The 55531-nt window shown below is 61.5% G+C and carries 58 protein-coding genes (1 of these 58 running past the window's edge); 36 read left to right on the plus strand and 22 right to left on the minus strand.

The window, feature by feature from the left end; translation table 11 throughout:
* Positions 1 to 178: 178 nt before the first annotated feature.
* The gene (locus FP2506_RS12290; RefSeq protein WP_007067824.1) at positions 179 to 952 is read left to right on the plus strand and encodes a TorF family putative porin; all 774 of its coding nucleotides are present in this window, start codon (positions 179 to 181) and stop codon (positions 950 to 952) included.
* A 96-nt stretch (positions 953 to 1048) separates the two neighbouring features.
* Here the strand turns inward: FP2506_RS12290 and FP2506_RS12295 are convergent, their stop codons facing one another.
* Positions 1049 to 1258, minus strand: coding sequence for a YMGG-like glycine zipper-containing protein (locus FP2506_RS12295; RefSeq protein ID WP_007067825.1), 210 nt, complete (start codon positions 1256 to 1258; stop codon positions 1049 to 1051).
* A 233-nt stretch (positions 1259 to 1491) separates the two neighbouring features.
* On the minus strand, positions 1492 to 1914 hold the full coding sequence (locus FP2506_RS12300; RefSeq protein ID WP_007067826.1) for a response regulator: 423 nt from the start codon (positions 1912 to 1914) through the stop codon (positions 1492 to 1494).
* A 549-nt stretch (positions 1915 to 2463) separates the two neighbouring features.
* Between FP2506_RS12300 and rho the strand changes: the two genes are divergently transcribed.
* Together rho and FP2506_RS12315 are read left to right on the plus strand one after the other, a co-directional pair.
* The gene (gene rho, locus FP2506_RS12310; RefSeq protein WP_007067828.1) at positions 2464 to 3723 is read left to right on the plus strand and encodes a transcription termination factor Rho; all 1260 of its coding nucleotides are present in this window, start codon (positions 2464 to 2466) and stop codon (positions 3721 to 3723) included.
* A gap of 235 nt (positions 3724 to 3958) precedes the next feature.
* Positions 3959 to 4447, plus strand: a complete 489-nt coding sequence (locus FP2506_RS12315) for a YbaK/EbsC family protein (RefSeq protein ID WP_050765078.1) — start codon at positions 3959 to 3961, stop codon at positions 4445 to 4447.
* A gap of 99 nt (positions 4448 to 4546) precedes the next feature.
* On the opposite strand, the gene FP2506_RS18975 is transcribed toward FP2506_RS12315, so the two are convergent.
* Both FP2506_RS18975 and FP2506_RS12325 read right to left on the minus strand, forming a co-directional pair.
* Positions 4547 to 4693, minus strand: coding sequence for a hypothetical protein (locus FP2506_RS18975; protein WP_007067830.1), 147 nt, complete (start codon positions 4691 to 4693; stop codon positions 4547 to 4549).
* 966 nt (positions 4694 to 5659) lie between these two features.
* The gene (locus tag FP2506_RS12325; protein WP_040489128.1) at positions 5660 to 6550 is read right to left on the minus strand and encodes a DUF1206 domain-containing protein; all 891 of its coding nucleotides are present in this window, start codon (positions 6548 to 6550) and stop codon (positions 5660 to 5662) included.
* Between the two features lie 241 nt (positions 6551 to 6791).
* Here FP2506_RS12325 and mnmE point away from each other — a divergent pair, with 241 nt between their 5' ends.
* Both mnmE and FP2506_RS12335 read left to right on the plus strand, forming a co-directional pair.
* Complete coding sequence (mnmE, locus tag FP2506_RS12330) at positions 6792 to 8216, plus strand: tRNA uridine-5-carboxymethylaminomethyl(34) synthesis GTPase MnmE (protein WP_007067833.1); 1425 nt, start codon at positions 6792 to 6794, stop codon at positions 8214 to 8216.
* A gap of 99 nt (positions 8217 to 8315) precedes the next feature.
* On the plus strand, positions 8316 to 9749 hold the full coding sequence (locus tag FP2506_RS12335) for an MFS transporter (protein ID WP_007067834.1): 1434 nt from the start codon (positions 8316 to 8318) through the stop codon (positions 9747 to 9749).
* Here the strand turns inward: FP2506_RS12335 and smpB are convergent.
* Positions 9746 to 10219, minus strand: coding sequence for an SsrA-binding protein SmpB (smpB, locus tag FP2506_RS12340; protein ID WP_007067835.1), 474 nt, complete (start codon positions 10217 to 10219; stop codon positions 9746 to 9748). The genes FP2506_RS12335 and smpB overlap by 4 nt on opposite strands.
* Before the next feature lie 75 nt (positions 10220 to 10294).
* On the minus strand, positions 10295 to 11176 hold the full coding sequence (gene dapA / locus FP2506_RS12345) for a 4-hydroxy-tetrahydrodipicolinate synthase (protein ID WP_007067836.1): 882 nt from the start codon (positions 11174 to 11176) through the stop codon (positions 10295 to 10297).
* A gap of 500 nt (positions 11177 to 11676) precedes the next feature.
* Between dapA and FP2506_RS12350 the strand changes: the two genes are divergently transcribed.
* From FP2506_RS12350 to FP2506_RS12400, 11 genes are all read left to right on the plus strand, one after another.
* On the plus strand, positions 11677 to 12372 hold the full coding sequence (locus FP2506_RS12350; RefSeq protein WP_007067838.1) for a GntR family transcriptional regulator: 696 nt from the start codon (positions 11677 to 11679) through the stop codon (positions 12370 to 12372).
* Positions 12373 to 12601: 229 nt separating this feature from the next.
* The gene (locus FP2506_RS12355) at positions 12602 to 13396 is read left to right on the plus strand and encodes a transporter substrate-binding domain-containing protein (RefSeq protein WP_050765152.1); all 795 of its coding nucleotides are present in this window, start codon (positions 12602 to 12604) and stop codon (positions 13394 to 13396) included.
* A gap of 130 nt (positions 13397 to 13526) precedes the next feature.
* Positions 13527 to 14201, plus strand: coding sequence for an amino acid ABC transporter permease (locus FP2506_RS12360; RefSeq protein WP_007067840.1), 675 nt, complete (start codon positions 13527 to 13529; stop codon positions 14199 to 14201).
* Complete coding sequence (locus tag FP2506_RS12365) at positions 14201 to 14944, plus strand: amino acid ABC transporter ATP-binding protein (RefSeq protein ID WP_007067841.1); 744 nt, start codon at positions 14201 to 14203, stop codon at positions 14942 to 14944. Before FP2506_RS12360 ends, FP2506_RS12365 begins: the two co-directional genes overlap by 1 nt.
* A 39-nt stretch (positions 14945 to 14983) precedes the next feature.
* Positions 14984 to 16204 carry a cysteine desulfurase-like protein gene (locus FP2506_RS12370; RefSeq protein WP_007067843.1) on the plus strand — a complete coding sequence of 407 codons (1221 nt, stop codon included), beginning with the start codon at positions 14984 to 14986 and terminating at the stop codon, positions 16202 to 16204.
* A 40-nt stretch (positions 16205 to 16244) separates the two neighbouring features.
* Positions 16245 to 17651 (plus strand): dihydropyrimidinase, encoded by a 1407-nt coding sequence (gene hydA, locus FP2506_RS12375; protein ID WP_007067844.1) that lies wholly within the window; start codon positions 16245 to 16247, stop codon positions 17649 to 17651.
* Positions 17652 to 18093: 442 nt separating this feature from the next.
* A complete protein-coding gene (locus tag FP2506_RS12380; protein ID WP_007067845.1) occupies positions 18094 to 19089 on the plus strand; it encodes an ABC transporter ATP-binding protein in 996 nt (331 codons plus the stop codon).
* Positions 19090 to 19120: 31 nt separating this feature from the next.
* Positions 19121 to 20404, plus strand: a complete 1284-nt coding sequence (locus tag FP2506_RS12385) for an ABC transporter substrate-binding protein (RefSeq protein WP_007067846.1) — start codon at positions 19121 to 19123, stop codon at positions 20402 to 20404.
* A gap of 4 nt (positions 20405 to 20408) precedes the next feature.
* Positions 20409 to 21383: an ABC transporter permease gene (locus tag FP2506_RS12390; RefSeq protein WP_007067847.1), complete on the plus strand. Its 975-nt coding sequence runs from the start codon at positions 20409 to 20411 to the stop codon at positions 21381 to 21383.
* A 4-nt stretch (positions 21384 to 21387) separates the two neighbouring features.
* Positions 21388 to 22290 (plus strand): ABC transporter permease, encoded by a 903-nt coding sequence (locus tag FP2506_RS12395; protein WP_007067848.1) that lies wholly within the window; start codon positions 21388 to 21390, stop codon positions 22288 to 22290.
* 10 nt (positions 22291 to 22300) lie between these two features.
* Positions 22301 to 23011, plus strand: a complete 711-nt coding sequence (locus FP2506_RS12400) for an aspartate/glutamate racemase family protein (RefSeq protein ID WP_007067849.1) — start codon at positions 22301 to 22303, stop codon at positions 23009 to 23011.
* 223 nt (positions 23012 to 23234) lie between these two features.
* Here FP2506_RS12400 and FP2506_RS12405 read toward each other — a convergent pair whose 3' ends face one another.
* The 5 genes from FP2506_RS12405 to FP2506_RS12425 all read right to left on the minus strand — a co-directional run bounded on the left by FP2506_RS12405 (position 23235) and on the right by FP2506_RS12425 (position 28237).
* Positions 23235 to 24041, minus strand: coding sequence for a formylmethanofuran dehydrogenase subunit C (locus tag FP2506_RS12405; RefSeq protein WP_007067850.1), 807 nt, complete (start codon positions 24039 to 24041; stop codon positions 23235 to 23237).
* A complete protein-coding gene (gene fhcD / locus FP2506_RS12410) occupies positions 24038 to 24958 on the minus strand; it encodes a formylmethanofuran--tetrahydromethanopterin N-formyltransferase (protein ID WP_007067851.1) in 921 nt (306 codons plus the stop codon). Before fhcD ends, FP2506_RS12405 begins: the two co-directional genes overlap by 4 nt.
* The gene (locus tag FP2506_RS12415; RefSeq protein ID WP_007067852.1) at positions 24946 to 26586 is read right to left on the minus strand and encodes a formylmethanofuran dehydrogenase subunit A; all 1641 of its coding nucleotides are present in this window, start codon (positions 26584 to 26586) and stop codon (positions 24946 to 24948) included. Before FP2506_RS12415 ends, fhcD begins: the two co-directional genes overlap by 13 nt.
* A gap of 31 nt (positions 26587 to 26617) precedes the next feature.
* The gene (locus FP2506_RS12420) at positions 26618 to 27736 is read right to left on the minus strand and encodes a molybdopterin-binding domain-containing protein (protein WP_007067853.1); all 1119 of its coding nucleotides are present in this window, start codon (positions 27734 to 27736) and stop codon (positions 26618 to 26620) included.
* A 126-nt stretch (positions 27737 to 27862) separates the two neighbouring features.
* Positions 27863 to 28237: a 4a-hydroxytetrahydrobiopterin dehydratase gene (locus tag FP2506_RS12425; protein WP_007067854.1), complete on the minus strand. Its 375-nt coding sequence runs from the start codon at positions 28235 to 28237 to the stop codon at positions 27863 to 27865.
* A gap of 71 nt (positions 28238 to 28308) precedes the next feature.
* Between FP2506_RS12425 and FP2506_RS12430 the strand changes: the two genes are divergently transcribed.
* The 7 genes from FP2506_RS12430 (at position 28309) to fae (ending at position 35191) form a co-directional block, all read left to right on the plus strand.
* Complete coding sequence (locus FP2506_RS12430; RefSeq protein ID WP_007067855.1) at positions 28309 to 29310, plus strand: beta-ribofuranosylaminobenzene 5'-phosphate synthase family protein; 1002 nt, start codon at positions 28309 to 28311, stop codon at positions 29308 to 29310.
* A 121-nt stretch (positions 29311 to 29431) separates the two neighbouring features.
* Positions 29432 to 30331 (plus strand): NAD(P)-dependent methylenetetrahydromethanopterin dehydrogenase, encoded by a 900-nt coding sequence (locus FP2506_RS12435; RefSeq protein ID WP_007067857.1) that lies wholly within the window; start codon positions 29432 to 29434, stop codon positions 30329 to 30331.
* Positions 30332 to 30345: 14 nt separating this feature from the next.
* Positions 30346 to 31554, plus strand: a complete 1209-nt coding sequence (locus tag FP2506_RS12440) for an ATP-grasp domain-containing protein (protein WP_007067858.1) — start codon at positions 30346 to 30348, stop codon at positions 31552 to 31554.
* 64 nt (positions 31555 to 31618) lie between these two features.
* Complete coding sequence (gene mch / locus FP2506_RS12445) at positions 31619 to 32593, plus strand: methenyltetrahydromethanopterin cyclohydrolase (RefSeq protein WP_040489129.1); 975 nt, start codon at positions 31619 to 31621, stop codon at positions 32591 to 32593.
* 8 nt (positions 32594 to 32601) lie between these two features.
* The gene (locus FP2506_RS12450; RefSeq protein WP_007067860.1) at positions 32602 to 33537 is read left to right on the plus strand and encodes a RimK family alpha-L-glutamate ligase; all 936 of its coding nucleotides are present in this window, start codon (positions 32602 to 32604) and stop codon (positions 33535 to 33537) included.
* Positions 33534 to 34439, plus strand: coding sequence for a triphosphoribosyl-dephospho-CoA synthase (locus tag FP2506_RS12455; protein WP_007067861.1), 906 nt, complete (start codon positions 33534 to 33536; stop codon positions 34437 to 34439). Before FP2506_RS12450 ends, FP2506_RS12455 begins: the two co-directional genes overlap by 4 nt.
* A 242-nt stretch (positions 34440 to 34681) precedes the next feature.
* Entirely contained in the window at positions 34682 to 35191 is a 510-nt protein-coding gene (gene fae / locus FP2506_RS12460) for a formaldehyde-activating enzyme (protein WP_040489130.1), read from the plus strand.
* A gap of 167 nt (positions 35192 to 35358) precedes the next feature.
* Here the strand turns inward: fae and FP2506_RS12465 are convergent, their stop codons facing one another.
* Positions 35359 to 36051: a HisA/HisF-related TIM barrel protein gene (locus FP2506_RS12465; RefSeq protein ID WP_187289048.1), complete on the minus strand. Its 693-nt coding sequence runs from the start codon at positions 36049 to 36051 to the stop codon at positions 35359 to 35361.
* 76 nt (positions 36052 to 36127) lie between these two features.
* On the opposite strand from FP2506_RS12465, the gene FP2506_RS12470 reads away from it, so the two are divergent.
* Positions 36128 to 37162, plus strand: coding sequence for a hydantoinase/oxoprolinase family protein (locus FP2506_RS12470; protein WP_040489865.1), 1035 nt, complete (start codon positions 36128 to 36130; stop codon positions 37160 to 37162).
* Between the two features lie 93 nt (positions 37163 to 37255).
* Here the strand turns inward: FP2506_RS12470 and FP2506_RS18065 are convergent, their stop codons facing one another.
* Genes FP2506_RS18065 through FP2506_RS12485 form a run of 3 tightly spaced genes read right to left on the minus strand, consistent with a single transcriptional unit; the run spans position 37256 to position 39760 of the window.
* A complete protein-coding gene (locus FP2506_RS18065) occupies positions 37256 to 37825 on the minus strand; it encodes a TadE/TadG family type IV pilus assembly protein (protein ID WP_050765080.1) in 570 nt (189 codons plus the stop codon).
* Positions 37809 to 38333 carry a TadE/TadG family type IV pilus assembly protein gene (locus FP2506_RS18765; RefSeq protein ID WP_007067866.1) on the minus strand — a complete coding sequence of 175 codons (525 nt, stop codon included), beginning with the start codon at positions 38331 to 38333 and terminating at the stop codon, positions 37809 to 37811. The genes FP2506_RS18065 and FP2506_RS18765 overlap by 17 nt, the downstream gene beginning before the upstream one ends.
* Positions 38330 to 39760 carry a pilus assembly protein TadG-related protein gene (locus FP2506_RS12485; RefSeq protein ID WP_040489131.1) on the minus strand — a complete coding sequence of 477 codons (1431 nt, stop codon included), beginning with the start codon at positions 39758 to 39760 and terminating at the stop codon, positions 38330 to 38332. Before FP2506_RS12485 ends, FP2506_RS18765 begins: the two co-directional genes overlap by 4 nt.
* 493 nt (positions 39761 to 40253) lie before the next feature.
* On the opposite strand from FP2506_RS12485, the gene FP2506_RS12490 reads away from it, so the two are divergent.
* On the plus strand, positions 40254 to 41132 hold the full coding sequence (locus FP2506_RS12490) for an NAD(P)-dependent oxidoreductase (protein ID WP_007067868.1): 879 nt from the start codon (positions 40254 to 40256) through the stop codon (positions 41130 to 41132).
* Here the strand turns inward: FP2506_RS12490 and FP2506_RS12495 are convergent, their stop codons facing one another.
* Together FP2506_RS12495 and FP2506_RS12500 are read right to left on the minus strand one after the other, a co-directional pair.
* Positions 41133 to 41516 carry a response regulator gene (locus FP2506_RS12495; RefSeq protein WP_187289049.1) on the minus strand — a complete coding sequence of 128 codons (384 nt, stop codon included), beginning with the start codon at positions 41514 to 41516 and terminating at the stop codon, positions 41133 to 41135.
* A 111-nt stretch (positions 41517 to 41627) separates the two neighbouring features.
* On the minus strand, positions 41628 to 42254 hold the full coding sequence (locus FP2506_RS12500; protein ID WP_040489132.1) for a histidine phosphotransferase family protein: 627 nt from the start codon (positions 42252 to 42254) through the stop codon (positions 41628 to 41630).
* A gap of 282 nt (positions 42255 to 42536) precedes the next feature.
* Here FP2506_RS12500 and FP2506_RS12505 point away from each other — a divergent pair, with 282 nt between their 5' ends.
* Complete coding sequence (locus FP2506_RS12505) at positions 42537 to 43274, plus strand: DUF1134 domain-containing protein (protein ID WP_007067871.1); 738 nt, start codon at positions 42537 to 42539, stop codon at positions 43272 to 43274.
* 185 nt (positions 43275 to 43459) lie between these two features.
* Positions 43460 to 44593, plus strand: a complete 1134-nt coding sequence (locus tag FP2506_RS18075) for a coiled-coil domain-containing protein (RefSeq protein ID WP_007067872.1) — start codon at positions 43460 to 43462, stop codon at positions 44591 to 44593.
* Positions 44594 to 44666: 73 nt separating this feature from the next.
* Here FP2506_RS18075 and FP2506_RS12515 read toward each other — a convergent pair whose 3' ends face one another.
* Positions 44667 to 46334: an AMP-binding protein gene (locus tag FP2506_RS12515; RefSeq protein WP_007067873.1), complete on the minus strand. Its 1668-nt coding sequence runs from the start codon at positions 46332 to 46334 to the stop codon at positions 44667 to 44669.
* Positions 46335 to 46444: 110 nt separating this feature from the next.
* On the opposite strand from FP2506_RS12515, the gene FP2506_RS12520 reads away from it, so the two are divergent.
* Both FP2506_RS12520 and FP2506_RS12525 read left to right on the plus strand, forming a co-directional pair.
* Positions 46445 to 47323, plus strand: a complete 879-nt coding sequence (locus FP2506_RS12520; protein ID WP_007067874.1) for an alpha/beta fold hydrolase — start codon at positions 46445 to 46447, stop codon at positions 47321 to 47323.
* A 137-nt stretch (positions 47324 to 47460) separates the two neighbouring features.
* The gene (locus tag FP2506_RS12525) at positions 47461 to 48219 is read left to right on the plus strand and encodes a sulfite exporter TauE/SafE family protein (RefSeq protein WP_040489134.1); all 759 of its coding nucleotides are present in this window, start codon (positions 47461 to 47463) and stop codon (positions 48217 to 48219) included.
* A gap of 115 nt (positions 48220 to 48334) precedes the next feature.
* Here FP2506_RS12525 and FP2506_RS18420 read toward each other — a convergent pair whose 3' ends face one another.
* A complete protein-coding gene (locus FP2506_RS18420; RefSeq protein WP_007067876.1) occupies positions 48335 to 48511 on the minus strand; it encodes a YdcH family protein in 177 nt (58 codons plus the stop codon).
* Positions 48512 to 48738: 227 nt separating this feature from the next.
* Here FP2506_RS18420 and FP2506_RS12535 point away from each other — a divergent pair, with 227 nt between their 5' ends.
* The 5 genes from FP2506_RS12535 (at position 48739) to FP2506_RS12555 (ending at position 51728) form a co-directional block, all read left to right on the plus strand.
* Positions 48739 to 48942, plus strand: coding sequence for a YdcH family protein (locus FP2506_RS12535; protein WP_040489871.1), 204 nt, complete (start codon positions 48739 to 48741; stop codon positions 48940 to 48942).
* Positions 48939 to 49451, plus strand: a complete 513-nt coding sequence (purE, locus tag FP2506_RS12540; RefSeq protein WP_007067878.1) for a 5-(carboxyamino)imidazole ribonucleotide mutase — start codon at positions 48939 to 48941, stop codon at positions 49449 to 49451. Before FP2506_RS12535 ends, purE begins: the two co-directional genes overlap by 4 nt.
* Complete coding sequence (locus tag FP2506_RS12545; protein ID WP_007067879.1) at positions 49448 to 50521, plus strand: 5-(carboxyamino)imidazole ribonucleotide synthase; 1074 nt, start codon at positions 49448 to 49450, stop codon at positions 50519 to 50521. Before purE ends, FP2506_RS12545 begins: the two co-directional genes overlap by 4 nt.
* 173 nt (positions 50522 to 50694) lie before the next feature.
* Positions 50695 to 50820 (plus strand): type B 50S ribosomal protein L36, encoded by a 126-nt coding sequence (gene ykgO, locus FP2506_RS12550; protein ID WP_007067880.1) that lies wholly within the window; start codon positions 50695 to 50697, stop codon positions 50818 to 50820.
* Between the two features lie 98 nt (positions 50821 to 50918).
* Positions 50919 to 51728: a tetratricopeptide repeat protein gene (locus FP2506_RS12555; protein WP_007067881.1), complete on the plus strand. Its 810-nt coding sequence runs from the start codon at positions 50919 to 50921 to the stop codon at positions 51726 to 51728.
* Between the two features lie 21 nt (positions 51729 to 51749).
* Here the strand turns inward: FP2506_RS12555 and FP2506_RS12560 are convergent, their stop codons facing one another.
* From FP2506_RS12560 to FP2506_RS12565, 3 genes are all read right to left on the minus strand, one after another.
* Positions 51750 to 53039, minus strand: a complete 1290-nt coding sequence (locus FP2506_RS12560; RefSeq protein ID WP_007067882.1) for an NAD(P)/FAD-dependent oxidoreductase — start codon at positions 53037 to 53039, stop codon at positions 51750 to 51752.
* A 3-nt stretch (positions 53040 to 53042) separates the two neighbouring features.
* Complete coding sequence (locus FP2506_RS18425) at positions 53043 to 53204, minus strand: DUF3096 domain-containing protein (protein ID WP_007067883.1); 162 nt, start codon at positions 53202 to 53204, stop codon at positions 53043 to 53045.
* Between the two features lie 116 nt (positions 53205 to 53320).
* On the minus strand, positions 53321 to 53749 hold the full coding sequence (locus tag FP2506_RS12565) for a secondary thiamine-phosphate synthase enzyme YjbQ (RefSeq protein ID WP_040489873.1): 429 nt from the start codon (positions 53747 to 53749) through the stop codon (positions 53321 to 53323).
* A gap of 114 nt (positions 53750 to 53863) precedes the next feature.
* Between FP2506_RS12565 and FP2506_RS12570 the strand changes: the two genes are divergently transcribed.
* Positions 53864 to 54841 (plus strand): alpha/beta hydrolase, encoded by a 978-nt coding sequence (locus FP2506_RS12570; protein ID WP_007067885.1) that lies wholly within the window; start codon positions 53864 to 53866, stop codon positions 54839 to 54841.
* Positions 54842 to 55010: 169 nt separating this feature from the next.
* On the plus strand, positions 55011 to 55531 hold the 5' portion of the coding sequence (locus FP2506_RS12575) for a L,D-transpeptidase (RefSeq protein WP_040489135.1). 316 nt of this gene lie beyond the right edge of the window; 521 of the gene's 837 nt are visible here — the first part of the coding sequence; the start codon lies at positions 55011 to 55013; its stop codon lies beyond the right edge, outside the window.

Below are 55531 nucleotides of genomic sequence, written 5' to 3' on the forward strand. Positions count from 1 at the left end.
CTCCCGGATCGCTTTCGAAAAAGGATGACCCTGCTCATGTTGCGAAATGCACACTATAAACGTGCCATTCATGCAACATGACCCGTTTGCTTGAGTTTTAGGGGTTAGCAGACATCTCGCTTGGTTTCATGGTGGGCGAACCCTCTCCACACGCCACCATTGCCAGCCGGACGACCGAATGATCTCAAATGCCTCTGCCCTCGCGGGCACCACGATGGCCTTCGTTGCTCTAATCTCCTTCCTTGCTCAACCTGGCGCAGCCCAATCGATCGAGGACAGCCCGTTTGACGCGAACATCACGATCGATGCCACGACTGACTATGTTTCGCTCCGCGGTTTCACGCAGACCCAGCGAAACCCAGCGCTGCAAGCAACGCTTGATCTTTCTCTCTATGATTTCCATGCCGGATTCTTCACGTCGAACGTCGACTTCGGCACGCCGGAGCCGACAACCGAATTCGACCCGTTCATTGCCTACCGGCCGTCGGTAGGGAATTGGTCGTTCGACGTAACGGCCTACTATTACCTCTACCTCGACAATGACGAACTGAACTATCCGGAAATTTTTTCGTCCGCGTCTTACAATTTCGACGACCTGGCAACGGTCGGGGCGACGTTTGCCTACGCACCGAACTATTTCGGCAACGATCGGGAAACCGGGTATTTCTATAAGGCCAACCTCTCGGTTCCGCTGCCGAAGGATTTCAGTTTCTCGGGATCCATCGGATATCAGGATTTCGATCGCGGTTTCTTCGACCGCCATCTCGTTTGGGATGCGGGCCTGACCTATACCTTCGAAGACACCTTCTCCTTCGATGTCCGCTACCACGATACCGATCTCGATCCTGATACGCAGTGCACCGGTGCCTTTAAGTGCGACGCGACCATCGTCGGGACTATTTCGTTTACAACGGGCCTAAAAGCGCTGAGCAAGATGGCGAACGGCGGCTGACTTAAAAGGTCGCCTTTTTCCGAAAACATTTCCAATAAAAATGCCGGGGCGGTCATCCCGTCCCGGCAATAAATGGCTTCGCTTTCGAGGAAAGCTTCAGTAGTTGCGGCCGATGTAAGCGCCTGTCGCGCCGCCGGCGACAGCGCCGACGACCGCGCCACCATCGCCACCGATCGCGTTGCCGATCACAGCGCCTGATGCGCCGCCGATACCGGCGCCAGCCAAGGTGCGCTGCGTCCGACTGCATCCGACGGAAGCCGCTAGCGCAATCGCTATGACGGCGGTGAAGATCATACGGGTCGTCATCGTGGGTTCTTTCCTAAAACACTCCAGTCAATAGCTGGATGATACAACGAATTGCGGACAATGTCGGAAATTTCGTGTCATGCACGCGGCACGATCATCATGCTGAAAAGACAGGGAAAACGATCCGGCGTAGATGGCGGCATTAATCGCTGGATGAGCAGAGCATCGAAGGCCTTGCCGACGGCATGGCTCGCCGAACTTCTCAAATGTTCTCGGACGTTCTACCCAGCGCTTTACGAAAACGCATGGTTCCCGATATCGCGCTTGACGGTTAGGCGAGCCACCCTGTCGAGTGTTTCGGTGAAACGATCCACGGGATAGGGTTTTGCGAAGAAATCGACGTTGATCGGGAGAGAAGCCTTGGAGATCTTCGGATGTCCGGAGACGATGATGATACCCATCTCCGGGAAACGGCTGTGAACTCGTTCGGCAAGCTCCAGACCGTTCATGGAGCCGGGCATTTCGACATCGGTGAAAAGCACGCGCACGCTAGGGTTTTCGGCCAGAAGCTGCATGGCCTCATCGGCGTTCGCTGCTTCATGTGTGCGGTAGCCCGCATCTTCGACAAGATCGACTGCATCCATACGTAGCAGCGGATCATCCTCAACGACGAGGACTTCGATCTTGGATTTAGGAAGCGGCGCGTTTTCGATCATGCCGACATATCGCGCGCAACGCGCAAAGGTTGCCTATCGGTAACGAACTTGTGTTCGATCCGCTCAGGTCACGCAAAGATCTACTGTCGTTGACCTTGTTTCCTAAACAGGATGGTCAAGACCTGATAAGGCAGTCCTTCACGTCCATTTTCATTGGCAGTCTATCGATGCAGCAGGGATGCACGACAAGTTGCGGAACGCCTCGAATGGCTTTGGGTCGGTCGTCTTCACACGGATCGTTCTGATCCTACCAATCGAGATGTCGTTCCCTTTGATTCTTGTTGGCGAGACCGACGCCGCCTCTTGCTTCGATATCCTCATGCAGCTATACGCGATCAGCCTTCCTCTCGACGCTCCATCAATCTTCGATAATCGAGCGCCAACCTCTCCTTTCAGGCCATCGAACGACGATCCAGGTCAGAGCGACGCCATTGCGATCAAACGCCTCGCATTCTGAGCGAGGTACGATCTGAGACGCTGCCACCATCTCGATGGCGCGTGGCGAGCCACCGGCCTCAAACCCACCCCGACTTAAGTCTGACACCACCCATGAAACTCCAAGATCTCAAGAACAAGAGCGCGCCCGAACTGATCGCATTCGCCGAGGAGAACGAGGTCGAGAACGCCTCGGTCCTGCGCAAGCAGGAACTGATGTTCGCGATCCTGAAGCAACTCGCCTCGCAAGACGAAGAGATCATCGGCGAAGGTGTCGTCGAGATCCTGCAGGACGGCTTCGCTTTCCTCCGCTCGCCCGATGCGAACTACCTTCCAGGCCCGGACGACATCTACGTCTCGCCCTCCCAGATCCGGAAATTCCAATTGAAGACGGGCGACACCGTCGAGGGCCCGATCCGCTCTCCTAAGGAGGGCGAACGCTATTTCGCACTCCTTAAGGTCAACACGATCAATTTCGACGATCCGGAGAAGATCCGGCATAAGAGCCATTTCGACAACCTGACGCCGCTTTATCCCGACGAGCGCTTCAAAATGGAGATCGGGGATCCGACCTCCAAGAAGGACATGTCGGGCCGCGTGATCGATCTGGTCGCCCCGCTAGGCAAAGGCCAGCGTGGTCTCATCGTTGCTCCGCCGCGGACGGGTAAGACGGTTCTTCTTCAGAACATCGCCCATTCGATCACGGCCAACCACCCCGAATGCTATCTCATCGTCCTTCTCATCGACGAACGCCCGGAAGAGGTCACCGACATGCAGCGCTCTGTGCGCGGCGAGGTCGTCTCCTCCACCTTCGATGAACCGGCCCAGCGCCACGTCGCCGTCGCCGAGATGGTGATCGAGAAGGCCAAGCGCCTGGTCGAACACGGTCGCGACGTCGTCATCCTGCTCGACTCCATCACCCGCCTCGGCCGCGCCTACAACACGACAGTTCCCTCGTCTGGCAAGGTGTTGACCGGCGGTGTCGACGCCAACGCCCTCCAGCGCCCGAAGCGCTTCTTCGGCGCGGCCCGCAATATCGAGGAAGGCGGCTCGCTGACGATCATCGCGACGGCGCTAATCGACACCGGCAGCCGCATGGACGAGGTGATTTTCGAAGAGTTCAAGGGCACCGGCAACTCGGAAATCGTGCTCGACCGCAAGGTCGCCGACAAGCGCACCTATCCGGCAATGGACATTCTCAAGTCCGGCACCCGCAAGGAGGACCTCCTCATCCAGCGCTCGGATCTCCAGAAGATTTTCGTCCTACGCCGCATCCTCTCGCAAATGGGCACGACGGATGCGATCGAGTTCCTGACCGACAAGCTGAAGGCGACGAAGACCAATGCTGACTTCTTCGATCAGATGAATACCTGATCGACGCCGACTGAAATCCCGAATTTGTGCGAAGGCTTGGCCTCCTCAACGAAGGTCGGGCCTTTCGCTTGTGACGTTCGCTTTCGAGCGGCCTACCCGGCCGGCGAAGTCTATGACGCCAGCCAACCCTCCCGAAACCTCGTTCATACTCGGTACGAGTCGCTTCTTCCCGAGTTGACCGCTCTTCACTGCCTGTGCATCACGATGGCGTGCTATGTAAAATCCGGCGAGATCGATGAGTGAAGCCCCGCAAGAATTACACCCTGCCGTGAAGCGTGTTGTTGCAGACGCCGCTGAGAAAGGGGTGAAGGCCAAGATCGTTCATACCGAAGAGACCACGCGATCGGCGGAAGAAGCCGCGAAGGCGCTTTCGGTCTCCGTCGGCGAGATCGTCAAATCGCTCCTCTTCAAGGGGGCCGACAGCGGCCAACCCTACCTTCTTCTCGTCTCCGGCGACAATCGCGTCGATGAGGCAAAGGTGGCGGAAGCGCTTGGCGAGGGCCTCGTTCGGCCAAACGCTGCCTTCGTCCGCGACGCGACCGGCTTCGCCATTGGTGGCGTGTCGCCCTTCGGATCGACCGGTGAGGTGAGCATCTATATGGACGAGGACCTCTTCCGCTTCGCGTCAGTCTGGGCGGCCGCCGGTACGCCCAACGACGTCTTCGAAATCGTGCCACTCCAGCTTCGCAGCGCGACGAGAGCTCGGCTCGGTCCGGTCAAATGAATTAGACCTGAGCGCTAAGCGGCAGGACAAGCATGAGGGGCGATCGGCTCCAGGCCGCTCGCCCCCTAATTACAGACTGTCGAATGACACCCTACGGCTTTACCGGCCCCTTGCGATTTCGGAGCGGGTCATCTCTTCCATCGCGCGTTGACCGGACTCCGAGCCCGGAACGAGCCCGCCCGCGAGTGCGGTGCTGGCGAAGGCCGAAAGCGATGCGAAGGTGATGGCGGCAATAAGGGTTTTCATGACATCGATCCTTTCGTGGACACAGTTTTCATAAGCACGGAAAGCAAACTTTCATGTGTCTAACTTTTGGCACGACGACACATGCTTCGGGCGAATGCTCTTGTATCGGCCCGATGATCGAGTTTCGCAGTCGTTTCGATCAAAGTTTCAAATTTTGCGATCACGAGATCGCGATTACTGTACCGAAATAGATCACCGAGACATAAGCCTTTGAAAAAGAATGAAATTCATGTTTCGTATTCTACATTGCTATCGTAGCGGAAACTCTGCTAATTTCACCTTGCTCAGTAGTTGAGCCCTTTCTTGGGCATCAAAGACGCTACCGCAAACTCGATTTCGACAGCGAATGCGTCGCGGTATGTCAGCGTGGAGCAGAGCCTCCCTCTCGAAGACCGAGCGAAGCGGGATTGAGTGGTCCGGCCTGGACGCCAGCCGTCAGGCCAATCTCCGCTACGAGCCTGATCTGGATTCAGAAGTCCGCGAAGGTGGACCTCCCAGCGGGGAAAGAGTCCTGTGACGAACAAGCTCCATCAGAGAATCTCCAAAAAAGCATTCAGCCCAACGAAATCTTTGCTCGCTGACGCGGCAACCGGCCGCTGGCGCCATGCCAGCAAGGGCATATCTCTGGAGGCATGGGACGGAAACGCCGGAATGAAGGACCTCCGCCGCCGCACAACGACGGGGTAAAGCACTGTTGGCTTTGCCACCGTCCGCTGGGTAGGCGTATCGAGTGGCACCACCCCAAGCCGAAGAGCCGTGGCGGACGCGAAACTGTACCGGTTCATCCAATCTGTCACCGCACGATCCATGCGACCTTCGCGAATCATGAACTCGCCCGTATGGCGGAAAACAGCGTTCCGCTGGCTGAACAGCCGCCGATTGCGACATTCCTGAAATTTATCGAAGGAAAGCCGCCGGACTTCCACGCCCCGACGCGGCGGCGCAAATGATCAGGCGCTTAGCCTCTTATGCACGACCCTCGGCCATCGCTCTCAATTTGGCTGCCATCGTTTCCACGTCATCGCCTGCGACCCGCGGGACGATGCGGTAGCGTGCGTTGACGAAACAGAACAGCGCGAAGGCAAGCAAACCGAGACAAATTGCGCCGACGAGGACGCGCCCATAGGCTTGGCCGGTAAGCCAGGAAAACGCCTTGTCGGTCCCACCCGCCTCTTCCGGATTGAATGTCCACCCGGCATTGAAGAAAAGGATGCCGACGATGCAGATCACGGCCCCTTGTGCGATCAGGCCCGCCTTGAGCACAACATTGAAGTTAAGAGTCACCGGATTGGCCCGCAGATGCCTGCGATATTTCCCGGCCCAGCCCTTGTACATGTAGTAAACGCCGGCGCCGAAGATGCCTGCGCCGATCGCCATCACGATCCAGCGCCCGCCCGGCAAACCCAACACCCAACGGACGACCTCTCCAGTCGTCGAGCCGCCGCCCGAACCAGACGCGCCGAGAAACAGGAGCGAAAATGCGAGGAAGCCGAGGCCGAGATGGAGGATGCCGGTGATAATCATGGCGGCGCGTGCGCCGAGACCCTTTGCGTCGTCGCCCCGGCATTCGAGATCATAGAAGGCTGCGATCACGCGCCAGACCGCATAGGCGAGCATGCCGATAAAGATCAGGAAGAGGACAAGCGAGCCCCAGCTCGAATCCTCGAGCTGTGCGAGCGCCGAACTTGTCCCCTGCGCCTGCCCGCCATGCCAGATGGCGAACAACGAGAAGCCGGCGACGGCAAGATAGGTGATTCCACGCCCCGCGTAGCCCGCCCTCATGACCGGTACGGTCCAGGAAAGATCTGTCTGCGCCATAAATGCTCCTGTCGCGGCGCTGGTCGTTACAGCCGTCATCGATGGTCCTTCCCCTCAGAAACTGCCATGGCTCGACACTTTGTCGAGGGGATTCCCCGGATAAGTTTTCATCTGCTGGCAAACGGTTACGCGATGCGTTGCACCTGGGGGTCAGAGGGGTTTTTGGAAACCCAACATAAGACGAGGCCGCAACGGACCTTGCACCCGTTCCCTCAAGCTGGTTCTGTCGCAATCTTAGACCAGTGCATCCGCCTACCTGCTTAGCCGCGAGCCTTGCATCATGCATTCCGATACAATCGCCGCCCTCTCCTCCGGCGCGCTGCCTTCCGGCGTCGCGGTGGTTCGCGTGAGCGGCGCAAAGGCGAATGTCGCTATGACCTCGCTCGCAGGAGCGATGCCGCCGGCACGGCAGGCCAGCCTGCGGACCTTCCGCTCGGCGGATGGCGTGCCGATCGATACCGGAATCGCCCTCTTCTTTGATGGCCCGAACACTGTGACCGGCGAAGACATCGCCGAATTTCATCTGCATGGCGGACGTGCCGTCGTCTCTGCCTTCCTCCAGGCGGTAACGCATATTGCGGATATTCGCCTAGCCGAAGCCGGCGAGTTCACCCGCCGGGCCTTCGAGAACGGCAGGATCGATCTGACCGAAGCCGAAGGGCTGGCTGATCTTCTTGCCGCCGAAACGGAAGGGCAGCGCCGCGCCGCATTCGATCAGGCTCGCGGAGCCCTAAGCACGGTCTACGAGGGGTGGATGAAGCGTCTCACCCAGGCCCGTGCCATGATTGAAGCCGGCTTCGACTTCGCTGACGAAGACGATGTCGGTGAGAATGCCGGCGCCGGAGTGCGACAGGCCGTCAGCGAAATCTGCGACGATATTCGCGCTCATCTGCAGAAAGCCAGCCGCGGTGAGATATTAAGGTCCGGATACAAGGTCGCGATCGTCGGTGCCCCGAATGCCGGCAAGTCCAGCCTCCTCAATGCGCTCGCCGAGCGGGAGGCGGCGATCGTTACTGATGTTCCAGGCACGACGCGGGACGTGATCTCCGTTACCCTCGATCTTTCCGGAGTTCCGGTCGTCCTCTTGGATACCGCCGGCATACGCGAGACCAAGGACAAAGTGGAAGCGATCGGGGTCGGAAGGACACGGGCCGCGATGAACGAGGCCAATCTCGTTCTGGCGCTCGAAGACCCCCGCGATGCGCCGGGGCCGCTCTCGCGCCTCAAAGGGCTTCTTTCCTATGTCAAACCCTCGCTCGGTCCGGTGGGTCAGGCGCTCGACGACGAGGAGAGCGAGGAAGAAACGCTAGAGCGGGATGTCCTCACAGTCCGCACAAAAGTCGATCTCGCGTCCGGGCAAAAGGATCCAGGGCATGGCAAGCATCTGGAGGAAGGGGGCTACGATTTCGCGATCTCTGCAAAGACCGGCGCCGGCATCTCCGAACTCATGGAAGCCATCTCGGAAAGGGCGCGAACGGCCGCTGGCGATCCGGCTTCATCGGTTCCGCTTCGGGTCCGACAGCGCCAATTGCTGGAAGACACGGTTCGCATCCTCGAGGAATTCCTGAACGATCGTGATGCGCCCGACGAGATCGCCGCCGAAACGCTCAGGCGCGCCTCCACAAGGCTCGGCGCGCTGACAGGAGCTGTCGGCGTGGAGGACCTGCTCGACGTGATCTTTTCCGAATTCTGCATCGGCAAGTGATCCTCACTCGGAGGCGGAAGCGTTCGGTTGGCACGACGCGGCTGCTTTCGCCGCGTGGATCGGTTAGATAAGCCCGAACGCTGCCTTGGAGCCTCGGTCTTGGCCATTACGGACACCTTACCGCCCTATGGCGCACCGCTGACGAAGCCTGCGGTTTGGGGCTGGATGTCGTTCGATTTCGCGGCCCAACCTTTCTTCACGGTCGTCATCACCTTCGTATTCGGACCCTATTTCGTCTCGCAGCTCGCGCCTGACCCGGCGACGGGCCAGACCGCCTGGGGCCTCGCTGCGACGATCGCCGGCATCACTGTCGCGCTGCTCTCGCCGCTCCTCGGCTCGATCGCCGATCGGGCGGGCCCGCGCAAACCCTGGATTGCAGCCTTCTCGTGCTTCAAGATCGCCGCCCTGGTTGGCATCTGGTACGTCGCCTCGCCCGGCTCGCCGCTGTTCCTTGCAGCAGCGCTCATTGTCATCGCGCAAATCTCGGCGGAATTCTCCATCGTCTTCAACGACGCAATGCTGCCGCGGCTCGTGAAGACGGAGAAGATCGGCCGTGTCTCCAACACGGCCTGGGGTCTCGGTTATGCAGGCGGCATCGTCTTTCTCGTCTTCGCGCTAGGCTTCCTCGCCGGTTCGCCCGAGACCGGCTTGACACTCTTCGGTCTCGAGCCGCTCTTCGGCCTCGACCCGGCACAGGGCGAAGGCGCGCGGGCGACGGGGCCGCTCGCGGCGCTCTGGTATCTTGTCTTCCTGACGCCGCTCTTCATCCTGACGCCCGATCGCCCACGCATGGAACCAATCTCCAAGGCGATGGAAGAAGGTTTGGGCGACCTGTTATCGACCATGCGGGAGATCCGTGGTCGGATAGAACTCTTGAAGTTCCTCATCGCCCGCATGCTCTACCAGGACGGCGTCAATGCGCTGTTGGTGCTAGGTGGCGCTTTCGCCGCCGGAATGTTTGGCTGGTCTATCATCGAGATCGGCGTTTTCGGCGTAATTCTGAACCTTACGGCGATTCCCGGGTGCATTTTTGCAGGAACGCTTGCGACGCGGCTTGGCTCGAAACGGCTCGTCGTCCTTTCGGTCGCAACCCTCGCCATCGCCACCATCGGCCTCGTCTCGACCAGCCCGACAACGACTGCCTTCGGCCTGGTCACCTTCGCACAGATTGATGCGTCCGGACTTTTCGCAAGCGGTGCCGAGAAGGCCTATATAGTTTGGGGATTGCTCGTCGGTCTCGCCTTCGGGCCTGTCCAAGCTTCCTCGCGGGCCTGGCTAGCCGAGAGCGTGACCGCGGACGAAGCCGGTCGCTATTTCGGCTTCTACGCACTGACCGGGCGCGTCACCAGCTTCCTCGCCCCAGCTTCAGTTGCAGCACTCACGGCGCTCGCAGCGGGCCTGACCGATCCGGTGACTGCATCACGGATCGGTATGAGCGCGATCGTGGTATTCTTCCTTGCAGGCCTCGCCATTCTCGCATTCACGCGCGGACCCGAGCGGCATATGTCTCAAGCGGCGGCGCGTTCGACCTAGGCGTCTTTCATCAGCCGTTGCTTCTGGCGATTCCACTCGCGTTCCTTAATGGTCTGGCGTTTGTCGGGCGCGTTCTTGCCCTTGGCGAGCGCCAGTTCGAGCTTGGCCGTGCCGCGTTCGTTGAAGTAGATCTTCAGCGGAACGAGAGTCATGCCGTCACGCTGCACGGCGCCGGCCAGCCGGTTAAGCTGGGCGCGATGCACCAACAGCTTCCGCCGGCGCTTCGGGTTGTGATTGAAGCGGTTGGCCTGAAGATATTCCGGCAGGTTCGAATTGATCAGCCAGAGCTCGCCCTCTTCCTCGGTCGCATAGGCCTCCGCGATCGAGGCTTTGCCGCCGCGCAGGGACTTCACTTCCGTGCCCGTTAGTTGAAGCCCCGCCTCCAGCGTGTCGATGATCGCATAGTTGAAGCGGGCCTTCCGGTTCTCAGCCGCGACATTGCTTCCTGACGATTTCTTCTTCTTGGCCATCTCATCCTAGGGTGCGGCTGCCGACTGTTCAGTGTTCCTGTCGCTTCTCGAAGATTGGTCAAAACGCCCCCAATTTCAATTCAGGAGGCCGGCATGGCGCAACGCGGCGTCGACGATCTCCGCCGTCTCGTCCGAAACCGGCACCATTGGCGAACGCATCACGTTCCGGCACTTGCCGATCTTCGAGAGCGCGTACTTCACGCCTGCGGGACTCGGCTCGATGAAGAGCGCCTTGTGCAGCGGGGCGAGCCTGTCCTGATATTCGAGCGCCTTGACGTAATCCTTCGCCGCGCAGGCCGCCTGAAACTCGGCGCAAAGCCTGGGAGCAACGTTAGCCGTCACCGAGATGCACCCAACGCCGCCATGGGCGTTGAAGCCGAGCGCGGTTACATCCTCTCCGGAGAGCTGCACGAAGTCCGGTCCGCAGAGGTGGCGCTGCTCGGAGACCCGGTCCATCTTCGCCGTCGCATCCTTCACGCCGACGATGTTGGAGAAGTCGTTCGCGAGTTGCGCCATCGTCTCCGGCGTCATGTCGATGATCGACCGCCCCGGAATGTTGTAGATGACGATCGGGATCGAGATCGCCTTCGCGACAGCCGAGAAATGGGCATAAAGCCCGCGCTGGTTCGGCTTGTTGTAATAGGGCGTGACGACGAGCACCCCGTCCGCTCCCGCCTGTTCGGCGAAGGTCGCAAGCTCGATCGCCTCGGCCGTGTTGTTCGAGCCTGCCCCCGCGATCACCGGCACGCGGCCCTTAGCGGTGCGGATGCAGAGCTCGACGACCTCCTTGTGCTCGTCATGGCTGAGCGTCGGCGTCTCGCCGGTCGTCCCCACCGGCACGAGACCGGAGGAACCTTCCGCGATCTGCCATTCGACGAAGTCGGCAAATCCCGCCTCGTCGAACGCGCCATCGTCGGTGAACGGCGTTATCGTCGCCGGCATCGAACCTGTAAACATGGTGGCCTCTCAACTCTCCCCCTCGGGGCCACGTCCGTGTGGTTGCAAACGCGCCCCGGCGCGGCATGTCCTCAGCCGCTTTCCGGTTTCGAGCGGATACACCGACATGGGTTCATTTGCCAACGGGGGGCATCACAGCGTGAAAGGCAGGAGAGTTTCAGTCTCACTCCAAGCTGAAGACTATGCGAACGCTGGTGCACCTGCGAAAGCGTTGGGCAGAAGCGATTGAAACGAATTTCGCTCGTTTCGAGCATATTATCGGTCAGATCAAGCCATGGTATTCAGCTGGTTTGACGATCGAACGATTTTAGCGGCGCCTCGGTTTTGCAATATCATAGCCGTTCCCGATGCCATCAGTTACTGCTGCAAGGTCTTATCAGTTTTTCCGCCCTCCGCTTGGGGGAAAGATAGCGCAATCTCCGATGGCTGTGACGCACGATCTGTTTCCACGATCGACGATTGGCTTTAGGAACGGGCGACTCGCCGGAACAGTAAAATTCATGACGTCCAAGAAGGCCTTGATCGATCGCGTCGTCGTCATTTGCGCAACCTTGCGCAGTGCGATCATCGAACGTGCTTTATCGCCAGGAGACAAATTGCCAGAGGATTCTCTCGGCGAGAGCTTCGGCGTCAGCCGCACGATCGCCCGCCAGGCGCTCGGGCAACTTGCTGCCGAGGGCCTCGTCAATTTGAGGCGCAATCGCATCGCAGTCGTCGCGACGCCAACGATCGAGGAGGCACGTGACACTTTCGAAATTCGGATTGCGCTCGAAGCGCTGGTGGCCGACTGTCTCGCCGCCTCGATCACGCCGCAGCAGATCAAACGGCTAAGAAGTCATATTTCCGATCAGGCGAAGGCCAATCTGACGAGCGAGCCTGAATCGATTCGCCTTGCAACCGACTTCCACGTCATCCTCGCCGAAATGACGGGCCGCCCGATCCTTGAACGGTATGTGACCGAAGTCGCCTATCGCAGCGGTCTCGCGCTTTCCGCATATGGACGGCCCCATTCGAACGACTGCGCGATCGAGGAGCATCGGCGGATCGTCGATGCGCTCGAGGCCGGCGATGCCGAGGCCGCCGCCCGCGTGATGACCAGCCATCTGTCCGCCGTCGCCGAGCGAGCCCACGTCCAGGCCTCGCGTCAGCCGCCGCGCGATCTCTCAGCGATCCTCGCTCCTTATATCGCGAACTGAAGGCTCCGAGTTGGGTCGCGCTCCACGTGCTTGCGCAATGCCGACCCTGGATAGGCGACACTCTCAGGCGACTGGAAAACTAAGAGAACCTCCCGGCCCGCCCTTCCCTTTCGATCTCAAAAATGCATACACTTAAGCAGTCAACGTGCATGCAAAATTTCGTGGCATGCTGGCGCTTTTGCATGCAGTCCATCGCCCTGAACGCTTCCTGACAAAAGAGGTTCTGCCCATGATCAGACAATCCCTGTTCGCACTGACGTTTGCCACTGCCGGGTTCGCAGTAACGCCTTCGCTCGCCGAGATGCTGACGGCGGGAGCCAATGTCGGAAATGTGCCCTGGGAGTTCCAGGATGAGAACGGCGAGATCACAGGTTTTGAGGTCGAACTCTTGCAAGAAGTCGCAAGCCGGCTCGACTACGAGGGTGTCGACATCCAGAACATCCCGTTCAACGGCTTGTTCTCGGCCGTGCAGTCGGGTCGGATCGACGTCGCGATCTCGTCGATCACCATTACCGACGAGCGCCTGCAGTCGGTCTCCTTCGCCCAGCCCTATTACGATAGCGACCAGTCGCTTTCGACGCGAACCGACTCCGGTATCTCCAGCACGCAAGACCTGGAGGGAAAAACGGTCGGCGTCGATACAGGATCGACCGGCGACATGTATGCGAGCGAGCGAGAGGCCGATTGGGGACTTGCCGGCATCTCTCGCTATGAGGGGCTGAACCCGGCAATGCTCGATCTCGCTGCTGGTCGCATCGACGCGTATGTTTCGGATATACCGGCGGTTGCCTACTACCTGCGTGACAAGCCCGATATGGAGGTGGTCGAGCGCCTGAAGACCGGCGAACAGTATTCGATGATGTTCGCTAAGGATTCGGAACTTGCAGCAAAGGCGAACGAGGTTCTGACCACGCTTAAGAACGAAGGCTATATCGCCTCGCTTCACGAAAAATGGTTCGGCACGGCGCCCGAGGACACGACCAGCACCGTTACCGTGATGGACATGCCGGCTCCGAAGTCCTGATCGGGCAGATTTCGAGAAAAGATCGACGCGGATCGTGCAGACTCATGCTCGGTCCGCGTCGCGGACCCGTCGACGCCGTTTGGCGGGTCGTGCTCCATAGCGAACAGGCAGCTAAGCCTACGAAGGTTCGATGGACATCGTCTCCACCTTCTTCAATGTCGACGTTCTTCTGCGCTACTACCCGCTGCTTCTTGAGGGGTTGTGGCGCACGATCGCGCTCGGCGTGCTCTCGATCGTCCTCGGCCTGATCGGCGGGCTGCTGCTCGCCATCGCGAGGCTTTACGGCGCGAAGCCAGTCCGGTTTCTCGCGATCGTCTACATCGACGTTTTCCGTGCGATCCCTGTCCTCGTCTGGCTGGTCATTGTCTACTACGCGTTGCCGTTTCTTGGTGTCCGGCTCTCCGCCTTCGCGTCCGCGACGACCGCGCTGACGATGATCTCAAGCGCCTACACCGCCGAAATCTACCGGGCCGGCATCGAGGCAGTGCCGCGCGGCCAGTTCGAGGCCGCCCAGTCGATCGGCCTCGGATCTTTCGATCTCATGCGCGACGTCGTCCTGCCGCAAGCGATCCGCATCGTCATTCCGCCGCTCACCAACAATTCGATCAATGTCCTGAAGGACACGGCACTCGCGTCTGTCGTTGCGCTGCCGGACCTGTTGAAACAGGCAACCCAGGCACAGGCGCTCGCCGCGAACCCGACCCCGCTCATTGGAGCGGCGATCCTCTACCTGATCCTGCTGCTTCCGCTCGTTCGCCTGGTCGCGGTGTTCGAGGCACGCTATTCCAGGCGGGGCGCGCGCTGATGAGCCAGCCGGAAGCGATCATCTCGATGAAGGGCGTCGGCAAGCGCTTCGGCAAGTTCGAGGCCCTGAAGGACATCGATCTGGAGATCGCGCGCGGCGAGGTCGTCGTTCTCCTTGGGCCGTCCGGCTCGGGCAAATCGACCCTCATCCGCTGCATCAACCTTCTCGAGGAATACGATGCGGGCGACGTCCACGTCGACGGCATTCGCGTGGAGAAGGGCAAGAAGCTTCAGAGCGTCCGGCAGGAAGTCGCGATGGTCTTCCAGGCGTTCAATCTTTTTCCCAATCACACGATCCTCGACAATGTCGCGCTTGGGCCCGTCCGCGTGCGCAAACTGTCCTGGAAGGACGCGCGGGAACGAGCCCGCAGACTGCTCGACCGCGTCGGGATCGCCGAACAGGCCGAGAAATATCCGAGCCAGCTCTCTGGCGGCCAACAGCAGCGCGTCGGCATCGCCCGTGCACTCGCCATGGAGCCGCGCATCCTGCTCTTCGACGAACCGACATCGGCGCTCGACCCGGAGATGGTCGGAGAGGTTCTCGACGTCATCAAGGGGCTCGCCGGAGACGGCGTGACACTCGTTCTGGTGACGCATGAGATGGGATTTGCCCGGCAGGTGGCGGATCGGATCGTCTTCATGGAGGCCGGAAGGATCAAGGAAATTGCGCCCCCGGACGACTTCTTTACGGCGACCAGGAACGAGCGCGCCCGCGCCTTCCTCGACGCCGTCCTCAATCATTGAGCGCGTAAAGCGCCGTACACACCACATCAGGTTCCAAAAATGCCACTCGATATCGATTTCGTCCGCAAGCAATTCCCGGCCCTCTCCGGCGAATGGGTCTTCATGGACAATGCGGGCGGAAGCCAGGTTCTCTCGCGCGTCGCGGATCGCGTCAGCGACTATCTCCTGACCTCGAATGTCCAGACTGGCGCGAGCTATGAGCCGAGCCAACGCTCGACCGCGCGCGTCAGGGCCGCGCGCCAGGCTTTCTCCGAATACGTTAATGCCAAGGACGCCGGCGAGATCGTCATGGGCGCCTCGACGACGATGCTGATCCGTATCCTGTCGGAAGGGCTCATGGGCAAACTCGGCGCCGGCGACGAGATCATCGTGACCGATACCGACCATGAAGCGAATATTGGCCCGTGGCTGAAACACGAGGCGCGAGGGGTCAAGATCAAGGTCTGGCACTGCGATCCCGAGACCTTCGAACTCGATCCTGCCGATCTTCGAAACCTGATGAGCGAGCGCACGAAGCTCGTCTGCGTAACTCATGCTTCGAACATCCTGGGCACGATCAATCCGATCGCCGAGATCTCGAAGATCGCTCACGATGGTGGCGCGGAAGTCTGCGTCGACGGGGTCGCCTATGCACCGCATCGTGCGATCGACGTTCAGGCGCTCGGCTGCGATTACTACGTCTTCAGCACCTACAAGCTGTTCGGGCCGCATTTTGCCGTCATGTGGGGCAAGCGCGAGAAGCTGCTCGAACTCGACAACATCTATCACTTCTTCTTCGGCAAGGACTCCGTCCCGCACAAGCTGGAGCCCGGCAACATCAATTACGAACTGGCGCACGGCTCGGTCGGCGCGATCGACTACGTCAACGAACTCGGCAGCCAGGCCGGCGCGGCCGACGGCCGAAACGCCATCGAGGCCGGCTTCGCTGATATTGCTGAGCACGAGCGAGCGATCACCTCTAGACTTTTTGATTTTCTTCAGAGCCGCAACTCGATCCGCATCATAGGGCGCACAACCGATGCGATCGAAGAGAGGGTGGCAACGGTCAGCTTCACCGTCGGCGACCAGAATTCGAAATCCATCGTCGACCGGATCGACGCGCACAAGATTGGAATTCGGTTCGGCGACTTCTACGCCCGGCGCCTGATCGACAATCTGGGCCTATCCGACCGCAACGGCGTCGTGCGCGTCTCGATGGTTCACTACAATACCCATGACGAGGTCGACCGCCTGATCGGCGCGCTCGAACCGCTGATCTGAACCGCCTGCATCCCTTTTCCTTTCGCACCGGGAAAGCCTCATGTCCTTCGATCTCATCGTCCGCAACGGCACCATAGCGACGGCTTCCGACGTCTATCCAGCGGATATTGCGGTGAAAGAAGGGGTGATCGTCCAGATCGGCCGCGATCTCGGCGAGGCGAAAGATGAGATCGACGCGTCCGGCAAATACGTCCTTCCCGGAGGCATCGACAGTCATGTCCATATCGCGCAGCCCTCGGGCGACGGCATCGTCATGGCCGACGATTTCGAGAGCGGCACGCGCTCCGCACTCTTCGGAGGCAACACGACGATCCTGCCGTTCTGCCTGCAGGAAAAAGGGCAAAGCCTTCGCGAGGCTCTGAAGCGTTACCACGCGCTTGCGGAAGGCAATTGCTACACCGACGTCTCCTTCCACCTGATCATTTCCGATCCCACGCCCTCGGTGCTCGGGCAGGAACTTCCGGCCCTCGTCGAGGACGGCTACACCTCTTTCAAGGTGTTCATGACCTACGAGGCGCTCCGCCTGAGCGATGCCGAAATCCTCGACACGATGGATGTCGCCCGGCGCACCGGCGCGCTCGTCATGGTCCATTGCGAGAACGAGGACGCGATCCGCTATCTGATCGGACGCCACGAGGCGGACGGCCAGCTCGCCCCGAAATCCCACGCCTCGACCCGCCCGATCGCGGTGGAACGGGAGGCGACCCATCGCGCGGTTTCGCTTGCCGAGGTCGCCGACGTGCCGCTCGTCATCGTCCACGTCTCGAACGGCGAGGCGATAGAGGAGATCGAGCGCGCGCGGCGGCGCGGACACAAGGTGATCGGCGAGACCTGCCCTCAATATCTGATGCTGACCGCAGACGATCTTGACGGCATGGACTGGGAGGGCGCCAAGTTCGTCTGTTCGCCGCCACCGCGCGACAAAGAGAGCCAGCAAGCCTGCTGGGACGGCCTCGAACGCGGCGTCTTCGATCTGTTTTCGTCCGATCACTGCCCGTTCCGCTACGATGATCCGGAGGGCAAGCTCAATCCGAAGGGGGCGAATCATTTTCGGCATATTCCGAACGGCATTCCGGGCGTCGAGACGCGCCTGCCGATCCTCTTTTCGGAGGGTGTCCTAAAGGGCCGGATCGATCTCCCACGATTTGTCGCGCTGACCTCGACCAATCAGGCGAAAACCTACGGACTCTACCCCCAGAAAGGGACGATCGCGATCGGATCAGACGCCGATCTCACCGTGTGGGATCCGAACCTGACGCGCACCGTCGCACACGCCGAAATGCACGACGGCGCCGACTACTCGCCTTACGAGGGGCTCGAACTGACTGGGTGGCCAATCACGACGATCCTTGGTGGCAAAGTCATGATCCACGACGGCGAACTGCTGGGCTCCAAGGGCGACGGTATATACCGAAGCCGCGGTCGATCGAATCTGGCAACGCGCTGAACGCTCGCTGACCCGACAGCCTGTAAACGAGTTCCGAGCGCCGGCGACGACCATGCCACTGTTCTCGGCAATTCTTGCGATGAGAGCTGCATAGTCTGTCAGTCTAGTGCAGAACTTCTCGAGCATGCCGAAGATCTCGAAGGTAGGAACGGACCATTCGCGCGTCCGTCAACAGCATCGACACTCTCGACGCGAGCGAATTCCCGAGAAGAGTGACGCAAACATAGGCAGGAAGGCCACCCTATCGGATTCGTGCACAAGATTTAGTCCACCTGCTTGATAAGAAGTAGCGGTCGCGCACGGGCAATCGGCAACGATCGCACGGAAGTCTCAGCATGTCGTTGGGATCGAGGTGCGTCCAATGGGATTCGCCGCCCAAAGCGAAACTGGCATGGGGCTTGCTGACGTTTGATCGAGCCATTCGATCAGGAGCCGGTCCCCATTGCCATCCAACGCCGCCGATCTCGAACTTGCCGACGTCACGAAAGCCTACGGCGAGACCGTCGCCGTCGACCATGTCTCGCTGAAGGTGCCGGCCGGAACCTATTGCTGCCTTCTTGGCCCATCCGGCTGCGGCAAAACCTCGACCCTGCGAATGGTGGCGGGCCACGAGTTCATCTCCGACGGCGATGTCCTGATCGGCAACACGGTCGTCAACGACCTCCCGCCGGCGAAGCGCGGCACGGCGATGATGTTCCAGAACTACGCCTTGTTTCCGCACCTTAGCGTTCAGGAGAATGTCGCCTTCTCTTTGAAGATGGCCGGCATCGGCAAGGCGGAGCGCCTCGAGCGCGCGGACGAGATGCTCGGCATGGTCGACATGGACGCCTATGCGAAGCGCCTGCCGGCACGGCTTTCCGGCGGTCAGCAGCAGCGCGTGGCGCTCGCCCGCGCGCTCGTCACCAATCCGACGGTGCTCCTTCTCGACGAGCCCCTGTCCGCGCTTGACCCGTTTCTTCGCATCCGGATGCGCGCCGAACTGAAACGCTATCAGCGCGAGTTCGGCATCTCCTTCGTCCACGTGACCCACAGTCAGGAAGAGGCCATGGCGCTCGCCGACATGGTCGTGGTGATGAACGACGGCCGGATCGAGCAGGTCGGCTCCCCACGCGAGGTCTACAACCATCCGAAGACCCGCTTCGTCGCCCAGTTCATCGGCGGCCACAATATCGTTCACGAGGGCGCGAGCGCCTATGCCGTGCGGGCGGACAGAATCCGGCTGTTCGCGGCGCAGGCGGACGGAACCACCGCTTCTCCGGCTACCGTGAGCGATGTCGAGTACCAGGGCATGACGATCCACGTCGCCTTGAAGCGCCAAGACGGAACGGCCCTCCTGGCGACCCTGCCCGAGCACGAGTTCGACCGCTCGCCGGTCTCCGTCGGCGACACGGTCCAGGTGGGCTGGAACGCCGACGACCGGCACGAACTCGCGGCCTAACCCCTCCCAACCGAGCGAAAAGGAAACGATCATGCCCAAGACGACGCAGTCATCCCTTTCACGCCGCACGCTGCTTCAGGGCGGCGCGGCCGCCGCGGGTCTCGCCGCGACTGCCAAGCTCTCGGCCTTTCCGACGCCCGCGCTCGCACAGGAGCCCGTGACGCTCCGCTATCTGTCGACAGCGGTGAACCAGTCGCCCGGCATTGCCCAGAAGGCGGGCGAAGATCTCGGCATCAACATCGAATACATCGCCGTGACGACCGACGACGTCGCCAAGCGCGTGATCACCCAGCCGAACTCGTTCGACCTGGTCGACACGGAATATTTCGCACTCCCAAAACTCCTGCCGTCCGGCAACATCATGGGTCTCGACGCCTCGAAGATCGAGCTCTCCGACAAGATCGTATCCGTCATTCGCGACGGAACGGTCGCCGGCAAGCCGGTCGGGCTCGACGGCACGGCGCCGTCGGAGGTCCTCTATCTGCCGTCGGAACAGGCGACGGAATTCGCCGGCGAGGAAACCGGCTTCCTCACCCTCATCCCCACCACCTACAACGCTGATACGCTGGGCATTCGCCCGGACCTGATCGACGCCGACATATCGAGTTGGGCCTCCCTCCTCGACCCGCAATTCGCGGGGAAGGCGGCGATTTTGAACATCCCCTCGATCGGCATCATGGACGCGGCAATGGCGCTCGAAGCAAGGGGCGACATGACCTATGGCGACAAGGGCAATATGACCCGCGAGGAGATCGACGCGACCATCGCCGCATTGATCGAGGCCAAGCGCGCTGGCCAGTTCCGCGCCTTCTGGACCGATTTCAACGAGTCCGTGAACCTGATGGCGTCGGGCGAAGTGGTCATCCAGTCCATGTGGTCGCCGGCCGTGACAGCGGTGCGGACCCAGGGGATCGAATGCAAATATCAGCCGCTCAAGGAAGGCTACCGCGCCTGGGCGTCCGGATTCGGTCTCCCAGTCGCGATCGACGACCGCGAGAAGGATGCGGCTTACGAGTTCATCAACTGGTTCCTTTCCGGCTGGGCCGGCGCGCATCTCGCCAAGCAGGGCTATTACACCGCAGTCCTCGACACCACTAAGGAAGCGATGGAGCCCTACGAATGGGCCTACTGGTTCGAAGGACAGCCGGCCGAGCAGGACATCATGTCGCCCGACGGCAAACTCCTCGAAAAGGCGGGCGCGACCCGCGACGGCGGCTCCTATGACGAGCGCATGGGCAAGGTCGCCTGCTGGAACGCGGTCATGGACGAGAACATCTACATGATCCGCAAGTGGAACGAGTTCATCGCGGCCTGACCCTTTGACCGTTACCAACGACATAACCGCATCGGAGGCCTCGGGTTCGCCCGAGGTCTCCGCCCTGCCCGCGAAGGGCCAGGGAGTTCGCAAGGTGCCGACAAGCTGGACGCCCTGGTGGGTCGGCTACCTCCAAGCTGCGCCGATGGCGCTGGTCTTTCTTCTGTTCTTCATTCTGCCGCTTGCGGCGACCTTCGTCGTATCGTTCTGGAACTACACCGAATATTCGATCGAGCCGGCCTTCGTAACGACGAACTATTCCGACGTGTTCTACGGCTGTTTTTCCGGTGGCTCGGCGCTCTGCACCACATTCGCCACCTATCTCTCGACGCTGAAATTCGTTGCCATCGTCTGGTTGCTGACGCTGCAGATCGGCTTCACGGTCGCCTATTTCCTGTGCTTTCACGTGAAGACGCTGCCGATGCAGATCGCGCTCTTCATGGTCTGCACGATCCCGTTCTGGACCTCGAACGTCATCCGGATGATTTCGTGGATACCGCTCCTCGGTCGCTACGGCCTCGTGAACGAGACGCTGCAGGGTCTCGGTCTGATCGACGCGCCGCTCGAGTGGCTGCTTTATTCCGATTTCGCGGTCGCCCTAGCGCTCGTCCATCTCTACACGCTGTTCATGGTCGTTCCGATCTTCAATTCGATGATGCGGATCGACAAGGCGCTGATCGAGGCGGCTTACGACGCCGGCGCGTCGAGCTGGCAGACGCTGACGAACATCGTGATTCCGCTCGTGAAACCCGGCATCGTCATCGGTTCGATCTTCGTCGTCACCATCGTCACCGGCGACTATCTGACGATCGGCATCATGGGCGGGCAGCAGATCGCATCCGTCGGCAAGGTGATCCAGACCCAGATCAACTTCCTGCAGTTCCCGATTGCGGCGGCGAACGCGATCGTCCTTCTGGCGGTCGTTCTCCTTACGATATGGGGCATGCTGCGCCTCGTCGATATTCGCAAGGAGCTTTGAGACGATGGCCGTAAAGACCGTTCCGCGCGAGGAGAAACGCCCGCGCAGCTTCTATCTCCTCGCCCTGTTCTTCGCTCTCTTCGTGATCTTCCTTTACGGGCCGGTCGTCACCATCCTCACGCTCTCGTTCCAGGGGCCTTCCGGCGGACTGACCTTCCCGATGAACGGCGTCTCCTTCTACTGGTTGGAGCGGCTCTGGGGCGGCGGTGGCAGCGTCGACATCGGCTCAGCATTCCGGCGCTCGCTGGCGCTGGGACTGACCGTGATGGTGCTCACGGTCGTCATCTCGGTGCTGGCGGGTCTCGCCTTCCGCAAGAAATTTCGCGGCTCGACCGCGCTCTTCTACGTGGCGGTGGCGAGCCTCATCGTGCCTTCGATCGTCGTCTCTCTCGGGATCGCGCTCGAATTCCGCATCCTAGACGAGATCCTGCGCCCCTATCTGGCGGCCGTCGGACTGACCTCGCCGCGCGGCAATTCGCTGGGCCTCTTCACGTCAGGCCTCGGGTCGCACCTGTCCTGGACGCTGCCCTTCGGCCTTCTCATCATGTTCGCTGTGTTCAACCGGCTGGACAAATCCTACGAGGAAGCGGCGCGCGATCTCGGCGCGACGAACTGGCAAAGCTTTCGCTATGTGATCCTCCCGATGATCGCGCCGTTCCTGATCGGCATCGCGCTGTTCGGCTTCACGCTCTCCTGGGACGAGATCGCCCGCTCCAGCCAGACCATGGGCTCGACGAACACCCTGCCGCTGGAACTCGCCGCCCTGACGACGACCGTTACGACACCCGAAATCTATGCGCTCGGCACGTCCGTGACGGCGGTCTCCTTCACCGTGATCTTCGGGACGCTCGCCGCCTTCCTCCTCCTTCAGCGGCGACGCCAGAGGCACGCGCCGAAGGCCGGCTAAGGCGAAGCGGATGCGCATCTCGATCGTCAATCCGAATTCGACCCGGTCAATGACCGAGATGATCGCGCAAGCCGCGCGGCGGATCGCAGCACTCGGAACCGAGATCTGCGCCTATCAGAACGACGACGGGCCCGCATCGATCGAAGGCCATGTCGACGGCGCGCTCGCAGTCCCGGGTCTTCTGCGCACCCTACGCGTTGCCGAGGCCGACGGCGCCGAAGGCCACATCATCGCCTGTTTCGACGACACCGGGCTCGACGGCGCCCGGTCCATTCTGACGGGCCCCGTCATCGGCATCGGCGAGGCGGGCGCGCGCATGGCGAGCCTCGTCGCGAGGCGCTTTTCCGTCGTGACGACGCTGTCGGTCTCCGTGCCGATCCTTGAGGACAATCTCGTCAAGGCCGGTCTGGCGACCTCCTGCGCCAGCGTCCTCGCCAGCGAAGTGCCGGTGCTCGCACTCGAGGACGATCCCGAGGCCGCCGGCCGCAAGATCGCCGAGACCGTAGAGCGCGCCATCGAACGCGACGGCGCCGAGGCCATCGTCCTCGGCTGCGCCGGCATGGCGGATCTTTCGGCGACACTCTCCGAGCGCTACGGCATCCCGGTCGTCGACGGCGTCGCCTCGGCGGTCAAGCTGATCGAGGGCGCGGTCGCCATCGGGCTTCGGACATCCAAACGCGGTGGCTATGCGCTTCCAAGGCCAAAAACCGGAGGCGCATAATTCTCAGGGCTGCCTCTGGGTTTCTTCACGTTGCGCTCTCGTGAGCGCCAAGTAGGCCCACGTTTGCTTCGCGTTTATTGACCTGCGATATGTCTACCGCGCCTGCGAGACGGGTAGCGAATGCACCTCGGAAGCACTTGCTCAGAGAGTGAGAACGCAAACACTCAGGGCGCCGTCTGCCCGATCGAACTCCGCACATTTTGCGATCTTTGCAAGAACGCTTCTATGCAGGCAGATAGACCTCGCCCAGCCCCAGAACCGCCGTATCGCCGCTCATCTTGCGCATGGCCGACCCGTCGAACGGGACGTCGCCGAAGGTCTCTCGCAAACCGTCCGCCATCAGTTTCAGGATCAGCAGATCGTGCACCCCAGCGTCGACGAAAGTCGGGGTAAACCGTTCCGCGCCGCCCATCAACAAGAGCGTGCCGCGCTTCATCAAACGGCCGGGAGCGCCGCGTGCGTGGCCGCCGACGATCAGTGTTCCGGCGATCATCCGGCTCGCGGCGTCCTTGCCGCAGTCGCCGTCGATCAGGATCGTGCCGCGCCGCATGCGGTCGCCCGCGCGCTCTCCGGCATTGCCGTGGACGCGGATCGTGCCGCCCGACATGCCCTTCATCTCGCCGGCATCCGGCCCGCCGAGCTTCGCGCCGCAATCGCCCTTGACCCGGATGCAGCCGCCTTCGAGACCCGAGCCGCATAAGTCGCCGACCGACCCTTCCACTTGGAGATCGCCGCCGCTCATGACGCGTCCTACGCGGAAGCCTGCATCACCGGATACACGGATGGCACCTTCGGACATCCGCTCGCCGATGCGATCGAGCCGCGACGAACCGCCCTCGAAGCGGATATCCGCAGCATCGTCGCCGGAAATCTCGAAGACGTCGCCCGCGACCAGTCCGCGTTTCGTCGTGCCGACCGGCAGCTTTTCGATCTCGGACGAGCCGAGGCTCTTCAGCCGATCCGGAACGAGGGAGGAGCAGTCGATCCGCTCGTCCGGTTCGCCTTTCAGGCGAAAGGTGAGCGCGCTCATGGCAACAGGTCCTTCAGCTTGAAGTGATGGGGGCCGAGGCCGCCGCCGTAATTGCCGGCGCCGATGCGGCAGGCACCCTGATCGGGGCCGAGATCGGTGATCGCCTTGATGCCGGCAGCCATCGCTGCGGACACCGCATCCGCCGTCATCCCGTCGATGACGATTTCCAGCACCGAACCGATGTCGTCGTCGAGCTTGCTGTCGGTCGCGCCCCTCAGCGTCGGGCAATAGGCGTCGTTGGTCGAAGCCATCATGCCCTTGTACTTGCCGCCGACCTTCGAGCCGGAGCGCACGATCCCGCCGGGGAACGGCATGATGACGCCGGGCACCGCCTTCATCGCCTCGACCGCCGCCTCGGAGGCCGCAAGCGCGCCCCTGACGTCGCGCGCCATGATGAGGAGGTTGCCGCCGCCGACGCCGTCAGCCGTGTAGCCGGTCTTTGCCTCGCACAGGAATTCGCCTTCCATCACCGGCATGCGCCAGAAATGCTTGCCCGCGAACTTTTTCGAGACCTGAAAACCGTCGGCGAAATAGCGGATCGCCGAACCGAGATCGATGGTCGTCTCGGCCTCGTAGTCGGCATAGCAGGCCGCCGTTGGGCAGGTCAGGATGCACTGGCCGAGCCGCGTCGTCACTTGGCTTTCGAGACCGCCCGGATCGAAGCCGAAGAAGAGGACGCGCACGCCCGGCCGGCCGTCGCGGGTCTCCTCCGGCGACAGCACCCGCTCAATGCCGCCTTCGCAGCCGCAGGCGATGACCGACGTGGCGAAACCGGTCATCTTGGTCGCAGCTTCCAGCGCCCATTTCTCGTTGATCGCAGTGATCTGGATCGCCGTGCCGCACATCGGGAAGGCTTCGGCGAAATCGTCGTCGATCCGCACGCCGTTGATCGTGGCGGCGAGCTCTATGACAGGCATGGGACCTCCCGGAACGGCGTCTCGCGTCTCAGCGCGCTGCCTTCCACCTTGAACCAGCGCGACTGAAGCCCGTAGGCCTCGTCGAAATAGCGGTCGAGCCGCGAGCCCATCTTGGCGTCCGAATGGGTCTTGAGGGTCAGCGCCCGACCATACGGTTTTGCGACGACCGCACCGTTCTCGACCACCTTCACACCGTCCTTGAAGAGATAGGCCGCCGCGCCGAACATCTTCGCCTTGTCGTCATTCGGCCGGTAAACGGAGATATCCGCCGTCGCACCGCTCCCGAGATGGCCGCGATCTCTCGTGCCGAGAAGTTTGGCGGGCGCCGCGCGGGTCATGGTCGCGATTTCGGCGAGCGTGTATTCGCGCTCGATCTCGGGCAGCGAGGTCCACTTCTTCACGCTCTTCGGCAAAGCCTCGATCCACTTCTCGCGGACGTTGCGGTCCATCAGAAGCGCGAAGATATCGGGATAGGTCGTGAAGGGCGCGCCGTTCGGATGATCGGTCGTGAAGAAGACGCGGGACGGGTCCTCGATGAGGAGAAAAAGCTCGAGCCCGATCGCCCATTGCAGCGCGTTGAAGAAGCTCTTCTCCTTGTAGTTCATCGGAACGACGCCGCCGCCGTTCGCCTCCTGGTCCATGATGATCGACTTGCCCGGGCTCGCCTGCGCCCGCCCCGCGAACTGGCGCATCTCGTCCGATGATATCGTCACCGTCTGGCCGAACATCACCTGGCCGATATCGACCGTCACGTCGGGGTTCTCGTTGATCAGCCGGGCGAGCTCCTCACCCTTGGAGGAGAAGCCGCGCCTGCCCTCGATGCCGTAGCCGTAGAACTGGATATGGGCGAGATGGAGCGGCATGCCCTCAGAAGCCCGGATCGTCGCTTCCGCCGCATCGGCCGATGCGCCCGGGACGCCGAGATTGTTGCAGTGGACGTGCAGTGGGTGGGGAATGCCCGCATCCGTCACCGCCTTCTGGAGTGTCTTCAAGATCTGCCTCGACGAGACTCCGTAGTCGGGCACCTCGGTATCGAAGGCGTAAGAACGGACATTCTCCTTGAACGCCGCCGAACCGCCGGCGTTGATGCATTTGACCCCGAGCGCCTTCGAGGCATCCACCGTCCACAAAACATAATCCGCAATCGCCTCGTCGCTCTCGCCGTCGCGGATCATCGACATCAGCATGTCGTCGTTTCCGAGGACGACGAGCGTCGCCTTGTCGATGATCGGAATGTCGGCAAGCTCGAGATGGGCATGCAGCGCCGCCTGCGGCCCCATCGCCGGCTCGACCACCGTCGTGAAGCCCATTTCGGCATAGCGCAGGCCGGTCTCCTTGGTGGTCCATCCCACCTTGGAGAGCGCCGTCTCGCCCGGCCGCGCGGAGAAGGCGCGGTGCCATTCCGGCAGGAGAAGCCTCGCCGTGTTCACGTGCCCGCCCGCGATATGGGAATGGATGTCGATTGCACCCGCCATCACCACCATGCCGGAACAGTCGACGGTCTCGTTCGCCGAGCCAGCCTCGGCAGGCGCGTCGACGATCTTGCCGTCCTTGATGAAGATGTCCCGAACCTCGTCGATGCCGTTCGCCGGATCGACCACATGGCCGCCTTTGAGGCACGTCAGCATGGGGCTGCCTTTCCGTCCCGCCGCAGAGAAATCATGCGCGGGCCTCGTCGTTCGAATGATGCGCCTTGCCGAGTTGGTCGGCGATCGCGGAGAGAATGTCGGCGGCGTTGGTCGCCATGCCGTGATGCTCGGCCGGCGTCGACACGAAGCTGCCGAAGCGCGGTTCGTGGTGGACCATGGGATGATCGACGCCCGGCCGTCCGATCTTGAAGATCACCCGAGCGCCTTCACCCGCGGGCTCCTCGGCAGTGCTCAAAAGGATCGTCGGCACATCCGCAACGTCGAGAGCGGTCTCGTCATAGGACAGCATGATCCTCGCATCGCTTTCTCCCGAGGAGATCAGCCATGCGCCGTCGTTCAGCATCATGTCGTGCTCCGGATCGCCGCGCCCGAACGCCGTGCGCAGCGGAAACCCCGTCACCCAGATCGCGCCTTCGGCCGCGCCATAGACGCTCCCCGCCGTGAGCGGAAGTGCGGAAGCCCGAGTCTCCGCATTTAGATCGGACACGAGTCCTGCGACGCTTTCTATGGAGATCGCGTCGAGTTCGGTTGCATCGAAGACGATTGCGGCAAACGCCGCATCCTTCAGCCAGCCCGCAAGCGCCCGCGCGGCGCCCTCCTCGAACGGCCCGTCGCCGAACGGCTTGCCGCCGAGCCCGGCGCGCAGGACGCCGATCGCATCGCCGAGCTGATCGGCCGGGCAGCCGACCGTACGAACATGTCCCTTGACCTCCGAGAACCGCCCCGGCTCGTCCGGCCCCAGAAGCACGATCTCCCGTTGCCCGCCCTTAGCCTTTGCGCCGAGATCCGGATCAACCGCAAAAATCTGCTCGAAAACCGCTTCGCTTCCGGCAAACGGATCGGCGCCGACCACCAGCACCCGGTCGGCCCGTCGCCGCACCTCGCCCGGCGAAATGCGGATGATGCCGTTGTCGCGCAGCGCCTCGATCAACGGCGCGACCCTGCCGAGATCGGAGTGATCCAGAACCCCGCCGCTGAAACCGGCCACCCGCGCCGCTTCGCGCAATGCGGAGATGTCGTCGAATCGGCCGGTCACGAGCGGCAGCCGGCTCATCGAAAGCAGCTTCGCCGCCTCGCGGATCGCCTCGCCGGACGAGACCGGCTGGCCGTCGATCCATGCAGTCGTCACGTCTCAATCACTTTCTGTGCCCGTGTGGGGAACTATCACGTCCACAGCCTGCGACAAGCCGTCCGTTCCCCGGAAAGCTCTCCGGGCAAGAAGCGCTGCTGCACGATGTTCGCCAGCGGACCGTAATCAGCTCGACTTTCCGTATTTGATATACGCAAAGCGCGGATCGTCGGGTGTACCTTGCAACGGACCGTCCTCTTTGCCGGGCTGCCACATGATCATCTGCTCGATCATTTTGGCGAGGGCGAAATCGGAATCGGTAATACCCTTGGCGGCGTGGTTCATCAGCCGGACTTCCACCCAGGCGTAAGACGCGGTGATGTCCGGATGGTGGAAAGCCGCCTCGGCAAGGTGCCCGACGGCATTGATCACCATCAGGGTGCCCTTCCAGCCCTGCGTCTTGTAGGTACGACGAATCCAGCCGTCCTCGAGGCGCCATGTCGGTAATTCGCTCTTCAGGCGGTCTTCGACTTCCGCGTCGGAATAGGTCTTGGCGGCCATCTCTTTCTCCCTTGTCCGATCGGTTCGGCACTCAATAATAGGCGGTGCGCTCCACGAAGTCAGGATCGAATTTGCCAGATCACGTCGTCCACGTTTCCGCCCCCGCTCGCCTGCATCTGGGTTTTCTCGATCCGGGGGCAAATTTCGGGCGGCGATTCGGCGGAATCGGCCTTGCGATCGACGGTCCGGCTACCTCGCTCTCGATCGCGCGCGCCGATGAAACTACAGTCGCGGGCCCTGAACACGATCGGGCTCGGACCTATCTCGAAACGCTGGTCCGCCATCTCGGTCTGGAAGCGAACCACCGCATCCAGATCGACACCGTCATCCCGAGCCATTCCGGCCTCGGCTCCGGCACCCAGCTCGCCCTTGCCATCGCCACGGCGCTCAGGACCCTCGAAGGCCTGCCTCTCGATGTCGTGGGCGACGCGGCTATCCTCGGACGCGGCCAGCGTTCAGGTCTAGGCGCCGCCTTCGTGACCCGCGGCGGACTCGCCGTCGACGGCGGCAAGGGCGACAGCGAGGCGCCGCCGCCCCTTGTGGCGCATTTCAACTTTCCGGAGGACTGGCGAGTCATCCTTGTCTTCCAGGACGATCTCTCCGGCATCCACGGCAAGGCTGAGCTCGAGGCCTTCGCGACGCTCCCCGAATTCCCGAAGGATGCGGCAGGGGAAGTCTCGGCATTGACCCTGATGAACGTGCTCCCAGGCCTCGCAGAACGCGATATCGTCAGTTTCGGCCACGGCCTCACACGCATACAGGAGATTGTCGGCTCTCACTTCGCGCCAGCCCAAGGCGGCGTCTTCACCAGCGCGCGCGTCGCGGCCACAATGCAGGCTCTCGCATCGAACGGAGCCCACGGCATCGGCCAGAGTTCCTGGGGCCCGACCGGTTTCGCCTTCGCCTCCTCAGAGACCGAGGCCCGTCAGATCGTCGAAAAGGCCCGCGCCGCGTCCGATCCCACTGGCCTGACGATCACCATCGCAAAGGGCCGGAACAGGGGTGCGGTGATCGAGACCCGGCATGCAGAGAACCGACGCGGGCTATCACTCGCCCGTGCCGCAGGGCGATGAATACGGCCGGAAAGCGCTTTTCTACCCGATCGGGCTCTTCGCCGCGCCGGCGAATCGATGCTAGGAGCACCATCACATCCAAAGGGCGCCGCCGGAACAGAGAAGCGAACGGAATACGGACATGCCAAAGAACATCCTGCATATGCTGACGCCGCACAAGCATGTGAGCCCCTTCGACGTGAACCAGGCACTCGATGCCGGCTATGATTCGGTCACGCCTTACGAGAACGTCGAGCTCGACGAAGTCAGCGATCTCGTCCAGGATGTCATCTTCTCGCGCCCGCCCGATCACGGCGTGAACTCGGCGATGTTCTTCGGCGGTGACGACGCCGTTCTCGCCCTCGATATGATCGATGCGGCCAAAGGCGCGCTCGTGCCGCCCTTCACCTGCAACCTCATGGCCGATCCGGCCGGCTCCTTCACAACGGCGGCGGCCATGGTCGCCAAGGTCGAAAAGGCGTTGAAGGAGAAGAAGGGCGTTCAGCTGAAGGACACCACCATCGCCGTCTTCGGCGCGACCGGCGTCGTCGGTTACTGCGCCGCCGTCATCGCCGCATCGGAAGGCGCAAAGGTCAAGATCGTCGGCTATAGCGGCGTCGACCGCGTCAAGAAGCGCGCCGACGAGATGAAGGAGCGCTTCGGCGTCGACGTCGAGCCGGTCGACGGCTCCTCCGACGAGAAGAACTCGCAGATCATCTCCGACGTCGAGGTCATCCTCTCCGCCGCCAAGGCTGGCATTCAGGTGCTCAGCAAGGAGCAGATCACGAAGGCGCCGAAGCTCCTCGTCGCCGCCGACGTCAACGCCGTGCCGCCGGTCGGCCTCGAAGGCATCGACGTCATGGACGACACCGTGAAGATCGACGGCTGCGAGGCTTTCGGTATCGGTGCCCTCGCCACCGGCGTCTTCAAGTCGAAGACCGAATACGGTCTGCTACGCCAGATGATCGAGGCCGAGGAAGGTCAGGTTCTCGACTTCCGCCACGCCTTCGAACTTGCCCGCAAGCTGGTTGACGAGGGCTGAACCCCTTGAACGACATGGAAGAGACGGACCCGCGCCCGACGATCCTGTGCGCGGCGTTCTCAGCGCGCCAGATCGCCGAGAGCGCCCGCCTGTCGGGTTATGACGCGCTGGCGGTCGATTTCTTCGCCGATCTCGACCTCAATGCGGCCGCCAAACGTGCGGAGCTCGTCGCCGGCCACTATCCGGACGGCTTCACCGACGAAGATCTCCTCGCCGCGCTCGACCGGCTGGCCGAGGGCGAGGAGCCCATCGGATTCGTCTACGGCGCCGGCTTCGAGGATCGCCCTCAGCTTCTGCAGATGATCGCCAATCGCTGGCCGCTTCTCGGAACGAACGCTGCGGCCGTCTCGCGGCTGAAGGACCCGCTCTGGTTCGCGCAGGTCTGCGACCGCACCGGCGTCCTCTTCCCCGAGATCGCCCTTTACGCGCCTCCGGAAGACGAAGGCTGGCTTTCGAAACAGGTCGGCGGCTGCGGCGGCAATCACATCCAGTGGTCGTCCGCGCAGCGTCCGCTCGGCGGCGGAATGGCCCGGCGCTACGCCCAGCGCTTCGTGCGCGGCACCCGCTACTCCCTCGCGGCCCTCGCCTCCCGCGGCGAGATCCGCTCGCTCGGCTTCTCGCGCCAATGGGTCGATGCGAGCGAGAACGAACCCTTCCGCTATGGCGGCGCCGTCGGGCCGCTTGATCCGCCGCAGGCCGTCGCCCAGACCATGCGCGACGATCTCCGCCGCATTGTCCGCTCGGCCTACGAGAGCGGCACCGCGCTCACCGGCCTCCTCAGCGCCGATTTCATCGTCGCCGGCAAGTTTGTCTATTGCCTCGAAATCAACGCCCGTTTCGGCGCCACCGTCGACATCTTCGACCAGCCGGACGCTCCGCTCCTGAAACTCCATCTCGATGCCTGCGCCGGCATCCTGCCGAAGGATCTGCCGCCCTATCCGGACGCCTATCGCGCATCAGGCCTCGCCTGGGCCGATGCACCGCTGTCTTTCGACGAAAGCTTAGTCTGGCCGGACTGGACGCGCGATCGCTCGTCCCTGCCCCACAGCGTCGAAGCCGGCGAGCCGATTGCGACGGTCTATGCCGAAGGCGAAACGGAAGCGGACGCCGAAGCGCTGTTTCACAGGCGCTGCGCGACGCTGCGTTTGGGCGAAGGGCAAGCGGAAACGGGCATGCCCCCACAAGCCGCCGGCTCTTCGATGTTAGCGGCAGAGGCCCAATAAAATAAAAGCCGTGCTCGAATCCGGAACACGGGGGGCATCGACCACAATCGGTCGGGAGGAAAAAATGACGACGGAACAGAGAAACATATCGGTCAACAGGGGTGTCCTGCCCCTCATCCAGACCCTGAAAGACAACGCCGCCGAACTGCGCGTGAAGGTGACCACCGGCGCGGCCGGCGAGACCATCATCGATGCCGGCTCGGCCACTCCCGGCTCCTTCGAGGCCGGACGGCTTTTGACGGAAGTCTGTCTCGGCGGCTTGGGTCAGGTCCGGCTCGACGTCGGCTCCTATCTCGGCCGCTGGCCGTTCACCCTCACCGTCTCCACCTCCCAGCCCGTCATCGCCTGCCTCGGCAGCCAGTATGCCGGCTGGCAGCTCACCCATGGCGAGGGCGACAGCGCCTATTTCTCCATGGGCTCGGGCCCCGGCCGTGCCATGGCCGGCAAGGAGCACGTTTTCGAGGACATCGCCTATTCCGACAGCGCCGACGAGGCCGTCTTCGTCCTCGAGACCGACACCGCACCGCCGGAAGAGTTGGTCCGGCAGATTGCCAAGGACTGCGGCGTCGCGCCCGACAAGCTCACCTTCGCCATCACGCCCACCACGTCCCTTGCCGGCGCGATCCAGATCGTCGGCCGCGTCGTCGAGGTCGCGATCCACAAGGCGCACGAGTTGAAGTTCGATCTTACGCGCATCGTCGAGGGCATCGGTACCGCCCCCCTCGCCCCGCCGCACCCCGATTTCATCACCGCCATGGGCCGCACCAACGACGCCGTCATCTACGGCGGCCGCATCCTGCTCTACGTCACCGGCCCGGCGAGCGAAGCCAAGGATCTCGCGGAAAAGCTGCCCAGTTCCACCGCAGCCGACTACGGGAAGCCCTTCGCGGAGATCTTCAAGGAGTACGAAGGCGACTTCTACAAGATCGACCCGATGCTCTTCTCCCCCGCAGAGGTGCAAGTCGTCGCCCTCGAATCCGGCGAAACCTTCCGCGGCGGCGCCATTGATCCGAAGCTTGTCGACGCTTCGTTCGATTGACCATACGGATGACCGCTCTTCGCATCCTCGTCGTCACCGCAAACATCGACCGTCATGCGCGGCAGATGAAGGCGGCGTTCGAGGCGTGCGGCGCGAGTGCGTCCTTCGCCAAGCTCGCCGACATCGCATTCGACACGGGCTCGCCCTCCGGCTTCAACATCCCAGGCTTTGAGGACGACCTGCCCGACGCCGTCTGCGTGCGGACCATGGATGGCGGCACGTTCGAGGGCGTGACGCGCCGCCTCGGCATTCTCCACGCACTCGAAGGCCTCGGCGTTCCCGTCTCGAACTCGGCCCGCGCCATCGAATTCTGCGTGGACAAAGCCGCGACGAGCTTTCGCCTCAAGGCCGCCGGTCTGCCGAGCCCGCGCTCCTACTGCGTCGAGAGGCGAGAGCAGGCGCTTGAAGCGATCGAGACGACATCCGGCCCCCTCGTCCTCAAGCCTCTCTTCGGCAGCCAGGGAAAGGGCCTCAAGCTGCTGCGCGCGCCGGCCGACCTGCCCCCGGAGGAGGAGATTGCCGGCGGCGTCTATTACCTCCAGGAATTCGCCGGTAAGGCCGTCGGTACCCGCTGGACCGACTTCCGAATCCTCGTCTCGAACGGCAGGGCGATCGCCGGCATGCGCCGCGAGGCGGCGAACTGGATCACCAATATAAAGCAGGGCGCGATCGCGCTTCCCATGGAGCCAGACGAAGTCATGAGTTCCCTTGCTGTCGCGGCGGCGAAAGCCGTCGAGGCGGACTTCTGCGGCGTCGATCTGCTGCGCGACGCGGACGGCGCGATCCAGCTCATCGAAGTAAATTCCATGCCCGCCTGGACCGGCCTTTCCAGCGTCGTCCCGCTCGACATCGCACGCATCCGCGCCGAGGACCTTCTCTCGCGCCTGGGTGACAGCCAGAAAGTGCCGGAAGACGCCGGCATCGCGCTTCCCCGCGCGGTATGAGCGGGTTCGAAACATCCGCTGCGGTCGAAGCGTCCTTCCTCGCGGCCTGCCGCGCCGAACTCGCTGCGATCAAACCCGGCAACGTCCACATTCATGCCCCCGGCCACGCCATGGACGCCGCCACCTTCGAGTGCGCCGCCCTTGCCGCAGCGCCGATCATCGCCGATCCAGCACGTCCGATCGGCAGGCGCATCCTCGATGCCACCCGCGCTAGCTTCGGCGCTGCCGGCTGCAACGCCAATCTTGGCATCGTCCTTCTGACAGCCCCTCTTGCCCGCGCCTTCGAAACCAGCCCCGACCCGAGCCCAGAAGCGCTCCGGGAAGCCCTAGCTTCCGTCCTCGCCGGCTTCACCCCGCAGGACGCTGCCGACGTCTTCGCCGCCATTGCCCACGCCAGCCCCGGCGGGCTTGGCGAAGACGACACACACGATGTCCGCATGGCGCCCACGATCCCGCTGCTCGAAGCCATGCGCCTCTCCGCCGACAAAGACCTTATCGCCCGGCAATACGTCACTGGTTTCGCCGACATCTTCGAGATCGGCCTTCCAGCGCTTCAGAACACTTCCGCACCGATCTGCGATCATCCTGCCCTCGGCCCCGCCTTCGCCATCTATCTCACCTACGCTACCCGGTTCCCGGACTCTCATATCGGCCGCAAGTTCGGAGAAGCGCGGGCCGAAGCGGTCCGCGAGCGATTCGCGGCCTTCGCCGCACCAATCCCGGCCACCGCCGACACTGACTCCGTCGCCGCCGACGCGTTCCGTTTCGATGCCGAACTGAAGGCCGAGGGTGTGAATCCAGGCACTTCCGCTGACCTCACGGTTGCGACACTCTTCGTAATTGACCTTTTGCAACCCGCTTTTTTCCCGCATCACTTGCGGAACCGCCCCCGCGATGATTGACTGCGCGCCGTCGAGGTCCATGTGACAACGACGCTATCCGGCTAACCGGTCTCGTTGAGGGATGCCGCCAACAAGGGTAGCCGTGAGGATGGATTGCGTCGCGCAATCCATCGGCCGGGAGGACGATGGCCGATACGGCTTGTTGAGGCAGGTGAGGAGGCTATCTCATGTCCCGGAAACAGACATTTTCGAGGTCCAACTGGAACGCAACCGGTGGGGCCGCACAACAGGAGGAATTGCTCATGGCAACCATCAATAAGGTCATGGTCGGCGAGTCGCTCGTCGGCGACGGGAACGAAGTCGCACATATCGACCTCATCATCGGCCCGCGCGGTTCGGCTGCCGAGTCGGCGTTCTGCCACTCGCTCACGAACAACAAGGACGGCTTCACGACGCTGCTCGCGGTCGTCGCACCGAACCTGCCCTGCAAGCCGAACACGGTGATGTTCAACAAGGTCACCATCAAGGGCGCCAAGCAGGCCGTCCAGATGTTCGGTCCGGCCCAGACCGCCGTCGCGCGCGCCGTCGCCGACTCGGTCGAAAAGGGCATCATCCCAGCCGACGAAGCCGACGACCTCTACATCTGCGTCGGCGTCTTCATCCACTGGGAAGCCGAGGACGACGCCAAGATCCGCGACTACAACTACCAGGCCACGATGGAATCCATCGAGCGCGCCATCAAGGGCACGCCGACCGCCCAGGAAGTCGTATCCAAGAAGGGTTCGGCCGAGCATCCGTTCGCCGGTTCTTAGACAAGAGACCATCCCGGGGGAGAGGAAGAATCGGCGATGTCCGGTGGACTTCTCCGGCGATTGGCCGCCAAATTCGGTTTCCAGTAGACCGAGCGCCGCTCTCGCGGACGCGAGCATAGAAGAGAAAGGGGCCGCAAGGCTCCTTTTTCATGTGCACTCCCTATCCCTTATGGTGCGACCTGCCCCAGCCGCCTATTGTGGAGCGCACTTGCCACAAGCGCCCCAGCAACGCCCATCGCCGCCAGTGCATCGAGATCGGTTCTGCCCCTGACACCCCCTGCCGCATGAACCCGCCGCGTTCCGGCCCGCGCCACGATCTCCTCCAGCCGCTGAAAATCCGGCCCGCCGCTTGAGCCTACCGCCGCAAGCGACATCACCACCACGTCCGCTGGCCAGAGCTCCGCACCTTCTAGAAGCGCCGGCGAGCCCCGATATCCCTCAGCCCCGAAGTCGAGGGAGAGTACCGCCGGGCCATCCATCCGTGCTAGCGCCTCCGTCTCGTCCAAAGTCTCCGTCCCGAAAACCGGCACGATGCGCCCCGCTCCGAGCGCAACCGCCGCGATCAGCGCTTCCGCCGCATCGATCGTCTGAAACCCCGCATCCACCCAGAAGCGTAGATCAGGGAACGCCTCCCCCAGCGCCTGCAGCACCGGCACCTGTGCTTCACCGCCCATGATCGCGTCTAGGTCGGCAACATACATCACGTCCGTACCCGTCGCACCGATCAGCCCCCGCGCCACCGCCACCGGTTCAGCCCCGTCCGCTAGTGGCGTTTCGATAGGCCGATAGCTCTCGCGCCGACCGCCCTCGCCCCGCACGACCAGCCCGTTCATTAGGTCGAGCACTGGGATCAACTGCATGGCGGGTTCGCTCCCTGTCATTCGCCGCGCACAATGCTATGACGCGCTCCAGTTCGAATCGCGATCGGGGCATTGGATGGCACGGGCATTGGGTTGGGATATCGGCGGCGCGCACCTGAAGGCGGCACTCGCCGAGGACGACCGCGTAGTCAAGGTCTGGCAAAAAGTAACGCCGATCTGGAAGGATTTCGAAAGTCTCGAAGCTGCCGTAGACCTCATCGACGAGGAGGCCGGGCCCGTCGACCGCCACGCCATCACGATGACGGGCGAGGTCGCAGATGTCTTTACCTCGCGGCGCCAGGGCGTCGAGAAAATCGCCCGCGTGATGGGCGAGCGCCTCTCCGGCGATATCCGGCTTTACGGCGGTGCGGCCGGCTTCCTCTCACTCGGCGATGCCCGCTCCAACGTCTTCGACATCGCCTCGGCTAACTGGCATGCCAGCGCCCAACACGCCGCCAGGCACATCGAGGAAGCCCTCTTCATGGACATGGGTTCGACGACGACCGATCTCGTCCCGATTGCTGATGGTAAGGTCCATGCATCGAAAGGCCATACGGATCGCGATCGCCTCGCTTCAGGCGAACTCGTCTATCAGGGCTATACCCGCACGGCCCTGATGGCGGTTGCCCGTGAAGTGCCCTTCGTCGGCCGCACGATCCCAGTCATGAACGAGTTCTTCGCCACCATGGCCGACGTCCAGCGCGTCATCGGCACGCTGGACGAGGCCGACGACCTGCACGCTGCTGCCGACAGCGGCGATAAAAGCCTTGAAGGCTCGCGTCGTCGCATTGCGCGGATGATCGGCATGGACACAGCGGATGCGAGGGACGGCGCCTGGGAATGGCTCGCCCACGCCTTCGCCGAAGCCCAGGTCCGCGCAATCCACGATGCCGCACTGAAAGTGCTCTCGCGCGAGGAGATCACTGACGAAGCGCCGCTCGTCGTCGCCGGCGCCGGCCGCCCTGTCCTGAAGCGCCTGGCCTCACGGCTGGACCGCGGCGTCGTCGACTTCTCCGACCTTATCGACTGCCCCTCCGATCTGCGCGATGCAATCGGGAGAGCTGCGCCGGCTAGTGCCTTGAGCGTGCTGGCAAACGAAGCCGACAGCTGAGACTTTGTTCGGGATGGTATAGGCGAAACGAAAACTTACTGCTGATCGAACATTCCATGTCGTTGCTCAAACGGGCGCATCTGAGCGCTGAGCCTACTCAGCCTGACAATCGTCGCACTCCTGCGTCGAACCATTACGGACACTATGGTAAGTTTCTGTATGCAGTTTCACGGGGGGAAACGCCGAAAGCGATAACGTTGGACTGAAATCGTAAGAAACCTGCACCTGTATGACTGTCGCGCGGTCTTTCGACATCATTTGATCTGGTATGGATATCTTCGAAGCTCTGCCGTGAGAAGCTTCCCCTTCATACCATTTGAGAACCGGGTCGGAGCCTTTTCCGATGTCGAACGCCGCCGAGGAGATTTTTGCGCGGTCGCCGTCCAACGGGAGAAGCAGGTCGTCAAGGACGCTCATGATGTCGCCGACACTCGATTTCGTGAGCGACTCTTCGCGAGAGATAAGGTCTCCGACCGACGCTGCAGCATTATTCAGGCGCGCTTTGATGGAAACCGCGTGAATGGCATCAGCCGCGGAGATCGCGAGGAGTATCAACACGGGAAAGATCAGTGCAAACTCTATCCCGGCCGCGCCTCGATCATCTCGCCTGATCCCCGTCTTGCGATCCCACTTCATGGGCAGAAAATCATTCGAACGGCTCATTTCGAAAGATCTTCGCAGTTGCGAGATAAAAGACTTCATCACTCCCTCTCCGACTTGACTCGAAAATAAATGAGAATAGCGGGCTATAGGAATAGATGATCCGGACGGCGATTATATCGCTTGCTTCACCCAAATCGATGCTTGGTCTAAAGCTCTCTATCACTTGTCGGGTGATGGGAGGATGGTCAGTTACATCACTAAATTCTTCGTAGCTTCGTACATCAATTATAAGTTTATCGCAGTCAACTACACCGAAGTAACGAGAACAAATCTCATGCCGAAACTTTCTGGCGTCGGCTTCCGTTGATAATTGACCGACACGTATGGCGCGCGAAGCATCTTCAACGGCTCTGTTCAATAGAACGTTTCCGACGTTCAGGAGTGCAATCTCGAAGAAGAAGAAGATCGCGGCGAACAGTGGCAACGCAACAAGCGAAAACTCGATAGCAGCGACACCATCGTTCTGCTTGATCAGACCACACAAGCCGGAACAAAGAGGCCGCTTCACTGGATCAGCCTGATCTGCGTGAGGCCATCCGCTATTCGGCCGAACGCTGAATGTAGCTCTTCAGGCGAAGTCGCATCGAAATAATGTTCGCCGTCAGTGGCGCACTCTTTAAGCAAGTCCAATGCCGATGAGGAATTCACCATGAACCCGACGGTGAATATTTCGATCCCGGATCTTTTGATGTTGTTGCAGATAGAGATCGTATCCCGATCAGATTGAGCGACCTCAGTACCGGATCGCGCATTGCGATGACGCCCATCGGAGGAGTTGAAGACCATGGTGTTTGCACCGTCGGTCATCAGAACCAGGGCTTTGCGGGGTAGCTTGTTATTGGGGTCGTATGCCTGCTCTTCGAAAGGAGCGGGCGGCGACAGGACGTTGAGGCCCCATATCAAACCGGCAGGTATGAAAGTAGACGGTCGATAGCCGCCGCCCCCGTACGAAAGATTAGAAATCGACGTTTTAACATCTGCTTCGCGAGTGCTCAGAGAGAGAAGGGGGCCAGGGCATTCCCGGCTGGTTCCAAGAAACCCAGGATAACGGATGTCCGGCCGTGCGTCCGTCAACCGGTAGTCGCCGACTGTTCGCGAAGCTACGCAGCCATACCAGTCGTATGTTCGACTGCTTCCCCCACCGGTACAGTACTCGTAGGGGGCGACCTGAACTGTTTCTGAGGAAGTGCAACCGCCACCACATGTCGTCGACTCGCTAACGCCATCGACCGTTCTGGTGCATTGATAGGTGGGAGCATATGACGTGCACTGAGTTCGCGTTGTCCGTGTTTCGCAACGGCGTTCGCTTGGCGTTGTCGAGTAGGACGGCGGTACGTCGAGCCAGCTTTGATTTCGGTGCTGCGTGCCGACATTGACGTAATCGGCGTACGGAACAACGGCGACTCTTGTTTTGCCGTCTTCAGTAAAGATGGTGTCCACCAGTTTTGCGGCCGCACCTTTCAGACTATCCAATCGAGATTTGCCGCTGCTATCTTTCTCCGACATCGACCAAGTTGTATCCAGAACCAATGCTACTTCGATTTCGCCCCGCGCTTCGCGCGCTGTCTTGGTTGCTCGCTGCGCAGTCAGATTTTTGATACCTGCAAGACCTAGGAAGAATGGAGTGATCTCTGCCGTCGCATGCAGACTGACGTCCTTCTCGGTGACGTCCAACTTCTTTAAAGCAATTCGAGAGTCTTTCGTCGTGATGTTAGACTTGATTAGCTGCAGAACATCTTCTTCGCCAGGAATTGCATCGGACGGCGCTTTTGCGATGTGCAGCGCTGCTATATCGATGGCTTCCTGTAGATCCGTCGCCAAGGAAGATTGGCGGCCGACGTCAACCGTCCCCCCCACCGCCAAGAGCATGGGCAGGATCGCGAGTGCCACAACAATGCTTGTGTTTCCTCGATTATCTCGGAAAACTTTTCCCATAATCCCAGCATTCCTCCACAAGCGCCGGGACCAACGATAAAAGACCCATATTAACAAGATGCTAGGAGGCTCGGCCGGGTGAAGCGGTTCTCGGGCAGCCGATCACCGTTCTTTTCGTCGAACATTGCCTTAAGGGCAGCATTCTTGACGTGAACGCGGGGACCAGACCCTGACGGGAGGAGCTTCAGGGTCAGGCGCAGCAATATGTGGTGCATTCTGCGCGGAGTGCGCCGGGATACAAGCGACCAACACCCTATTCTCCATAACGGAGTCTCTAACGCTCCGCTGAACCGGTCAGAACGGCGCCCAAGCTATGCAAGCGGCTTCGCAAGCTGCAGGACAACGCCCGAAGAAGGATCAGCGCACCACTTGGGGGCGCGATCCGACCGTGACATTCTCATGACCGAAGCCCGCCTCCGATCGAAATGACGGCGTTGAAAGCCGCTTGGCTTTTCATATCTGCCCGTCTTCTCGGAACAGTGAGGAGGCGATCATGGCGAAGACGGCGTTCATCGGGCTCGGAGTCATGGGGTACCCGATGGCGGGTCACCTCAAGAACAAAGGCGGCCACGACGTCACGGTCTGGAACCGCACGGGCTCGAAGGCCGAGAAATGGGCGGGCGAATATGGCGGCGCCCATGCCAAAACGCCTGGTGAGGCGGCAAAAGGTGCCGAATTCGTCTTTATGTGCGTCGGCAACGACGACGACGTCCGCTCGGTCGTTTACGGCGACGATGGCGTCCTTGCCGGTATGGAGAGCGGAGCGACCCTCATCGACAACACGACCGCCTCGGCCGAACTCGCCCGCGAACTGGCCGAAGCCTGCGGGAAAAAGGGGGTCAGGTTCATCGACGCACCGGTGTCGGGCGGCCAGGCGGGCGCAGAGAACGGCCAACTCACGGTCATGTGCGGCGGCGATCAGGCGGCCTTCGACGCGGCGAAACCCGTCATCGAGTGCTATGCGAAGATGGTCGGCCTGATGGGCACGTCCGGCTCGGGCCAAATCACAAAGATGATGAATCAGATCTGCATTGCAGGCCTCGTCCAGGGCTTGTCGGAAGCAATCGCCTTCGGCCAGAATTCAGGCATGGACATCGAGAAAGTCATCTCGGTCATCTCGAAGGGTGCAGCCGGTTCCTGGCAGATGGAAAACCGCTGGAAGACCATGAACGATGACCATTACGACCATGGCTTTGCCATCGAGTGGATGCGCAAGGATCTCGGCATGTGTCTTGCCGAGGCAAAGCGCAACGGCTCGCAGCTTCCGGTGACCGCATTGGTCGATCAGTTCTATTCGGAGGTCGAAGCAATGGGTGGCAAGCGCTGGGATACCTCGGCTCTGCTCGCGCGGCTGCGCAAACCGGCAAAGTAATCAGGCAGCGAGTTCAGCGGCGCGTACGTGGATTTGCAACGTCTCGCTGAACGACTCAGCGTCGAACGGCTTCATCAGGATGCCGTTCGCTCCCGCCCGCCGGAACCGCATCAGCGCCCCGATATTTCGTTCGACAATGGCGATCAGAATTACGGGGTTCTTGCCGCCGCGCTCCTCGCGGATCGCCCTGACGAGCGTCGGCAAATCGCCACGTTCGCCGGTCGAGGACAGGATCGCCAAATCGGGAACGCCGTCTTGGACGATGCGCGCTTCAGCCTCCTCGAGGGTCTCTGCGAGACAGACCTCGTAGCCGGCCTTTGCGAGGATCCGCTCGGCAATCTTCCGGACGATCGGCATCTCATCGAACAACAAACAACGCGGCATCGATCGAGGCTCCCCTGAACGAGCGCGCCGCAACGGAACCGCGCGCATGGCCTGAGAGATCGACTTTAGCTTAAGGAAGCTTGCCAAAAGGTATGTACGGACCGCAATAATCTAGCCAATCTGGAAGGTAACCCTGCCCTCTTCGATCACGTGGGAAACCGAGAGTCCCGCTTCATTTGCGCAGAACAGCATGTAGTAGGGCTGAATCGTCTGGGCGTTGATCGCCTCACCGTTATAGGTCCCTTCGATCAGCGCGATTGTATCAGGCTGGATGCGAATGCGCTGAGCCTTGGCTGTGACGGTCGCGCGGCCGGGATCGGTGGCTTCGATCGCTACCGTCACTTCTCCGCCGCGGCTGATGCTCGAGGTCGCGAGAACAATGAGGTTGAGAACTGCTTTCGCAAAGTTCTTGGGTGCGTAGCCCGGCTCGCCAGTCCAGACGAGATCGGGCTTCTCGTGCGCCATATAACCTTCGGCTGTCGTCTTGGCATCGTTAAGATCGATGGCCGCCGTCTGCGAGCCGGACGCGCCATAGGCCATCCGGGCGAATTGCAGCTTGCCGACGGCCGCTTTGCAGGAATTACGCACAAGGCCCATGGACTCCGCATCGTCAGGCATGTCGTCGAGGAGTTCGAGACCGCTCTGGACGCCGAAGACCGGAGAAATGATGTCGTGACAGATCTTGCTGGCGAGAAGCGCCGCGAGATCGGCCGGCGCGAGTTCTGGCAATTTGTTCATCAGGCGGTCCTCGTATCGGTTTGGCGCGACTCTTTCAGCCACATGATCGCAACGCGCTGGGCCCATGTCCGCATCCCGCCTTACCGATGCTGTGGCTCGACCGAGGAAGCGAAGTGAAGGTCAGTCTCACCGTGGCATCCCCTTTGAGACTTGCGCCAGCCTGATTCCACCCTCGCAGGCAGCGTTAGCGATTTCGAAAGCTTAACGCTCTTTAATGACTGGGATGAATGCTCGCCTACGCGCGAACACCGCGCCCATTCGATCGAAGGGGGTCGACTACCCATGTCATCTGCACGTTTCTTCACCGCAGCAGCCCTGATCACGCTTGCAATGTCTACATTCCTGCTCTTCTCGCCCGGCGCGGCTCAGGCACAATACGCCACTCCCGCGCAGGGGGGATACACGGGCCAGCCGGGCTATGCGGCACAACCCGGCTATTCCGATCCCGCGGGTTCCTACGCGACGCAGAATGGCTACGGTCAACAGGGGTACGGCAATCAGCAATCCTACCCGGCACCTCGCCAGACTGCATCGTCAAACGGCTATACATTCGACGAGGTTCTGCGGTCCGGCCACCAATTCTTTGGGGCGACGTCCGGTGGGCTCGCACAGCTGATGCAGCAAGCGATCCAGAGCTACGGTCTGCCGAACGGCTACATCCTCGGTGAAGAAGCATCCGGCGCCTTCATCGGGGGCGTGCGCTTCGGCGAAGGCACGCTCTATACGAAGAACGCCGGAAATCATCGCATCTTCTGGCAGGGTCCCTCGATCGGCCTCGATGCCGGGGCGGACGGGGCCCGCACCATGATGCTCGTCTACGACCTGCCATCGGTTCAGGCGATCTACGGGCGTTATGGCGGAGTTACCGGTACGGCCTACCTTGTCGGTGGTTTCGCCATGACCGGGCTGAAGCGAGGCGACGTCATGATAGTCCCGATCAAGACCGGCGTCGGCGCACGCCTCGGGGTCAATGTCGGCTATCTCAAGATGACGCCGGCACCCACATGGAACCCCTTCTGATTGCGTGAGCATTAGGGTTCGACGCCCTTTCTCGATCGCAATCGACATACCGCTCGCGTGATCCTGAAGATCGCATTCGCGCAACATCCGACGGTTTTCCGCGTCCCTCATCCGTTTTGGGGGGCGTATTCCAAAGGAATGCGACCTATCTTGATTGAACTTCATTCAGGACTTTGCTCGCGCCTATGATTACCGCTGCCCTGACATTCGCCTTCGGGTTTCTGCTCGCGCTGCTTTGCGCTCTGCTGATCGCGCCTCTCGTCTGGAAGCGGGCGCGTTCGATTGCCAAGCAGGAATTCGAGGCTACGATTCCGGCTAACGCTCGCGAGATACAGGGTACCTACGACCTGCTTCGCGCCCAGACGGCCTTCGAAGCCCGGCAGCGCGAGATCGCCTCTGAGGAGCGTGAGCGCCGGGCCGCCCTAGAACGTGCCGATGCGGGGCGCGTGGCGAGCGAGAATGCCGAGCTCAAGGCGCGCACGAAGGCGCTCACCAAGCAGGTTTCCCAACAATTGAGCGAGTTGGAGGAGGTCAATGCCGCCCTTTCCAAGCGTGAGGCGGAGGCAGACGAAGTCGACAGCGAATTGCGTGAGGTTCATCACGATCTGAGGGTCCGGATTGAAGAGTTCGAGGATCTCGGACGCCGCTTCGAGGAGATGACCGACATCGCCGACGAGCGGAAGGTGCAGATCATCACGCTTGAAACCCGCAATGACGAGCTCGCCGACGAGCTTCGCGTCCTGGAGCGGCGCGCCCGCGAAAACGGCAACGCTGTCGACAGGCTGTCCCACGAAGTTGACGGGCTGCGCGCCCAGCTCGGCAAGGAGCGCGCGAGCAATCAGCGGCTTGAGGCGAAGGTAACGAGACTGACCGGCCAGCTTTCGGACCGCGACGACCAGCTCGAACGCATCTTCTCGCGGGGCGGAGGCGAGCGGGGAACCGTGGCGAGCCGCGCGCTCAATGCGGAAGAGCGCGCTGAATATCGCTTGAGGCGTTCGGCCGAAGTCGAGGACGGGGACGAAAATGTCAGCCTCGCGTCTGCGGCGGCCTTTGAAGAGACTACCGGCACGGAACCGCAGCATTTCTTCGATCTCAAGTCGCTCGAAATGATCGACGACCCCGCAAAACTGCGCGAAGAGGTTGCCAATATCGCCGCTCGGATCATCGATGAGACCGCCCGGCAGGAGGGGCCTTCCTCACCGATCGAAACGATCCTGGCTACAGCAACGGACGATGCGGACGAGCCTGACCGCTACAAGAGCCTGGCTGACCGCGTCAGGGCCATCCGGCGCGAGAGCGCGCAAGAGGCAGCTCAGTAGGCCAGTTCGGCACCGAAGCTCCAGAAACACCGAATAGTTGACGGTTCGGAAAGGCCTTTGCCCTCCAGAGCTGTCAATCCCGCAATTCGCGGCGCAGCACCTTTCCGACATTCGTCTTCGGCAGTTCGTCGCGGAACTCTACGATACGCGGACGCTTGTAGCCGGTGAGATTCTCTCGGCAATAGGCCTTTACGGCCGCCTCATCGATCGAGGAATCGTCGCGGACCACCACAAGCTTGACGGCCTCGCCGGAATTCTCGTCCGGGGTCGCAACGGCCGCCGCTTCGATAATGCCCGGCATCGACGCTACGATGTCCTCAATCTCGTTTGGGTAAACGTTGAAGCCCGAAACGTTGATCATGTCCTTCTTGCGATCCACGATCCGGAACCAGCCGTTCTCGTCCATCACGCCGATATCGCCGGTCCGGAAAAATCCATCTTCAGTCATGACTTTCGCGGTCTCGTCCGGCCGCTCCCAGTAGCCCACCATCACCTGTGGTCCCTTGATCGCAATCTCGCCAGCCTCACCCACGCCGAGCTTCTCGCCGTCATCCGAGAGGATCGCCATTTCAGTTCCCGGCAGCGGCAAGCCGACCGTACCTGTATATTTCGTGCCGAGCGTGTGGTTCGCAGATGCGACCGGCGAGGTTTCCGAAAGGCCGTAACCCTCGCAGATCGAAGTGCCCGTGAGCTCTTCCCACAACTCGGCGGTCTTCTTCTGGACCGCCATTCCGCCGCCGACAGACAGGACGAGCGCGGACCAATCGACCGATTTGGCATCCTTATGGCGAGCGATCGCGCCGAAGAGAGTGTTGACCCCAGGGAAGCTGTGAAAAGTCTCGCCCTTCAATGCTTTCAAAAGAGCAGGAAGATCCCGTGGATTGGGAATGAGCAGGTTGGTCCCGCCCATGCGCATTGACAGCATCATGTTCACGGTAAAACCGAATATATGATAGAGCGGCAGCGCGCAGACCATCGTCATCGTGGTGCCCGGCTTGATCTGTGTGAGCGCCGGTCCGAACCAGAGTTCGACCTGAAGAACGTTGGCGATGACGTTGCCGTGGGTGAGAGCCGCCCCTTTCGAAACACCCGTGGTACCGCCGGTATACTGCAGCACTGCGATATCATCGAGATTGCCGGAGGTCGGCGTGAATTTCGCGGCCTTGCCCTTCTCCAGAGCCTCCCTGAAAGAGACCGCATCCGGAAGCTCGTAGGCCGGCACCATCTTCTTGATCTTGCGCACGACAAGATTTGTGATCAATCGCTTGATCGTCGGCTGCAGGTCGCCAATCGTTGTGACAATGACGTGCTTGAGCGACGTCTGCGATTTGCAGCTCGCAACGGTCTTCGCCATGTTTTCGAGGACCACGATCGCCTTGGCCCCGGAATCCTTCATCTGGTGCGTCAATTCCTTGACCGTGTAGAGCGGGTTCGTGTTCACCACGACGAGCCCAGCACGCAGCGCCCCTGCGACGGCGACCGGATAGGCCAGCACGTTCGGCATCATCAGGGCGATCCGATCGCCTTTCTTGAGGCCGATCGATTGGAGATAGGCCGCAAAACAGCGCGACCTCTCGTCGAGCTCGGCGAAGCTCATCTTCGAACCCATGAGGATGAACGCAGTGGTGTCCCCATGCTTTTTGAAAGCTTCGTCCAGAAGACTGGCGAGCGATCCGTAGCCGTGTTGCGGTAGATCGTGAGGTACACCCTCTTGATAGTGCTTTAGCCAGGGTGCGTTCATGACGTTTCCTCTTATGTTTGAACGCAGCCTAGCTGACCCATGTCCGGACGCAAGCGGCGTTCGACGCCTCGTGGAAACTATGGCTAGAAGTTGAAGTAAGGAGGCCGGGAATGACCGAGGAACAAACGGGGGATCAAGGTCGGATCGTTACCTACGAGCGAGACGGACTGACCCTCGCCATGCGGATCTTCGGACCGGCGGACGGCACAACGGCACCAGTCGTCTGCCTACCCGGGCTTACCCGCAACAGCCGCGACTTCATTGCTTTTGCAAATGCTATCCGAGAACTCGATCCGACACGGAGCGTCATCGCCTTCGACTATCGTGGGCGCGGGATGTCGGATGCGGCGCCAGAGGCGGCGGGCTACAACGCTGCCGAGGAAGCCAAGGATGTGCTCGAAGGACTCGATCGGCTGAAGGTGACGAAGGTGGATCTCGTCGGAACCTCGCGAGGTGTCATCGTTATTCACCTGATCGCCGCGATGGCTGTCGAACGCATTCGACGGATCGTTTTCAACGATGCGGGACCGCGTATCGAGGCAGATGGTCTCCTCTCCATCCGCGACTATCTTGGCGCCGCGAGGGCCCATGAAAGCCTGGCCAGGGCGACCGATGCAGTGGAGGCGCTGTTCAAGTCGACCTTCCCCGCGCTTGGACGCCGCGATTTCGAACGGCAGGCTTGGGCCATCAGTATCGAACGCAGCGGCGTCTGGGTCGTAGACTATGACCCGAAGCTTCTTCGGACCCTCGATGAACTGCGAGCAGGTAAACCGCTACCGGAACTCTGGGAACTGTTCGAGCTTCTTGCCGAAAAGCCGCTTCTCGTCCTGCGCGGCGAACATTCCGACATTCTTTCGACGGCGACTACGGACGAAATGGCGGCTCGTCATCCCAATTGCAAAGTCCATACCGTTGGAGGACAGGGCCATGCGCCGTTTCTCGAAACCGCAGGCCTGCCGCAGCTGATTCTGAATTTTCTGAGACTTTGAGTTGGCCTGGCAGGCGCTATGGCTGGGTCCATTGCCAAACGGGAATATGCTTCGTACCCTTCCCACGTTCGACACCTCGCCCCTCACCGTGATCAATGCTAGCGGGAGATCTCGATCGTCTTCACTCACCGCCTTGCATGATCACCGATCCCTGGTTCTACTGCGCCGCCATCCCGGCGGTTTTTCTTGTCGGCCTGTCCAAGGGAGGGTTCGGCGGGACTATGGCACTGGTCGGGGTGCCGATGATGGCGCTGGTGATCTCGCCCGTCGCGGCAGCCGGAATCTTGCTGCCGATCCTGATCCTGATGGATCTGATCGCGCTCTATGCCTGGCGGGGGACGTTCTCGAAGACCGTCCTTGCCGATATGCTGCCCGCCTCGGTTCTCGGGATAAGCCTCGGCTATCTGACCTCGGCCTATGCGCCGCCGGACGCGGTCAGCATCGTGGTCGGGCTTCTTTCACTTTGGTTCGTAACCAACTGGTTTCTCCACGCGCGCCACGCCATGACACCGGTGCCCGAGAACCGCAGACGCGCTTGGGCCTGGGGCGTAGGAGCGGGCTATGGGAGCTTCGTTGCCCATGCGGGTGGACCGACTTTCCAGATCTACGTGCTGCCGCTGCGGCTCGCGCCGCCTGTCTACGCGGGAACAGCCGTCGTTTTTTTCGCCGTGACGAACGTGGCGAAGCTGATCCCCTATTACGCGCTCGGTCAGTTCTCGTACGAAAACCTTGCTACCTCGCTGGCGCTGTTTCCAGTTGCACCGATCGCGACTTTTTGCGGCGTCTGGCTCGTCAAACGCCTCGAACCGGAGTTGTTCTACCGGATCGTCTACGGGCTTCTGGTACCGGTAGGGCTGAAGCTGATTTACGACGGGCTGACTGCGATTTCCGCCTGATATGTTGGCAGATCCACGAGAAGGAACCGGCAACGAAAAAGGCCGCGGCGCTAGCCACGGCCTCTCCTCGTTCGAATTCGATAAGATCCGGTTCCACACGGATCGAAGCGCGAGCCTATTGGGTCTTGCCGCGCAGCCGCTCGATCTGGTCCTTCAACTGAAGTTTCCTGAGCTTCATCTCCTTGATCTCCGCATCGCTCGTCGCAGGCTGTGTCGTCAACACCGCGACCAATTCGTTGTCGAGCGCCGAATGGCGCTGTTCAAGCTTGGCGATATGGTTTTCCAAGGACATCAGTATCTCCTTCCGTTGGGAGCCCGGCAGGCCTCACCCAACCGGGCAGAACAGGCGGAGCGTGTCACAAAACCGTCTTGCTGTCGAACCTTTCCAAGCGCGACAAGCAGGTTGGCTTAACGCCCGCTATCGGGAATGTTGGGGTTTTGCTAAACAGCCGCCAGATTCGGCGCGAACACGTTTTCGCGAACGATTCGCGTTGCGCCGAAAGACAAGAAGAGGAAGCGATGGCGGACCAGGAACAGGCGGCGCTGCGGTTGCAGACCGCGAAGCTTCGCCAGGATCATGCCGATTTCGATGCCGCGATCGAGGCAATGGAGGCCTTTGGCTGCGACAAGCTGAGGATCCAGCGCATGAAGAAGAAGAAGCTGATGATCAAGGATCGGCTGCAGGAACTCGAAGACCAGATCATTCCGGACATCATCGCGTGACCGCCCAGACGATAAAGCCCCGCGTCGCCATCATCATGGGAAGTCAGTCCGACTGGCCGGTCATGAAGGCTGCCGCCGAAACGCTGAACGAACTCCAGATCCCCCACGAAGCGAAGATCGTCTCGGCACATCGCACGCCGGACCGGCTCTATCAGTTCGCGACCAACGCCAAGGCGAATGGTTTTCGTGTCGTCATCGCAGGTGCGGGCGGCGCGGCTCATCTTCCCGGCATGACGGCCTCGATGACTCCGCTACCCGTGTTCGGCGTGCCGATCGAATCGAAGGCGCTGAAGGGTCAGGACAGCCTTCTTTCGATTGTTCAGATGCCCGCGGGGATTCCGGTAGGGACGCTCGCGATCGGCCGCGCCGGGGCGGTGAACGCGGCGCTGATGGCGGCAAGCGTCCTCGCGCTCTCGGACAAAGGTATCGCCGAGCGTCTGGATGCCTATCGCATGGCCCAGAGCGAGGGGGTCGCCGAAGTTCCCATCGATGAGGAGCCCAGCCGATGAGTGCGCTCGCCCCTGGATCGACAGTCGGCATTCTCGGCGGCGGCCAACTCGGCAGGATGCTTGCGATGGCCGCGGCACGGCTTGGCTATCGGACCTTGGTGCTCGACCCGAACAAAGAGTCGCCCGCATTCCAGGTGGCAAACGAGGCGATCGTCGCGAACTATGACGATCTTCGAGCTCTCGCACAGCTGACCAGCCATTCCGACGTCGTGACCTATGAATTCGAGAACGTGCCCGTGGCCCCTGCCCGGCAAGCCATCGTCGAGGCCGATCTCTTCCCGCCAGCCGAGGCGCTGGAGGTCGCGCAGGATCGAGTGGTGGAGAAGGCGTTCCTCAATGGCATCGGCATCGAGACGGCGCCCTGGCGCGCGATCGACAGCGTCGAGGAACTTGCCCACGCACTGATCGACATCGGCACGGACTGCATCCTGAAGACCCGCCGTTTCGGCTACGACGGCAAGGGACAGGCGAGTATTCGAAGGGAAGGCCCCGTCGCCGACGCCTATGAGAATCTCGGCTCGAAACCTTCGATCCTCGAAGGCAAGGTGCCCTTCGCCTACGAAGCATCCCTGATCGCTGCACGCGGCAAGGACGGCAGCATCGCCTGCTACGATCCGGCAGAAAACGAACACAGCCTTGGCATCCTGAGGCGCTCAAGCGTGCCTGGCCGGGTGTCGTCTCACGTGTCCAAAAGGATGATCGAGACCGGCTCGAAAATTCTTGAAAAGCTGAACTACATTGGCGTCGTCGGCATCGAGTTTTTCGTAAAAACGGACGAGACGATCCTCGTGAACGAGCTTGCGCCACGCGTCCACAATTCGGGACATTGGACAGAGGCGGCCTGCGTCGTCTCGCAGTTCGAGCAGCATATCCGCGCCATCACCGGTCTGCCGCTAGGCGATCCGAAGCGCCATTCGGACTGCGTGATGGAAAATCTGATCGGCGATGAGATCCGCAAGATCGAAACGCTGGCCGAGGAGAGCGATGTCCTCCTGCACCACTACGGCAAGATCGATGTCAGACCGGGCCGAAAGATGGGCCATCTCACGCGGCTGAAACCACGATCTTGAGGTAGCTTAAGTTGTCGGAGGAACACGCCGACAGCGTTGACATTTACGCTGACGCTGGATAAGTCGCTGCCAACACATCAGAATGGACGAACGCGTCTTACGACGCGTTTTTTGTTTGCGCGACGGCAGGCGAATCCGATCCCGTCGCTCTATGAGACGACCGGGAGACCGCAATGAAGATCAAGAACTCGCTGAAGGCCCTCAAGTCCCGCCACCGCGAAAATCGCATGGTACGGCGCAAGGGCCGCATCTACATCATCAACAAGCAGAACCCTCGCTTCAAGGCCCGCCAAGGCTGAACCCGGGCATACGGATCGCTTGAGGCGCGTCGTCGTGTCGATGCGACTCACGGGATTTTCAGTTTGACGGCTTTCGTGAGGTCGATAGTCTCCGGCTCATGACAGCCGTCTTTCGTTTTTTGTCCGCCCTCCTCGTCACGTCGACACTTGCCGCGGGGCTGATGACGTTCGGTGCCGCCGCGCAGAACACCGACGATCCGTCGGTTATCAATCCCGACGAGGGAGCGCCTGGCACGATGCCGGAACTTCCGATCCCGCCCGAATCCGGCGACGAAGGTCCTATGGTGAGGCCCGCGCCCGACGCCGACCCTGAAATGCCGCCCGAGGCTTTCGGCGGTCCACTCATGGAGGGTGAGGAAGAGGTCGACGAAACGATGCCGGAGGACGGCGCGGCCTCGACCGATCTTGCGGAGCCGGCCGAGAAGCAGCCCGAAACACTCGAAACTCTGTTTGCCGAGCTCAAAAAGACGGGCGACGAAACAGAAGCCAAGCGTACAGCGCGGAAGATTCAGCGGCGTTGGCACGAAAGCGGTAGCGCAACCATCGACCTGCTGATGCGGCGGGCCACACAAGCGATGGGCCACAAGGAAAACGCGACCGTAATCGATCTTCTTGATCAGGTCCTTGTGCTCGAGCCAGACTATGCCGAGGCTTGGAACCGGCGCGCGACGGCGCATTTCGCCAACGGCGACTACGGCAAGTCGATTTCCGATATCGAACAGACGCTTGCCCGGGAGCCCCGTCACTGGGGCGCACTTATGGGTCTTGCGCTTATTCTCGAACGCACTGAGCAGGACAAGAAGGCGCTCGAAGTCTACGGCGAGGTGCTGGACGTCTATCCGGCGTTGAAATCCGCGCAAGACGCCGTAGGCCGTCTTTCCGAGGAACTGACCGGGCCGTCCATCTGACGAACCATGTCCCGTGCTCAATTAGCCGTGCAATTTCAGAGCCGGGCTCTTCGCCGGCGAGATTGCATCGGCGAATATTGCGACCGAGCCTCGCAGATAGCCGAGCACGGACCATTGATGGCGGCGTTGAATAGACTGATACGCGGCCCGTGCGAACTGACCGTGAACGAGAAAGTCGTTCTTCGAGCGGAACGGACTAATGCTTCCGACGGAGCCGCCGCGGGCGAGCGACAGTAGGCGGCCCTGATCGTTGTATTCGAAATGGTCGGGCGTTCCACCCGCGATCGTCTTTGGAATCGCACCGGCGAGATAGGCTGCTTGCTGGCTCGCGCATTGCGCCGTCGGCGGCAGGGGAACGGCATCGGGCGTGGGCTTGAAACTCGCCGCATCACCAAGTGCGTAGATGCGTTCGTCGACGGTGGTACGCAACCGGTTGTCGACGGCGATTCGGTGCTTTGAGTCCATGGCGAAATCGCAAAGGTGTTCGAGACAAGGATTGCCGACGAGGCCCGCCGCCCAGACTGTGATGTCGGTCGGCCAACGCTCGCCGCCTTCGGCAACGACGGCGTCTCTCTCGACCGCCGCGATCTTGGCGTTCGTATGGGTGTCGATGTCGAGCAATGCGAGGCGGTCGAGCACCGCCTTGCGAAGTCCGTCGGATGCGCCGGGCATGATCTCCGGCGCGGCCTCGAGAATGACGACATCGAGAAGGCGCTGATGGCTCTCGAGGACCGCCTGATTGATGAAGCCACGTTCCGACACGCGCAGATGGGAAGCGAGTTCCGTACCGGTCGCGCCCGAACCGACGATCGAAACCTTGGCCGGCTTGCCGCTATGACGCGATCTAAGGATTGCCGCGACGAAGAGATCGCGAAAATCGTCGGCATCGGCCTTTTCGTCGAGCCTGACTGCGTGTTCGGCGACGCCCGTGGTTCCGAAATCCGGTGTGACCCCTCCAAGCGCTACGACGAGCCGGTCATAGGCGACATCACGCTCCGGCCCCTCGATCGCGCCATGCTGACTGCGGACAGCCGCAAGGCGGACAGTTTGCGCCTGTCGATCTATCGAGACGACTTTGCCCTGTTCAAACGTGAAGCCACGCATGGCTGCGAGCATGTAGAAGCTCATTTCGGAGAGAGTGGAGTCCACTGTGCCCGCAGCGAATTCGTGCAGGCGGGGTTTCCACACATGGGAGCCGTTCACGTCGACCAGCGTGACTAAGGCTTTGTTGTTGCCTGCGAGATTGCAGGCGAGTTCGAGGCCGCCGGCCCCGCCGCCAAGGACGACGATACGCTCTTTGCGTTTCTCCATGGATTAGCCGCCCGCCCCGATCTGGTTGAGAAGATCGGGGAACAGGCCCGTCAATCCGACGAAGATCAGATAGAGGGCGACGATGTAGCTGAGGAGCCTCGGCATGATGAGAATGAGGACGCCGGCGATGAGTGCAACGACGGGCTGGAGTGTGATGAATTCCATTCGAACGGGTCTCCGATGGCTTCGTTGGGGAAGATCTAGCGCAGTGCTCGCCGATATCCTGTAGGCGCTCGAGCGTCGTGAGCCTCGATCGGGTTCGCGGGCTGGAAAGCGATGCTTCAGCCGGTTCCGATTTCGCCGGCGAAATGAATCACGACGTCTCGTTGGTGCGGACGAGCGCGATGCTCGACCACATAGATGCCCTGCCAGGTGCCGAGCACCATACGGCCTTTCGAGACCGGAATAGCGAGATGAGTATCGGTCAGCATGGTCTTGATATGGGCCGGCATGTCGTCCGGTCCCTCGATGTCGTGGACGTAACCGGCACTCTCCGGCGCTAGGCGGTCGAGCGCGTTAACGAGGTCGTGGCGTACGTCCGGATCGGCATTTTCCTGGATGGTCAGGGAGGCCGAGGTGTGGCGGATGAAGAGTGTCAGCAGACCGTTTCCGGCTCTGACCGCCTTGAGCCGGTGTGCGATTTCAGCCGTCACGTCGATGAAGTCCCGGCCGCGCGTGGCGACTTCCATCGTCTCGATATGCTGCTGCATGAAGGCCTCTTCGTCGCGATACCGTTCCACGATCCCACAACTGGCCAGCTTCGGCTGAAGGTCTAGATCAGGCGGCACCGATCAGACACGCACCCAACAGACCGGCCAAGCTCAATGTCATCGCTTCCCGACCCGTCGATCTTCGATCCCGACCACGTCCCCGCCGATCTTCAAGAACTCAATGCCCACATCCGGAACGAGCACCAAAGCCGCCCGGACACCTGGTCGCTGCCGATCGAGACCGTCCGCCAGGCGCGCCTCGAGGGCAAGGGCATCTTCCCCTTGCGCGATCCGGACCCTGACGCGACGATGCTTTCGATCACCGGCAGGGACGGAAGGGAGATCTCGGTCCGGATCATCAAGCCGAAGGGCCGCGAGGCACGAGGAACGTTTCTTCATATCCATGGCGGTGGCTGGGTTTTTGGCGATGCGACCGAGAACGACACGCGCCTGCGCCGCCTCGCCGAAGCAACGGGTCTTGCGACGGTCTCGGTGGAATATCGGCTCGCGCCCGAGCATCCCTTTCCAGCAGCCGGCGACGACTGCTTCGAAGCGGCACTTGCTCTCGCCCAAGGACAGATTGCCGATCTGCCGACGGACTGGCTCGCGATCGGCGGCGAGTCGGCCGGAGCCCATCTTTCCGCGGTGACGTTGATCAGGCTGCGCGACGACGCAGGGTTCCAGCCTTTCAAAGCCGCGCTTCTCGTCGCTGGTTGCTACGACATGGGGATGACGCCGAGCGTGAGGAATTTCGGCGAAGAGCGGCTGATCCTCAATTCGCGGGACGTCGCGACCTTCTCCTCGCTCGCAGTCCCCTCACCCGAAGTGCTGCGCGATCCAACGAACTCTCCGCTCTACGCCGATCTGGCATCGATGCCGCCGGCCTACTTTTCGTGCGGCACGAAAGATCTCCTTCTCGACGACACGCTCTTCATGGCGATGCGCTGGCAGGCCGCCGGGAACGACACCGAGTTGGCGCTGTACAACGGCGGCTGCCATGTCTTCGAGGTCTTCGGCACGCCGAGCGGAGAGCGATCTCTCGCAAAGGCAGAGGCCTTTCTTGCCAGCAAAATTGCGCGAACGGTTGAATAGATAGAGGCGCCCTTCCTCGTGAAACAGGATGTTAACCTTTACGGAGGTTGCAGGAGGACGCTTAACGTTTCGGTGTCCGCAGCCCGACACAATCGACGCGATATCGCGGGCCTTCGCCCGGTGCCTCGATTGGACGGACCTTATGCATTACCCAATTCCGAAAACGGCCATGAACCTCGCCGCAGTCCTCGCTGCCTTGACTTTCGGTGGAACGTTCTCCTCGGCAGAGGCGGAGCCTCGCTATGAGCAGCGCCAGCCGGCTGTCGCGCCATATCACGCCAGAGAGGCTTGGCTTCAACAGCTGAAACGCTCCCAGCGCGTCAACGCGGCTGGCGTCGTCTTCCAGGGCGCGCAGCCGAGCCGGCATGTCCGCACTGGACGCAGCATCTTCTCCCCGGACCCATTTGGCACCCGCTACGTGGCCCAGCCACCAGAACCACGCTATGCACCGCAACCTGCGGTCCCGCGGCGAGCGCTTCAACCGCACTATCCGCGTTCGGCCGCAACTTGGCCGGCGCCCGTCCGCGAGGTCGCACCAAGGCACATTACCTCGCCCGAATTTCTACCCCAGCGCGTACCGTACCGCTCCCGGCACGCCACGGGGACGATTGTGATCGATACCAGTCAACGCTTCCTCTATCACGTCGAGCCCAACGGCATGGCCATGCGCTACGGTGTAGGGGTCGGCAA

Source organism: Fulvimarina pelagi HTCC2506 (assembly GCF_000153705.1).
GTDB classification, from domain to species: Bacteria; Pseudomonadota; Alphaproteobacteria; order Rhizobiales; family Rhizobiaceae; genus Fulvimarina; species Fulvimarina pelagi.

Bases quoted from the DNA above. Each gene is read 5' to 3' on its own strand.
- FP2506_RS12405 (WP_007067850.1), bottom strand. From the start codon at position 24,041: ATGAGCGCGCTCACCTTTCGCCTGAAAGGCGAACCGGACGAGCGGATC.
- FP2506_RS12555 (WP_007067881.1), top strand. From the start codon at position 50,919: ATGACAGCCGTCTTTCGTTTTTTGTCCGCCCTCCTCGTCACGTCGACA.
- FP2506_RS12525 (WP_040489134.1), top strand. From the start codon at position 47,461: ATGATCACCGATCCCTGGTTCTACTGCGCCGCCATCCCGGCGGTTTTT.
- FP2506_RS18420 (WP_007067876.1), bottom strand. From the start codon at position 48,511: ATGTCCTTGGAAAACCATATCGCCAAGCTTGAACAGCGCCATTCGGCG.
- FP2506_RS12520 (WP_007067874.1), top strand. From the start codon at position 46,445: ATGACCGAGGAACAAACGGGGGATCAAGGTCGGATCGTTACCTACGAG.
- FP2506_RS12570 (WP_007067885.1), top strand. From the start codon at position 53,864: ATGTCATCGCTTCCCGACCCGTCGATCTTCGATCCCGACCACGTCCCC.
- FP2506_RS12485 (WP_040489131.1), bottom strand. From the start codon at position 39,760: ATGGGAAAAGTTTTCCGAGATAATCGAGGAAACACAAGCATTGTTGTG.
- FP2506_RS12435 (WP_007067857.1), top strand. From the start codon at position 29,432: ATGCCAAAGAACATCCTGCATATGCTGACGCCGCACAAGCATGTGAGC.
- FP2506_RS12360 (WP_007067840.1), top strand. From the start codon at position 13,527: ATGGACATCGTCTCCACCTTCTTCAATGTCGACGTTCTTCTGCGCTAC.
- FP2506_RS12385 (WP_007067846.1), top strand. From the start codon at position 19,121: ATGCCCAAGACGACGCAGTCATCCCTTTCACGCCGCACGCTGCTTCAG.
- FP2506_RS12560 (WP_007067882.1), bottom strand. From the start codon at position 53,039: ATGGAGAAACGCAAAGAGCGTATCGTCGTCCTTGGCGGCGGGGCCGGC.
- FP2506_RS18975 (WP_007067830.1), bottom strand. From the start codon at position 4,693: ATGAAAACCCTTATTGCCGCCATCACCTTCGCATCGCTTTCGGCCTTC.
- fae (WP_040489130.1), top strand. From the start codon at position 34,682: ATGGCAACCATCAATAAGGTCATGGTCGGCGAGTCGCTCGTCGGCGAC.
- FP2506_RS12565 (WP_040489873.1), bottom strand. From the start codon at position 53,749: ATGCAGCAGCATATCGAGACGATGGAAGTCGCCACGCGCGGCCGGGAC.
- FP2506_RS12370 (WP_007067843.1), top strand. From the start codon at position 14,984: ATGCCACTCGATATCGATTTCGTCCGCAAGCAATTCCCGGCCCTCTCC.
- FP2506_RS12465 (WP_187289048.1), bottom strand. From the start codon at position 36,051: ATGCAGTTGATCCCAGTGCTCGACCTAATGAACGGGCTGGTCGTGCGG.
- dapA (WP_007067836.1), bottom strand. From the start codon at position 11,176: ATGTTTACAGGTTCGATGCCGGCGACGATAACGCCGTTCACCGACGAT.
- FP2506_RS12300 (WP_007067826.1), bottom strand. From the start codon at position 1,914: ATGATCGAAAACGCGCCGCTTCCTAAATCCAAGATCGAAGTCCTCGTC.
- FP2506_RS18065 (WP_050765080.1), bottom strand. From the start codon at position 37,825: ATGAGCCGTTCGAATGATTTTCTGCCCATGAAGTGGGATCGCAAGACG.
- FP2506_RS12425 (WP_007067854.1), bottom strand. From the start codon at position 28,237: ATGGCCGCCAAGACCTATTCCGACGCGGAAGTCGAAGACCGCCTGAAG.
- FP2506_RS12365 (WP_007067841.1), top strand. From the start codon at position 14,201: ATGAGCCAGCCGGAAGCGATCATCTCGATGAAGGGCGTCGGCAAGCGC.
- FP2506_RS12505 (WP_007067871.1), top strand. From the start codon at position 42,537: ATGTCATCTGCACGTTTCTTCACCGCAGCAGCCCTGATCACGCTTGCA.
- FP2506_RS12490 (WP_007067868.1), top strand. From the start codon at position 40,254: ATGGCGAAGACGGCGTTCATCGGGCTCGGAGTCATGGGGTACCCGATG.
- FP2506_RS12395 (WP_007067848.1), top strand. From the start codon at position 21,388: ATGGCCGTAAAGACCGTTCCGCGCGAGGAGAAACGCCCGCGCAGCTTC.
- FP2506_RS18075 (WP_007067872.1), top strand. From the start codon at position 43,460: ATGATTACCGCTGCCCTGACATTCGCCTTCGGGTTTCTGCTCGCGCTG.
- FP2506_RS12295 (WP_007067825.1), bottom strand. From the start codon at position 1,258: ATGACGACCCGTATGATCTTCACCGCCGTCATAGCGATTGCGCTAGCG.
- FP2506_RS12470 (WP_040489865.1), top strand. From the start codon at position 36,128: ATGGCACGGGCATTGGGTTGGGATATCGGCGGCGCGCACCTGAAGGCG.
- FP2506_RS12415 (WP_007067852.1), bottom strand. From the start codon at position 26,586: ATGCTGACGTGCCTCAAAGGCGGCCATGTGGTCGATCCGGCGAACGGC.
- FP2506_RS12325 (WP_040489128.1), bottom strand. From the start codon at position 6,550: ATGACGGCTGTAACGACCAGCGCCGCGACAGGAGCATTTATGGCGCAG.
- FP2506_RS12355 (WP_050765152.1), top strand. From the start codon at position 12,602: ATGATCAGACAATCCCTGTTCGCACTGACGTTTGCCACTGCCGGGTTC.
- FP2506_RS12515 (WP_007067873.1), bottom strand. From the start codon at position 46,334: ATGAACGCACCCTGGCTAAAGCACTATCAAGAGGGTGTACCTCACGAT.
- FP2506_RS12400 (WP_007067849.1), top strand. From the start codon at position 22,301: ATGCGCATCTCGATCGTCAATCCGAATTCGACCCGGTCAATGACCGAG.
- FP2506_RS12545 (WP_007067879.1), top strand. From the start codon at position 49,448: ATGAGTGCGCTCGCCCCTGGATCGACAGTCGGCATTCTCGGCGGCGGC.
- FP2506_RS18425 (WP_007067883.1), bottom strand. From the start codon at position 53,204: ATGGAATTCATCACACTCCAGCCCGTCGTTGCACTCATCGCCGGCGTC.
- FP2506_RS12315 (WP_050765078.1), top strand. From the start codon at position 3,959: ATGAGTGAAGCCCCGCAAGAATTACACCCTGCCGTGAAGCGTGTTGTT.
- FP2506_RS12290 (WP_007067824.1), top strand. From the start codon at position 179: ATGATCTCAAATGCCTCTGCCCTCGCGGGCACCACGATGGCCTTCGTT.
- smpB (WP_007067835.1), bottom strand. From the start codon at position 10,219: ATGGCCAAGAAGAAGAAATCGTCAGGAAGCAATGTCGCGGCTGAGAAC.
- FP2506_RS12495 (WP_187289049.1), bottom strand. From the start codon at position 41,516: ATGCCGCGTTGTTTGTTGTTCGATGAGATGCCGATCGTCCGGAAGATT.
- FP2506_RS12500 (WP_040489132.1), bottom strand. From the start codon at position 42,254: ATGAACAAATTGCCAGAACTCGCGCCGGCCGATCTCGCGGCGCTTCTC.
- FP2506_RS12450 (WP_007067860.1), top strand. From the start codon at position 32,602: ATGACCGCTCTTCGCATCCTCGTCGTCACCGCAAACATCGACCGTCAT.
- mnmE (WP_007067833.1), top strand. From the start codon at position 6,792: ATGCATTCCGATACAATCGCCGCCCTCTCCTCCGGCGCGCTGCCTTCC.
- FP2506_RS12455 (WP_007067861.1), top strand. From the start codon at position 33,534: ATGAGCGGGTTCGAAACATCCGCTGCGGTCGAAGCGTCCTTCCTCGCG.
- mch (WP_040489129.1), top strand. From the start codon at position 31,619: ATGACGACGGAACAGAGAAACATATCGGTCAACAGGGGTGTCCTGCCC.
- ykgO (WP_007067880.1), top strand. From the start codon at position 50,695: ATGAAGATCAAGAACTCGCTGAAGGCCCTCAAGTCCCGCCACCGCGAA.
- fhcD (WP_007067851.1), bottom strand. From the start codon at position 24,958: ATGCCTGTCATAGAGCTCGCCGCCACGATCAACGGCGTGCGGATCGAC.
- hydA (WP_007067844.1), top strand. From the start codon at position 16,245: ATGTCCTTCGATCTCATCGTCCGCAACGGCACCATAGCGACGGCTTCC.
- FP2506_RS12350 (WP_007067838.1), top strand. From the start codon at position 11,677: ATGACGTCCAAGAAGGCCTTGATCGATCGCGTCGTCGTCATTTGCGCA.
- FP2506_RS12440 (WP_007067858.1), top strand. From the start codon at position 30,346: ATGGAAGAGACGGACCCGCGCCCGACGATCCTGTGCGCGGCGTTCTCA.
- rho (WP_007067828.1), top strand. From the start codon at position 2,464: ATGAAACTCCAAGATCTCAAGAACAAGAGCGCGCCCGAACTGATCGCA.
- FP2506_RS12535 (WP_040489871.1), top strand. From the start codon at position 48,739: ATGGCGGACCAGGAACAGGCGGCGCTGCGGTTGCAGACCGCGAAGCTT.